Below are 56903 nucleotides of genomic sequence, written 5' to 3'. Positions count from 1 at the left end.
GGAGAATGCGCAGGGCATTCGCGAAAGCCAGAACCTGGCATTTCTGACGCATGTGGCTGTGGACGGTGACCCGCGCATCGCCTTCGACGCCGCCCTGGCCAAGAGCAGGATTGCGCGCGACGGCTTCTACGCCTTCGAGGTGACGACCAGGATACGCGAGCACGCCGAGTGATCGAATTGCACGTCACTTTCGCCAATGCCGTCGACGCGGCCCGGATGGCGCGCGCCGCGTTGAAGGCTTGCGCCAATATTGTCGACGGCGTGCGCTCGCTCTATTGGTGGCAGGGAGCAATCGAAGAGGAAGACGAGACGCTCGCCATCTTCAAGACGAGCGAGGCGAAGGCCGACGCGCTGGAAGCGCTCATCGCCGAGCACCACCCCTACGACACGCCGGCGATCATCCGGCACACGGCCGTGACGGCCAATCAGGATTACGCCCGTTGGGTGGAGAAGGAAACGGCATGACCACACGCATCGACCGCCGCTTTGCCAGGCTCAAGGAGGAAGGCCGTCCGGCGCTCGTCACCTATATCATGGGCGGCGATCCGGATTTCGAGACGTCGCTTGCGATCATGAAGACGCTGCCCGGCGCCGGCAGCGACGTGATCGAGCTCGGCATGCCCTTTTCCGACCCGATGGCCGACGGTCCGGCCATCCAGGCGGCGGGCCTCAGGGCGCTGAAAGGCGGCCAGACCCTGAAGAAGACGCTCGAACTCGCCCGCGCCTTCCGCCAGGACGACAACGAAACGCCCATCGTGATGATGGGGTATTACAATCCCATCTATATCTACGGTGTCGAACGCTTCCTGGCCGACGCGATCGAGGCGGGAATCGACGGGCTGATCGTCGTTGACCTGCCACCGGAAATGGACGAGGAATTGTGCATTCCGGCGTTGAAGGCCGGCGTCAACTTCATTCGCCTGGCCACCCCGACGACGGATGACAAGCGCTTGCCCACCGTGCTCACGAATACGTCCGGCTTCGTCTACTACGTGTCGATGACCGGCATCACCGGTTCTGCCCTGCCCGACACCGCGAAGGTGGCCGGTGCCGTGGCGCGCATCAAGGCGCATACCGAGCTGCCGGTCTGTGTCGGTTTCGGCGTCAAGACGGCCGAGCAGGCCAGGGCGATCGGCGCTTCGGCCGACGGTGTCGTCGTCGGCACGGCGATCGTCAACGCGGTGGCGAATGTGCTGGGACCGGATGGCGAGCAGACCGCCGACCCGGCCGAGGCCGTCGCCACGCTGGTCAGCGGCCTGGCACAGGGCGTGCGCGGCGCACGCCTTGCTGCGGCCCGATAGCCGCCTACATTCGACGCTAGTGTCCCAAACCCGAACTTCGCCGAATATACCAAGAGCTCCTGCCTCGCGAAGGAGCGAAGGAAAAGAGCAATGAACTGGATCACGAGTTACGTCCGCCCCAAGATCAACTCCATGCTCGGGCGGCGCGATATTCCCGAGAACCTCTGGATCAAGTGCCCGGAGACGGGCGAGATGGTCTTTCACAAGGACCTGGAGGACAATCAGTGGGTGATCCCGTCATCGGGCCATCACATGAAGATCAAGGCCGCGGAACGGCTCAAATTCTTCTTCGACGATGGTGCGTATGAGACGCTGGAAAACCCGAAGGCCGCGGTCGATCCGCTGAAGTTCCGCGACGAGAAGCGGTATACGGACCGGCTGAAGGACGCCAAGGCCAAGACCGGCATGGACGATGCGATCGTCAATGCGCTGGGCACGATCGACGGGCTGCCGGTGGTCGCCACGGTGCAGGATTTCGCCTTCATGGGCGGTTCGCTTGGCATGGCCGCAGGCGAGGCGATCATCCGCGGCTTCCAGGCCGCCATCGACAAGAAGCGGCCGCTCATCCTGTTCGCCGCCTCCGGCGGTGCGCGCATGCAGGAGGGCATCCTGTCGCTGATGCAGCTTCCGCGCACCACCGTCATGGTCGACCGGCTGAAAGAGGCGGGCCTGCCGTATATCGTGGTGCTGACCAACCCGACCACCGGCGGCGTGACGGCGTCCTATGCGATGCTGGGCGATGTCCATATCGCCGAGCCGGGCGCGCTGATCGGCTTTGCCGGCCCGCGCGTCATCGAGCAGACGATCCGCGAGAAGCTTCCCGAAGGGTTCCAGCGCTCCGAATATCTGATGGAACACGGCATGGTCGACATGGTCGTTTCCAGGCTGGAGCTGAAGGAGACGATCGCGCGGCTGTTGAAGATGCTGTTGAATACGCCGCTCGAGGAGGCCGAGGCCGAGCCCGAAGAGGTCGAAGTCATCGTCGCCGAGCCGGTCGAGGAGACGGCACCGGCACAGGGCTGACGCGCCGGCGGGCACTTCGAACGCCACCTTCCCTCTGCGCGGCGACGACGCCAGGACATGCACGTGATGACCTCAAACGCGGACCGCGAGATCGAGCGGCTGATGTCGCTGCATCCGAAAGGTTTCGACCTTTCTCTCGACCGTATCGCGCGGCTGCTCGACAGGCTGGGCAATCCGCATCGCCGCCTGCCGCCCGTCATCCACATCGCCGGCACCAACGGCAAGGGCTCCGCCGCCGCCTTCGCGCGCGCCCTGCTGGAAGCCGCAGGGCACAGTGTCCATGTTCACACCTCGCCGCATCTGGTGCGCTGGCACGAACGCTACCGCATCGGCGCGCCGGATGGCGGTCATTTCGTCGATGACGAAGCGCTCGCAGGCGCCATTGCACGTGTCGCGGAGGCAAATGCCGGCGAGACGATCACCGTCTTCGAGATCCTGACGGCGGTTACCTTCGTCCTGTTTTCGGAGCATCCGGCCGACGCCGCGATCATCGAGGTCGGGCTGGGCGGGCGCTTCGACGCGACCAACGTCATCGAGCGCCCGGCGGTGTCGCTGATCATGCCGGTCTCCCTCGACCACGAGGCCTATCTCGGCGACCGGGTCGAACTGATCGCGGCCGAAAAGGCCGGCATCATGAAGCACGGCGCGCCGGTCGTCATCGGAGCCCAGGAAACGGAGGTCGCACAGTCCGTTCTCATCGAGACGGCGGAGCGGCTCGACTGCCCGCTGTCGGTCTACGGTCAGGATTTTCTGGCCTTTTTCGAGCATGGCCGGCTCGTCTATCAGGACGAGGACGGGCTGATGGACCTGCCGCGGCCGCGGCTGCCCGGCCGACATCAATACGCCAATGCCGCCGCCGCGATCGCCGCGGTCAAGGCGGCCGGCTTCGAGATCACCCACAGTGCGGCGGAAGCGGCCATGCGGCGCGTCGACTGGCCCGGCCGGATGCAGCGCCTGGCCGAGGGCAGGCTTGTCGCGCTCGCGCCTCCGGGCGCGGAAATCTGGGTCGATGGCGGGCACAATCCCGGCGCCGGCGCGGTCGTTGCCGAGGCGCTCGCCGAACGCGAGGACCGGCAGGAACGGCCGTTGTTCCTGATTGCCGGCATGCTCGACACCAAGGATCAAAGGGGCTTCTTCCGGGCCTTCGAGGGCATGGCGCGGCATGTGTTCGCCGTGCCGGTGTCGTCGAGCGATGCCGGTGTCCCAAACGACGAACTGGCCCAGTGCGCGCTGGAGGCCGGTCTGTCGGCCGAGCCGGTCCACTCGGTCGCCAATGCGCTCAAGCTCCTGCGCGACACCTGGGACGAGAGCGAGCCGCCGCCGCGCATCCTCATCTGCGGATCGCTCTACCTGGTCGGCGAGGTATTGGCCGAGAACGGCACCCCGCCGGTGTGACAGCATTGCCCCCTCCACCATGCTTCGCATGGTCCCCCTCCCCCGCTTCGCAGGGGAGGATCCTGCGGTGCCACTTGATCCTCCCCCGTTTACGGGGGAGGGGACCGCCGAAGGCGGTGGAGGGGGAAAATTGGGCAATCGTCTCTTCAAAAAAAAAGCCCGGCGCGATGGCCGGGCTTACAGATATGTCCTTGAGAGGCAGGATCAGGCGATGGCGCCGTCGATCCAGGCGGAAAGGGCCGTCTTCGGTGCCGCGCCGACCTTGATGTCGGCGACTTCGCCGCCCTTGAAGATCATCAGCGTCGGGATCGAGCGCACGCCGAATTGGGCGGCGAGCTCCGGGTTCTCATCGATATTGACCTTGGCCACTTTGACCTGGCCGCCGCGCTCCTGCGAGATCTCGTCGAGCGACGGCGCGATCATCTTGCACGGACCGCACCATTCCGCCCAGAAATCGACGACCACCGGCTCGGCGGATTCGAGCACGTCGGCCTGGAAGCTGTTCTTGTCGGTCTTGACGGTGGACATTGATGTCTCCTTGGAAACGAACGGGTCTAACGAGATGTAGTGATGGCAATGAGTCTATTCAAGCATATCTAGTGTCATGCCTGGTCGAGTTGCGCAAGGGCATCATCCAACACCTTATCAGGCATGGTGAACAGGGATGGCGCTTCGGTAAACAGCAGCGCGGTGCGAATATTTTTCTCCGGATAGAGCGGTGCGAGCAATGCACGGTAGAGCGCAAGCTGCGTGACATAGGATAGGGGCACCTCCACCAGCGTGCGGGGCGGCGGCCTGTTGGTCTTGTAGTCGACGATGGTGACGCTGTCCGCGTCCACCGCGAGCCGGTCGATCTTGCCCGAGACGGCGCGTTCGCGCCCGCCGACGACAAGCTTGCCCATCACCGCGACCTCGGCCCGCGAGCCCTTGCCGAAGACCGCGCCGAAGGCTTCGTCCATGAGGATGCGCTCGACCTGGCGCCATGCTTCGAGCCTGTCGTCGTGCGGCCAGTCCTGCATCGTCCGGTCGAGATAGCGCATCGCCGCCGCCTCGCGGTCTACTGCCGGCAGGTCGGGCAGGCTCTGGAGCAGGCGGTGGATGGTGATGCCGCGCGCGATCGCCGGGGCCGGGCCGCCCGCGGCATCGAGAACGGGCGAACGGGTCGCAATGACGGGCTCGCGATGGTCGTCCAGGAGCGCCGCGGCGCCCGACGGCGAGAGCGGACGCGGCAGATGCGCTTCCGCCGGCAACGGGCGGCGAAGATGTTGCGGAAAGACCGGTGCAGGCGGCGCTTCGTGCCCGGTAGGTTCGGCGGGGGCGGCTGTGCGCCGGTCCGGCAACCGGAAACGGTGGACGGCGAGCTCGGTCAGTGGATGCCTCGTCTCCTCTGCCCCGCCGCCGGCCATCGCCTGATGCACGAGCGCATGCCAGATGCCGGGATCGGGCGTGGTCTTGCCGCGATAGCCGCACACGACGAGCCGGTCCTCGGCCCGTGTCATGCCGACGTAAAGCAGTCGGCGATATTCCTCGCGCGCCTTTTCGCCGATCGTCGCCGTGGCCTTTTGCAGCCAGGCATTCGACGGCGCGCCCGGCATGCGCCAGACGAAGCCTTCGCCGGGCCACCGGGTGTTGCGGGAGCGGAAGGGCACGAGCCGCGGCAGGTGCGATTCCGAAAACGGGCGGCTGCCATTGTCGACCAGAAGCACCACCGGCGCCTCCAGCCCCTTCGAGGCATGGACCGTCATGATGCGCACCTCGTCGCGCGTCTGGTCCATCTCGCGCTTGATCTCCGGCCCGGCGCTCTCGATCGTGGCGAGGAAGGATTCCAGGCCCGGCAGGCCGGTCTTCTCGACCGCCAGGGCGAAATTGAGGAATTCGTCGAGGATCTCGCCGGCCTCGTGGCCGAGCCTTTGCACCATGCGCCGCCTGAGCCCGTCGCGGCCCAGAAGCGCGCCGTAGAACTCGAAGACGGAAAGCGCTTCGGCCTCGCGGCGCCAGCGGACGAGATCCTCGGCCGGCAGGCGGAAACGCGCGTCTTCCTCCGCTTTCGCCATCAGCCGCTCATGGAGCGAGGCCGTGCGCGGACGGTCATGGGCGAGGGCGTAGAGATCGTCCTCGGTCAGGCCGAAGACCGGGCTCTTCAAAACGGCGGCGAGCGACAGGTCGTCATGCGGCTGCATGAGGACATGACCCAGCGCGATCATGTCCTTCACCGCGATGTGGCTGCGCAGGTTGAGCCGGTCGGCGCCGGCGACCGCGATCTGCATGTTCTTGAGGCTGCGCGACAGGGCATGGATGAAGCTGTCGCGCTTGCGCACCAGAACCAGAATGTCGCCCGGACGCATGGCGCGTCCCCTGGCCTCGATCGCCTCGCCGCTCGCCAGCCAGTGCCGGATGGTCCGGGCGACAAGTTCGGCCAGCCGGGCGGCGGGCGCCGAGGCGTGGTCGATCGGCACCGTCCAGTCGTCCGGCTCGTCGACCTGTTCCGGCGCGATCTGCTGCCACACCTCCACAAGGCCGGGCTCGCCGATGCGCACCGCCTTGTGCTCCAGCACGTCGGCATTGCGCGTCAGGCCCTGGCGCGCCGGCTCGGCGGCAAAGACCGTGTCGACGGCCTGCAGGACGTCCTCCGTCGAGCGGAAGGAATGGGTGAGCTGCACGCGCTCGAAGCGGCGGCCCGCGCCCGCGAGCTTTTCGGCAAACATGCGGCCGTTGATGTCGAAGGCCTCGGGCTCGGCCCCCTGGAAGGAGTAGATCGACTGCTTCTCGTCGCCGACGGCAAAGACCGTCCGGTTGACATTGCCGCGCGATCCGGCGCCGGAAAAGAACTCCTCGGCAAGCTTGGCCACGACGCGCCACTGCTCGGGGCTCGTGTCCTGCGCCTCGTCGACCAGGATATGGTCGATGCCCTGGTCCATCTTGTAGTGCACCCAGGCGCCGACATCGCCGCGCGACAGCAGCGCGGCCGTGCGGCTGATGAGGTCGTTGAAGTCGAGGAAGCCGCGCGCGCTCTTCAGCCGCTCGTAGCGCGCGATCAGCCAGTCGGCGATGGTCAGCGCGGCGGCAGTGCCCTCGATCATGCGATAAAGCGCCATGCGGTCGCCGGCCGCCTGAAGCCTCCCGACGGCCGCGTCATAGCGCTCGTTGATGTCGGGCAGCACCTTGCGCAGTCCGTTTGTGAAGAGCCAGGACGGCTTGTAGGGCTCGCCCTTATCCTTGAGGAATGCCCGGCCGAGAAGGCGGAGACGGCGCTGCGGATCGGCCTCCGCGAAGGCGAGGCGGGCATTGGGAAGCAGCCTGTCGCAGACCCGGCCCGCACCGGTGCTTTCGGCCAGGGCCGCCAGTTCGTCGAATTGGGCGGGCGAAAAGCCGGGCAGCGGCCAGGCCTCGCCGGTGATCGTGTCGGCCGTTTCGTCGTCGCCGAAGCCGAATTCCTCGCGCAGCACCGCCAGCGGCTCGCGCCCCATGCCGTCGATGAACGCGCGCACCGGATCGCGCTTGGCGACGATTTCATCCAGCAGGTCGTTCAGCCCCCATTCGCCGCCGGCCTCGAGCACGGTCGCGAAGGCCGCGCCGAGTTCGGCGTCCATGCCCCCGACGACGCCTGCCAGAAGATCGCGGCGCGCCTCGGCGACCAGCGCCTGCTCCATCTGCTGGTCGAGCATCTCGAAATGGCCGGCGATATTGGCTTCGAGCGGAAAGCGGTGCAGCACCGCCTCGCAGAAGGCGTGGATCGTCTGGATTTTCAGCCCGCCCGGCGTTTCCAGCGCGCGGGCGAAGAGCTGGCGGGCGAGCCGCAATCGTGCGCCATCCGGTTTCCGCCCTTCAAGCAGCGCAATCTCATTAGCCAACTCATCATTGCCGAGCCGCGCCCAGCGCGACAATTCGCGAAACACGCGCGTCGCCATGTTGGCCGCGGCAGCCTTGGTGTAGGTCAGGCACAGGATGCGCGCCGGGTCGGTGCCTTCCAGAAGCAGGCGGATGACGCGCTGCGAAAGAACATGCGTCTTGCCCGAACCGGCATTGGCCGACACCCAGGCGGAGCTGGCAGGGTCGGCGGCGCGCGCCTGGCGTTCGAGCGTTTCTGCAGGGATGAAGCGGGGCGCGCTCATTCGCCGTTCTCCTCGCCGGTATCGCCGCCGGCCGACCATTCGAGCACGCGGGCGAGATGATCGTAGTCGCCGTCGACGTCGCCCTCCTTGAAGGGCAGGGCGCGCGACAGGTAGCCGATATTCGCGTCGCCGTAGTGCGCCATCAGCTTTTCAAGCCTCGTCCAGGCCTCCTCCGACAGCGCGTCAGCCGTCTTTATCGAGCCCCTGATGTCCAGGATCGATTCGTGCTCCACCAGCCCCTTGGGTCTGAGCCGCACATAGGCGAGGTCGGCCGGCCTCTGCGCGCCGAGCTCGGCAAAGGCGCCGCGTTTCAAGAGCGCGCCTTCGAGCGCCAACTGTGGCGCGACCAGCGTATGGGCCTGCCGTTTGGAGGGGCTGCTGCCCGTCTTGAAGTCGAGAATATCGGCAAGGCCCCCGGGACGCACGTCGATGCGGTCGGCCCGCCCCGACAGGGTCACGCCGCTCGATGCGATCTCGGTCGCGCGTGCCGCCGCCTCGCTGGCCGTCTCCAGCACGCCGCCGCGCCCATTCTCCCAGTCGACGATCTCGTCGGCCATGGCGACGAAGCGCGGCCACCAGATCGCCTCCACGTCGTCCGGCAGTGCGGCTTCGTCGAAGGTCTGGCGGGCGATCGCCAAAAGCCTTTGCCGCGGATCGTCCGTTCCGGCCACCCCGCCGGCGACGGTGAAGCGATGCAGGATCTCGTGAAACAGCGTCCCCCGCTCCGCGGCGCCGGGATCGCGCACCAGCGGATCGAGCGGGTGGAGGCCGAGCACCTTTCTTGCATAGACGGCATAGGGATCGCGGCGCAAGGTCTCGATTTCGGTGACGGAGAAGCGTCGGGGTCGGGCGGCAAGCAGCGGCGCCGGATTGGGCCGCGGCACGAATTCGACGTCCGGCGCAATGTCTATCGCCCGCGCCCAGGAGACGTAGACCGCGCCAAGCCGGCGCATGACGGTGCAGGCGGGATCGCCGGCAAGCGTCGTCAGGCGCTGCAGCCAGCGCGACATGACGGCCGGTGCGTCGCCGGCGCGGTCGGCGCGCGACAGGATGAGGCGCGGAGCGCCCATCGCCATTGCGAAATCATGCGCCGCAAGGCCGATACGCCGCTCCGGCGGTTCCAGCTCCATCCCCGTCTTCATCATGCGGGACATGAAGCGGTCGGCCTCGGCCTTGCGCGGCCAGCTTCCTTCGTTGAGGCCGCCGACGATCAGCGTGTCGACATGTTGCAGCCGCGCTTCCAGCGCGCCCCAGATCGACACGCGCATATCGGCGCCCGCCTTCGGCTTGACAGTCTCGCCGGCCATGAGCGCGGTCGCGATATCGGGCCATTCCTCCGCCTCGAATTCGAGGCCGGCGCTCGCCGTGACGAGATCGGCCATGATCGCGGCGAATTTTTCTCCCGCGTCGCCTTCGTAGAGCTCGACCGGGCTCGCGTTCTCGTCGCGCGCCAGTGCTTCCAGAGCTTCAATGCTCGCCGTGGCGATGGCGGCAATGCCGGTCTGACTGGTGCCGCGCAGGCAGACAAGCGGCGCGATCGCCGTGTCGAGCCGGTCGAGGAATGCGGCAAGCTCGTCCCTGTCTCGCGGCTGCAGCCGCTCTATCCAGAAGGGCGGCCGCTCCTCGGCCAGCCGTTCCAGTCGGCGTTCGAGATCCGCCTTGAGGCTTGCGATATCCGGCCGGCCGGTGCCGCCGCGCAACAGGACGAGCTCGAGCTTTTCGACGATTGGCTGGAGCCGTTTTCGCTCCGTACCCAGCCGCAGCAGCGGATGCTTGACAAGCGCAAGCAGCGCCACGGGATCGCCGGGACGGAAGATACATTCGAGGGCCAGGGTCAGGAGAGCGCCGGGCGGCGTGCGCGACAGCGGCGCACCGCCGGAATCGTCGGCGCGTATGCCGAAACGCAACAGTTCCGTCGAGACGCGCCGCGCCAGTTCGCGGTCGCCGGTGACAAGCGCGGCGTGGCTCGCCCTGTCCTCGACCGCGTCGCGCAGCGCGATGGCGATCGCCAGCGCCTCTTCGCGTTCGTTCGCCGCCTCGATGAGGCTGACGCCGTCCAGCGCGCCATCGGCGATCGCTGCTTCGATTTCCGGCCCGATCTCGGCCCATTTGTCGGTTGTTTCGGCCGGGCGCAGGGCCTGTGAAACGAGATTGCGGCGGGCGGCGAGACCGGCGTCGAGCGATCCGATCTCGATGACCTCTTGCCGGTCGACGCCGATGATGCCGAGAAGCTTCTTCAATCCGTATTGCGGATGGCCGAAGGCCGATGGAGCGGAATCGGCTTCGCCGATCAGCGACCAGGCGTCCTCGTCGAGCGTCTTGTCGAGACCGGGCAGCACGACCGCGCCCATCGGCAGCCGCGCGATCGCCGCCAGCAGCCGCGCGGTTGCCGGAACCGAGCCGGTCGAGCCGGCAGCGATCACCGGTCCTTGCCGATTGCGGGCAAGGCGCGCCGCCTCCGCCTCGATCATCGCGTTGCGGTGGGCGGCGGGATTGGATCGGTCCATCTCCTCAAGCGCCTGCGGCCAGACCGACGTGACGATCTGCAAAAAGTCGAGGGTGACCTGCCACCAGGCGCTCAAATCGCCGCCGACCAGCGAGGAAAGGGCGTTCCAGTCGGCGTCCTCCGTCTCGATCTCGTCCATCAGCGCGGCGAGGTCGCGCGCCAGCCAGATCGCATCGGCCGTCGAAGCCGGCACGACGATGTCTTCTTCGAACATGGCCGCGACATGGGCCGGCAGGCGCGACTTCCAGCGCCGCAGCAGCGGCGCGAGGAAGAGCAGCCGGTCGAGCGCGCCGACGGGCGGGGCGAGGTCGAGCGCCGTGCCGCCGTCGGCCTCGAACAGGCCCGCCTCCTCATCGAAATCGCCGAGCGGGCGTATGGCCGGCAGGATCGCCGAGGCGCCGCCCATCTTCTCCACGAAGACGCTGCGCAAGGCGCGTGCCGCGCGGCGTGTCGGGACGTAGATCGTGACGTCGGCGAGCCGCATGGGGTCGCCGTCAAAGACGAAGCCTTCGACGAGATCGCCGCGCATGAGCGCGTCGGCCAGGGTCGGCAGGAAGGCAACGCCGGGCGGGATCGACCAGAGGCGCGGCGCCGGCCGCCGGGTCATGACGCCGTCGCTTCCATCCGGGCGATGGCCGCTTCGGCCGCGGCAAGGCCGTCCGGCGTGCCGACCGTGATCCAGGCGCCCTGCATCGGCAGGCCGAAAAGGCGCCCGGCGGCGATGGCCCGGTCGAAATAGAGGTTGAGCGAATGCGGTTGTGCAGTTGCGCCGGCAAAGATGCGCGGGTGGACGATCGCCGCACCGGCATAGATGGAGCCACTGCCGGCGCCTGCCGCGCGGACGAGCCGGCCCGTTTCGTCGCGCAGGAAATCGGTCTTGCCGGTGTGGCCGGTCGCCTGACCGGGCTCGGCCAGCATGAGAAGGATGTCCATGCGGCCCTCGTCCCAGGCGTCGGCCAGGGCGGGCAGGTTGGCGCCGTTGTCGGCGACCCAGAACGTGTCGGCATTGAGGACGAAGAACGGCTCGGACCCAAGAAGCGGCAGTGCCTTGACGATGCCGCCGGCAGAATCCAGCAATTCGTCGCGTTCGTCGGAAACGGTCACTTCGGGGCGTTTGCGGCTCCCGACATGGGCTGCGACCTGTTCGCCCAGATGGTGGACGTTGACGACGGCCCTTGCCACGCCGGCGGCCGCCAGGCTGTCGAGCCCCCAGTCGATCAACGGCCTGCCGGCGACCGGCACCAGGGGCTTGGGCAGAGTTTCGGTGATCGGACGCATGCGCAGGCCGCGCCCGGCGGCGAGCACCATCGCGGTCGAGGGGAGCCGCGCGGTCATGCCCGAGCCTGCTTCAAGAGATCGTGGGCGGCGCAGAACCGGGCCACCGGCTCGAGTGCCGGGTGCTCGAGGCAGCGGGCCAGATACTCGCGCACGCGTGGCAGGTGATCGCGATAGGCGGGCTTGCCGTCGCGGCGGTGAAGGCGCACGAACAGCCCCATGATCTTCGCATTGCGCTGAGCGCCCATGATTGCATACGCCTCCTCGAACGAAGCCTTGTCGAAGCCGCTCGCAGCGGCCCGTGCCCGTGTATAGGCGCTGACGATGGCGGCTTCCAGAGCCGGCGATATCGTGACGCGTGCGTCGAGCGCGAGCGAGGCGACGTCATAGGCGGCCGGACCGAGCATGGCATCCTGGAAATCGATGATGCCGAGACGGTCGAGGCCCTGTCTCTCCGCGCGCCAGATGATGTTGGGCGAATGGAAATCGCGCAGAACCACGCTCGTTTGCGCACCGGCGAGGCGGTCGAGCACCGTGTTCCAGGCGGCCACATAGTCACGCCTCAATCTGTCGTCGACAGGCTTGCCCGTGATGTCCGGCAGGTACCAGTCGAGAAGCAGTTCCACCTCGATCAGCATGGCCTGGCGGTCGAAATCCGGAATGCGGTGGACGTGGCCGCCGTCCAGCGCGATCTCCCGTGGCCAGGATCGGGCATGGACGGCTGCCAGCAGTTCGGCCGCCGCTTCGTAGCGCTCGGTGATCGGCTTGCCTGCCGGATCCGGAAACGCGCCGCCGCCCAGATGCTCGATCAGCAGGAGGCCGACGTCGAGATCGGCGGCGTGGATCGCGGGCACGGCAAAGCCCGCCTCGCCCAGCATGCGGTCTATGGCCACGAAAGGCGTCACCGATTCGGCGATGTGCGCGATCTGGGCGTAGGGCTTGCCGTCGCGGACCGGCGGGCCGCTCGAATGGGCCGGCGCGTCCATCAGAATGCGCGGCGCCTGGCCCGCGAGCGTGACGGTCTCGTAGGTGCGGGTGGAGGCATCGCCCTGCAGGTAGCGCCGATGCGCTGCCCCCCAGCCGGCATCGTGCAGAAAGCGCCGGATATCGAGCGAGCGGGACACGCGTTCCATGGCGGGCGGCGCACCCTCGATGGCGGCCCGGCGTGCGCCGTCCTCCTGGGTCAGTTCGACGACCAGCGTCGCTCTTGGCAGGGCGTCGCCGCCATGTTCGGGCCATTCGACGAGTGCAACCCCGTCCTCGGCCAGTTCCTCCACGCCAAGCTCGTCGAGTTCGTCGGGCGTGCCGAGGCGGTAGAGGTCGAGATGATGGACCGGAAGCCGCAGCTCATAGCTCTGCACGAGCGTGAAGGTCGGGCTCGGCACCTCCAGCCCTTCGTCGTCGGCGACGGCCCGGATGACGGCGCGCGCCAGCGTCGTCTTGCCGGCGCCGAGATCGCCGCGCAGATGCACCATGTCGCCCGGCCGCAGGGCGCGTGCCAGGTCTTCGCCGAGGCGCTGCGTGGCGGCCTCGTCGGGCAAGGCGATGTCGATGGGCGAACCGGCCATAGATGGCTACTCCGCCGCCGCCCTCGCACCCACCGGAGCGAGCGGAAAGCGGCAGGTGACGCGGGTACCGCGCATATGGGCGCCGCTTTCGATCTTCACCGTGCCGCCATGCAGCTCGACGAAGCTCTTGACGATGGCAAGGCCGAGGCCGGCGCCGCGATGGCGCCCGCCATTGGCGCGCGGCTCGAAGCGCTTGAAGGCGATGTCGAGGATTTCGGGCGGCATGCCGGGACCGGCATCGTGCACCATGAAGGTCACGCCGTCCGCTTCCTGGCGGCAGACGAACTCGATCGTCGAATGCTCGGGCGCGTAATTGGCCGCATTGCTCAAGAGATTGAACAGGACCTGGCGCAGACGGTTTTCATCGGCCTGCATGGAGGCGGGCGCCTCGCGCGTGTCGATGGCGAGCCTGATGGAATGTTCGCGCAGCTTTTCGGCGATAAGATCGGCGGCGGCGTCGACCGTCCCGGCGACCGGCACCTCGCCATAGTCGAGCTCCATGATGCCGGCATCGACGGTTGCCAGGTCCAGAATGTCGTTGACGATGGTCAAGAGCACCGAGGAGGACGAGCCGATATGGTCGACATATTCGCGCTGCCGGTCGTTCAGCTGCCCCGTTTCCCGCATGGTCAAAAGCTCGGTGAAACCGATGATGTTGGTCAGCGGCGAGCGCAACTCGTAGGAGACGTGCTGGACGAATTCGTTCTTCAACCGGTCGGCCTTCTGCAAGGCCTCGTTCTTGTCCTGCAGGGCGCGCTCGAAATTGACGCTGTCGGTCACGTCGACGAAGGTCAGCATGACCTGGCCATTGGGCAGCGGGATGAGCGCATGGCTGAGGATCGTGCCGTCGACCAGCTCGACCTGACCGTGCTGCTCGTGGCGCTCGTCGTCGAAACCGGTCACCTGGGCGACGAAGACCGGCCACGGATTGTCCACCGCGATGCGCTCGCAGGCCCGGCTGATGGCGGCGATATGGGTCTCGGGGTCGAAATCGTCGGTCCCCAGGCGCCAGAGCGAGATGAAGGCGGGATTGTAAAGCCGGATTTTTCCGTCCGAGCCGAACACGGCGACGCCTTCGGCCAGATTGTCGAGCGTTTCGTCCTGCACGCGCATGGCGGCGTTGTAGCGGCTTTCCAGATCGAAGCGCTCGGTCAGGTTCTCGAACACCCATGCGACGCCGCCTTGCGGATGCGGATTGGCGATGACGCGCAGCGTGCGCCCGTCGGGCAGATGCCACAGATGCTCCACGCGCTCGGCGGAGCGGTAGGCGGCCAGCACGTTTTCCTTCCAGCGGCGCCATTCGGGCTGCTCGGCGAGCATGCCGGCACTTCTCAGCCGGTCGAGCAGCAGCGTGTTGTCGGGCTTGCTTGCCAGGAAGCCCGGATCGAGTTCCCACAGTTCCTGGAAGGCATGATTGAAGAACAGCAGCTTCTGCTCGGCGTCGAATATCGCGACCGCTGTCGTCAGCTGATCGAGCGTGTCGGCGTGGCTCCTCTGCATCCGTTCGAGTTCGCTGCGCAGCGCCTCGACCTCGCTGCGGTCGATGGCGAGACCGGCCGAGGCCTGGCTGCCCTTGACGTCGGTGACGGCGAACAAGCGGCGGTCGCCACCGACCACCGTGGAAACGGTCTCGTCGAAGATCGCATCGACGGCATGGCTGTGGGTAATCGCCGTGCGGGCGCGCGCATCGAGGAATTCCCGCTGCATCTCGGTCGCCTTTTGCGGCGTCCCGCTCTCCACCGCGATGGCATAGGCCTGGTTGACGTGCTCGAGGCGGCCCTCCTGATCGCGCAGCCAGAACGGCGTTTCGAGCGTATCGAGCAGGGCAAGCATGGTTTCGTGATGCGCCATGAGCCGGGCATGGTCGAGCTTGAGGCGGGCATGCTCCTTGCGCCGCTCGGTCAGGCCGAGAAAGCGCACTACGGCGCTCGCGCCGGCGCGCCGGCCCTGCACCTCGACCAGCCCGCCGGCGATCGTTTCGGCGACAAGATCGAACGGGGCACCGCGTTCGCGCAGCGCTGTCACGGCATTTTCGAGCGAGGCGGCGGATTGCGGCTGCAGCCAGCGGCCGAAGGCGAGAAAGGTCGCCCGCTCCTCGGGAACGCCCGGCACGTCGCCCAGCGAGCCGGCGACGGTGGGCTTGCGATGGTCGTTCGACCACACCACGTGGCGGCTGTCCTTGAGGTTGAACAGGGCTTCGGAGCGCTGCACCGAGGCATTGAGTTCGGCGATGCGCGCCCGCAGGTCGAGATTTTCGGCCGCCACGCGGCCACGCTCGCGAATGAGCCAGATGGCCGACAGGATGGCGGCGCTCATGACACCGGCGAAGGTCGCCACCTGGATGACCTCGGAGGCGCCGAAGCCGCCGGCGATTGCGCCGACTGCCGTTTCGGCCGCGCGGGCGGGCGAGGCTGTCAGCATGGCTGCTGCGGCAAACGGCGAAAAGGCAGCCGCGAACCGCCTGTCAGGCGCGCATCGCAGCTTCTCCCCCAGGCGTCTTGCCGAACACCCGCCGATCCCCGAATCCCGCGGGTTTCTTCCTCGCATGCCCTCTTCCTCTCCGCCGGACGTCGTGTCGCCGCCCGGCTGCGTCGCGCTTCTGGGGCGCCATGCGTCCATTCGGACGCACAATGGACGCCCTGTCACTTGGCGCCGACGCATCATGCTTTCCGAAAACCGATTCCGATTTTCGGGCCGATGCGCCGGGCGATCCCGCCGCAGGACGCCCGTCAAAGCGAATCACCCTACTGTACCGGGCCGGCGAATCGGCGTGAAGAAGGCAGCGTCACAAAATAATGCCGGGCGATATGTCAATCGCCCGGCATCTATATATTGTAGTCTGCTGACAGCAAATCAGTAGCGGTAGTGTTCCGGCTTGAACGGACCTTTCGGTGTCACTCCGATATAGGAGGCCTGTTCTTCCGACAGCGTCGTCAGATTGACGCCGAGCTTGTCCAGATGCAGCCGCGCCACCTTCTCGTCGAGGTGCTTCGGCAGCACATAAACCTCGTTCTTGTACTGCTCGCCCTTGGCCCACAGCTCGATCTGCGCCAGCACCTGGTTGGTGAATGACGCCGACATGACGAAGCTCGGATGACCCGTCGCGTTGCCCAGGTTGAGCAGGCGGCCTTCCGACAGCAGAAGAATCCGCTTGTCGTCGGGGAAGGTGATCATGTCGACCTGCGGCTTGATGTTGGTCCATTTGAGATTGCGCAGGGCGGCCACCTGAATCTCGTTGTCGAAATGGCCGATGTTCCCGACGATCGCCATGTCCTTCATCTTGCGCATGTGATCGATGGTGATGACGTCCTTGTTGCCGGTCGTGGTGATCACGATGTCGGCGGTCGGAGCAGCGTCGTCGAGGGTGACGACCTCGAACCCGTCCATCGACGCCTGCAGGGCGCAGATCGGATCGACCTCGGTGACCTTGATGCGCGCGCCGGCGCCGGCGAGCGAGGCGGCCGAGCCCTTGCCGACATCGCCATAGCCGCAGACCACGGCGACCTTGCCGGCCATCATGACGTCGGTGGCGCGGCGGATACCGTCGACCAGCGATTCCTTGCAGCCATACTTGTTGTCGAATTTCGACTTGGTGACCGAGTCGTTGACATTGATGGCCGGGAAGGGAAGCAGGCCCTTTTTCTGCAGCTGGTAGAGCCGGTTGACGCCGGTGGTCGTCTCTTCGGTCACGCCCTTGATCGCTTCGCGCTGGCGGGTGAAGAAGCCGGGCGTCTCAGCCATGCGCTTCTTGATCTGCGCGAACAGCACTTCCTCTTCCTCCGACTCGGGCTTGGACAGCACGTCCTCGCCGGCCTCGGCGCGCGCGCCGACCAGGATGTACATGGTCGCGTCGCCGCCGTCGTCGAGGATCATGTTCGAAGGTTCGCCGCCCGGCCACTGGAAGATCTGGTCGGTGTAGCTCCAGTAATCCTCGAGCGACTCGCCCTTGACCGCGAAGACCGGCGTGCCGGTCGCGGCGATGGCCGCGGCGGCATGATCCTGGGTGGAGAAGATGTTGCACGAGGCCCAGCGCACATCCGCGCCGAGCGCCTTCAGCGTTTCGATGAGAACGGCCGTCTGAATGGTCATGTGCAGCGAGCCGGTGATGCGTGCGCCCTTGAGCGGCTGCGCCTCGCCGAACTCCTCGCGGCAGGCCATCAGGCCCGGCATCTCGGTTTCGGCGATGTCGATCTCCTTGCGGCCCCAGTCCGCGAGACCGATATCGGCCACAACATAATCCAACTTCTCAGACATGGAATTCGCCTCCAGACGTATTTTTGTTCGAGTTCAAGTGAACACAGCCCGCACCGCCGTGCGGGACAATCGGGGGCTTCCCTAACAGATCGGGCGCGCTCCGGCAACAAGACATAAGGAAATCTTTATTCGTGCATATGGGCGTGGCGATCGGCCGACCGGTCAGCACTCCTCGCCAAAACGGTTGGCCACCAGCACCGCCAGCGCCTCCAGGGCGGTGGCCGCCTCCGGCCCCCTGGCGGTCACCGTGACGGCGGTTCCGGGGCTCGCGGCCAGCATCATCAGTCCCATGATGGATGTCGCACCGACTTCGACGCCATCCTTCTCGACCGTTATGTCGGCATCGAAACCGCCGGCCGTCTGGACGAATTTCGCCGAGGCCCGCGCATGAAGCCCGCGCCGGTTGACGATCTCGATGCGGCGGCGCAGCGCGCCGTCGTCCGACGTTGCAGGCTCGACGCTCATTTGCCGCTCAGGAGCTTGCTGGCGACGTTGATGTATTTGCGCCCCGCCGTCTGCGCGCTTTCCAGCGCCGCACCCATGTCTCCGGTGGTGCGCACGCTGGTCAGCTTGATCAGCATCGGCAGGTTCATGCCGGCAATGACCTCGACGCGCTCGGGATCCATGACCGAAATCGCCAGGTTGGAGGGCGTGCCGCCGAACATGTCGGTCAGGATGATGACGCCGGCCCCCGTGTCGGCCCGGCGCACGGCTTCCACGATATCGTGACGGCGCTGCCCGATATCGTCCTCGGCACCAATGGCGACCGTTTCGAAATGTTCCTGCGGACCCACGACATGTTCGACGGCCTGGCGGAATTCCTCCGCCAGCCTTCCATGCGTGACGAGCACGAGTCCGATCATGCGTGCGTGGCTCCCGTCGTCGCTCATTCGCGACTGTACACAATCTGGCATCTTCGCCGGCTGGCTCCGGCCCCTTGCAACAGGAGCGCTATCTTGTCGACGCAAAATCCGTTGACAAGCCCAATTTTCGTGGAATGTGCGTCATTCGTGCGGTTCACGCAACGTGAGCCGCGTTTCGCGGCCGCGGCGCGTGCTTGCGCAATTGCCCGAGGATCAGCCGCCCGGCGACCTCGGCGCTTCGCGCCGGCAGTTCCAGGTGCGGCAGTTCGACGCCGCAGCATGGGGCGGTGCGGGCGGGCGGCATGCGTTCGGCCCGACCGTCCGTCAGGGTCACGACCAGGTCGATGACGGCATGCCCGGCATGGTCGACGCCGACGATGCCCAGCCCGTGCAGTTCTGCCATTCCGGCTATGTTCGGCGGGGCGGCGGCGACCAGCCGGCCGTTGACGGCGCAGACCAGCACCTGGTCGTCGGCGACGAAGGCCGCGCCGTGCCCGAAGGCCAGGCAGCGCTCGATCAGCGCGAAGGCCAGGGTGGTCTTGCCCGAGCCTGGCGCACCTTCGATCATGACGCCGCGATCGCCCAGGACGACGCATGTCGCATGGCGGTTGTTCATGTGTGCGGTTCGCATGCTGCTCTAGCTTTCCGCCGGCAGTTTGACGATGAAGCGTGCCCCGCGGATGTCGCCCGGCTTGGAGCCGGCGATGTTCTCGGCCGTCAGCGTGCCGCCATGAGCCTCGACGATCTGGCGGCTGATCGACAGGCCGAGGCCCGAATTCTGTCCGAAAGCTTCCGATGACGGGCGGTCGGTGTAGAAGCGCTCGAAGATGCGGTCGATGTTCTCGGCCCGGATTCCGGGGCCGTTGTCCTCGACGGCGACGGTGACAAAGCCGGCCGTGCGGGCCAGCGAAACATCGATGCGGCCACCCTGGTCGGGAACAAAGGAGCGGGCGTTCTCGATCAGATTGGTGATCACCTGGCCCAGCCGCAGGTCGTGGCCAGTGACGGTGAAGCCCTTGGCGGTTTGGACCGGCTTGTCGATATTGAGGGATATCTGCACCGGCTTTTTGTGATGTCCGGCCTCGCGCGAGATCGCCACCAGGTCCTCGACGAATTTCCGCATCTCGACGCGCCCGGCGTCCTCGCGGGCGAGTTCGGCATCGAGACGCGAGGCGTCGGAGATGTCGGTGATCAGCCTGTCGAGGCGTCGCACGTCGTGCTGGATGATCTCCAGGAGGCGTTCGCGCGAGGATTCGGTCTTGGCGAGCGGCAAGGTCTCCACGGCGCTGCGCAGCGAGGTCAGCGGGTTCTTCAATTCGTGGGCCACGTCGGCGGCAAAGCTCTCGATGGCCTCGATGCGCGCATAGAGCGCGTTTGTCATGCCGCGCAGTGCCGTCGACAGATTGCCGATCTCGTCCTGGCGGTGCGAGAAATCGGGGATCTCCTCGCGGTTCTTGATGCCGCGGCGAACCCGCACGGCGGCGGCCGACAGCCGGCGCAGCGGGTTGGCGATCGTCGAGGCGACGATCATCGACAGGATGCCGAAGACCAGTGCGGCGACGCCGAAGACGCGCAGGATCGACAATTTCTCCGCCATGTCGATCTTGTCGATGTCGCCGCCCTGGGTGGACAGGAGCAGGACGCCGAGGACGGCGCGAAACCGCTGCACGGGCACGGCGACCGAAACGATCATCTCGCCATGCTCGCTGATGCGCACGACGAAGCCGGGGCTGCCCATGAGCGCGTTCATGACCTCCGGATAGGCGGCCCCATTGCCGCCGGGCTGTTCCTTGTAGACGGGAAGGTCCGTGCGTCTGAACAGCCCGATGACGTATTTCTTCGCCTGATCGAACAGTCCCGGTTCGGCCCCCTCCAGCGGCGGCAGGTCGTAGCGCAGGATCTGACCGCGCGAATAGAGATGGCGCGAATCCAGAAGCAGATTGGCGTCGCGGTCATAGATGCGCGCGCGGGTGCGCGTCGGCGAGATCAGGCGTCTGAGAACCGGGGCCACGCGCTCGGGGTTGATCGGAAAGTCGAGGCTTTCGAGCTGTTCGGTGCCGGGCGCGATACTCTGGCCGGCCTGCAGCTCAAGGAGCTTTTCGGGATCGACGGTGATCGTGTCGGTCTCGACCGTCGCCGAGGCGGCGATGGCCGCGGCGATGATCTCGCCCTGTGTCATCAGGCTTTCCACCCGCGCCTCGATCAGGCCGTCGCGATACTGGTTGAGATAGAGAATGCCCAGGACCAGCATGCCGAGCGCCGCCAGATTCAGGATCAGGATGCGGCGCGTAAGGCTGGAAAAGACGTGATGGCCGAAGAACCGGCGCAGCGGCACCGTGAAGGGGCGCATGATGGAGCGCGCCCGCGACGACGCCGCGCCGCCGTTCATCGACGGTTTTCTGGTCTCCGCTACCATCTCTCACCCGGGCCAACCGGCCGCGCGGTCACACCTCGCGGAACCGGTACCCCACCCCGTACAGCGTTTCGATCATGTCGAACTCGTCGTCGACAGCCTTGAACTTCTTGCGAAGTCGCTTGATATGGCTATCGATCGTCCGGTCATCAACATAAACCTGCTCGTCATACGCCGAATCCATCAGCGCGTCACGACTTTTGACCACGCCGGGGCGCTGGGCGAGCGAATGCAGGATGAGGAATTCGGTCACGGTAAGCGTGACGGGCTGGCCCTTCCAGGTGCAGGTGTGGCGCTCCTGGTCCATGACCAACTGGCCGCGTTCCAGCGAGCGTGCCTGCTGATTGGGCGACTTGGCCGCCGTTTCGCGCGCATTGGCGCGGCGCAGCACCGCCTTGACCCGCTCGACCAGCAGGCGCTGGGAGAACGGTTTGCGGATGAAATCGTCGGCACCCATCTTGAGGCCGAACAGTTCGTCGATCTCGTCATCCTTCGAGGTCAGGAAGATGACCGGCATATCCGACTTCTGGCGCAGCCGGCGAAGCAGTTCCATCCCGTCCATGCGCGGCATCTTGATATCGAGGATGGCGAGCGTGGGCGGACGCGCCGCAAACCCCTCGAGCGCCGATGCGCCATCTGTGTAGGTCTCCACGCGGTAGCCTTCGGATTCGAGCGCGATCGAGACCGAGGTGAGGATGTTGCGGTCGTCGTCCACCAGAGCGATTGTAGCCATGTCGAGCGTTTCCCTCATGAGCGCGCGTCCCTTCGTGGTTCAGGCAGACGCGGTATTGGCGGACAAATTGGGTACAAAATGTGGCATATGCCATGGCCCGTGTCACATCGTCTCGCCTCCGGCCTCGCGCAACCCGCGCGCCGGGTCGTCGCGCCGCCCCGCCAAAGGTACGTCCAGCGGACGCATCTTTAAACGATTTAAAAGTTTTTCAAAATTTTTAATCGATTAAATATTTGATAATGAAAGGTTTTTCTGTTTCTCCCCTAGATGTCGACTGTCATCGGACCTCGGTCCACAGCGCCGGTTTGTCCGGCATCCATAAGGAACAAGACTGGAGTTTGGGAGAATGGAAGAAATCGGCAAGCGCAATCCCGCATGCGGGATTGAAAGTGCGGGCCTCGAGCAACTGGGCACCGTGCACTACAATTTCGGCGCTGCCGATCTCTATGAGGAGGCGATCCGGCGCGGCGAGGCGCGCCTGTCGGCGCATGGCACTCTCGTCGCACTGACCGGCCAGCATACGGGCCGCTCGCCGAAGGACAAATTCGTCGTGCGCGACGACAACACGGCCGACGAGATCTGGTGGGACAACAACGCCCCCTTCACGCGCGAGCAGTTCGACGCGCTGTTCGCCGATTTCCGCGAGCACGCGCGCGGTCGCGACCTGTTCGTCCAGGACCTGATCGGCGGAGCAGATGAGCAAAACAGCCTGCCGGCGCGCGTCGTCTGCGAATACGCCTGGCACGCCCTGTTCATCCGCAACCTCCTGATCCGGCCCGAGACGGCGGCACTCGAGAGCTTTCTGCCGAAGCTCACCATCATAGACCTGCCCACCTTCAAGGCCGATCCGGCGCGCCACGGCACCCGCAGCGAGACGGTGATCGCCGTCGACCTGTCGCGCATGGTGGTGCTGATCGGCGGCACGTCCTATGCCGGCGAGATGAAGAAATCCGTCTTCACGGTGCTCAACTACCTGCTTCCCGGGCGCGGCGTCATGCCGATGCACTGTTCGGCCAATGTCGGGCCATCGGGTGATGCGGCCGTGTTCTTCGGCCTTTCGGGCACCGGCAAGACGACGCTTTCGGCCGATCCTGCGCGCACGCTTCTGGGCGACGACGAGCATGGTTGGGGCAAGGACGGCATCTTCAACTTCGAAGGGGGGTGCTACGCCAAGACGATCAAGCTGTCGGCCGAGGCCGAGCCTGAGATCCACGCAACCACGCGCCGTTTCGGCACGGTGCTGGAAAATGTCGTGCTCGACGAGGCCCGCGTGCCCGATTTCGACGACGGATCGCTGACCGAAAACGCGCGCTGCGCCTATCCGCTTCATTTCATCCCCAATGCCTCCGATACGGGCCGGGCCGGGCATCCCAGGAACATCATCATGCTGACGGCGGACGCCTTCGGCGTTCTGCCGCCGATCGCCAAGCTGACGCCGGCGCAGGCGATGTACCACTTCCTGTCCGGCTACACGGCCAAGGTGGCGGGCACGGAGAAGGGGCTTACCGAGCCGGAAGCGACGTTCTCGACCTGCTTCGGCGCCCCCTTCATGCCGCGCCATCCGTCCGAATACGGCAATCTGCTGCGCGAACTGATCGCCGAGCACAAAGTCGATTGCTGGCTGGTCAATACCGGCTGGACCGGCGGGGCCTACGGCACCGGCTCGCGCATGCCAATCCGGGTGACACGCGCCCTCCTGTCGGCGGCTCTCGACGGTTCGCTGAAACAGGCCGGGATCCGTACCGACCCGAATTTCGGTTTCGCCGTGCCGGCCACGGTCCACGGCGTCGACGCGGCCATTCTCGACCCGCGCTCGACCTGGACCGACAAGGCCGCCTACGACGTGCAGGCGAAGAAGCTGGTCGGCATGTTCATCGACAATTTCGAGAAATTCGAAAGCCATGTCGACGCCGACATCCTGGGCGCCGCGCCGCGGCCGAGCGAGGCGGCCGAATAGCGCCCGAATGGGATCATATAAAAGCAAACGGCGCCGGGGGAACGGCGCCGTTTAATATTCTCACCGATGTGAGAAGGGTCACTCCTCGACGAGGTCGGTCGAGGAATCGCCGTTCGGCTTGTCGTCCTTGCGGCGCTCGTGCTCCTTCATGAAGCGGTCGAACTCCTGCTGGTCCTTGGCCCGGCGCAACTCGCGCATATAGGAGTCGAACTCCTCGCGCATCTCGTCGAGCTTGCGGCGCTCTTCGGACAGGCGTTCCAGTTCCTTCTCGCGCCATTCGTCGAAGGCAACGTTGCCGGTATGGCTGTAACCCCGGTGGCGGCGATGATGGCGCCCGCGGTGGCGGCAGGAAGCAAAGAAGCCGTCCGTCGCCTGGTTGACGTCGCGCTTGAACATCTCAAGCCGATCGCCCCACAGGATGTAGGCTAGCATGGCCAGACCAAGAGGCCAGAACACCATGAAGCCGAGCACCATCAGCGCAATGGTCGCCGGCGTCCATGCCGGTCTGATCAATGCATGTGTGTTCATTTTCTCCCGTTCCTCTGTTCAGGGGGCATTCCGGCCGGTCTGCACCATTTCGAAATGGGAATGGCATTTTGAGGATTCAAGGCGGAGCCGGCGAAAACCGGTCAGATGATTGAAATAGCAGGAGAAAATGCGCCAGAGCGCCAGAACATGTCCCGCTCAAACGGAACTGTTTGAGCGAAAGGTACATGTTCCAGCATATTGATCTGGCGCGCATATCTTTGCTTCAAACGTCCCCGTTTGAAGCGAACGCGCGCTATCCGTTTCGGTACAGGTAGCTGTAGCCGTTGATCGCCGGCACGCCGCCGAGATGGGCATAAAGCACCTTCGAGCCGGCGGGAAAGAACCCCTTTCCGACGAGATCGATCAGGCCCTGCATCGATTTGCCCTCATAGACCGGGTCGGTCATCATGCCTTCCAGGCGCGCGGCAAGCCGGATCGCCGCGTTGGTGTCGTCCGACGGCACGCCATAGGCCGGATAGGCGTAATCCTCGTTCAGCACGACGTCGTCCGGCGCGATTTCCTGCCCGAGTTCGACCAGCTCCGCCGTGTTGCGGGCGATCTCCAGCACCTGCGCCTTGGTCTGGGCCGGCGTTGCGGAGGCGTCGATGCCGATGACGTTGCGCTGCCGACCGTCCATGGCGAAGCCGACCAGCATTCCGGCATGGGTCGACCCGGTGACGGTGCACACGACCACATAGTCGAAGGTGAAGCCGAGCTCGGCCTCCTGCGCCCGCACCTCTTCGGCAAAGCCGACAAAGCCCAGGCCGCCCAGCGGATGGACCGAGGCGCCGGCCGGGATCGCATAGGGTGTGCCGCCCTTCGCCTTGACGTCCTCGATGGCGTTCTCCCAGCTTTCGCGGATGCCAATGTCGAAGCCTTCGTCGACGAGTTCGACATCGGCGCCCATCACCCGGCTCATCAGGATGTTGCCGACGCGGTCGTAGACGGCATCGGGAAACGGCACCCAGCTTTCCTGCACCAGCCGGCATTTCATGCCGATCTTGGCGGCGGTGGCGGCGACCTGCCGCGTGTGGTTCGACTGAACGCCGCCGATCGTCACCAGCGTGTCGGCGCCAGAGGCGATCGCGTCGGGCACGATATATTCGAGCTTGCGCAGCTTGTTGCCGCCGAAGGCGAGACCGGAATTGCAGTCCTCGCGCTTGGAATAGATCTCGACTCCGCCGCCGAGATGGGCCGAAAGGCGGTCCAGCTTCTCGATCGGCGTCGGACCGAAGGTGAGTGGATAACGGGGAAATTTCTCGAGCATGGGTCGTGGGCTCCGGTTGGCGATTTGCGCGGATACTACCGTGGAGCCTGCGAAAAGTGCTCTCGAAGTTCGAGCTTTTGTAATACAATGATATGCGGCGATGGCGGCAAGATGATGATAATCGATCAATCATTGCAGCAAATAGAAAGATTCTTCCATGCCCGCTGACCTCGACCGGATCGACATGAAGCTCCTGCGTCTGCTCGGCCGTGACGGGCGGATGGCCAATGCCGAGCTTGCCAGGCGTGCCAACATCAGCCCGGCGACCTGCCATCGTCGAACGCAGAGGCTCTTTGCCGAGGGTTATGTGCGCGCCGTGCGTGCCGAGATCGATCCGCAACGCGTCGACCGCGGCGCACTGGTGATGGTCGGCGTCGTGCTCGACCGGTCGACGAAGGAAAGCTTCGCTGCCTTCGAGGCGGCCGCACGACGCCTGCCCTTCCTGCTCGATTGCCATCTGGTGGCCGGCGATTTCGACTATTTTCTCAAGATCAGGGTGCGCGACATGGCCGAGTTCAACCGGCTGCATGGCGACCAGCTGATCGGCTTGCCGGGTGTGCGCCAGACCCGCACCTTCTTCGTCATGAAGGAGGTGGTGGATAACGCGCCGCTGGATTTCTGAGGCTCCATGGGTGCCCCAGATTCAGTTGCACGGCATTGCGCGGGGTCCGGCTTCGTTGTGCCGGCCTCGCCGTCTCGCTCAACCCTGTTCTTGTGCTTTCGACAAGGCGCGCTCCAGCACGGCGAACACCCGGTCGTCGCCCATTTGGGCGACGTTGAAGCGCATGAAGCTTGAGGCCGATTGCGAGATGCTGAAGACGTCGCCGGGTGCCAGCACGACATTCTCGCGAAGCGCGGCACGGGCGAGCGACGCCGCATCCCGGCCGTCGGGCAGGCTGCACCAGAGATAGAACCCGCCGCGCGGCATCAGCCAGGGCACAATACCGAGCCTCATAAGCTTTGCCGCCGTGTCGCGCCGGGCGCGCGCCAGCCGCTGGCGCAGCGCCTCCATGTGCTTGCGGTAGCTGCCGTCGCCGAGGGCCGTCAGGATGAGTTCGGCCGCCAGAGGACTGACACCGCCGAAGCTGGTCGCGACCTGGAAGTCGATCAGCGCGTCGATCCAGTCGGCCCGGGCGGCGATGTAGCCGCAGCGGATCGAGGCCGACAGGGTCTTGGAGAAGCTGCCGATGCGGATCACGCGCGACAGGCCGTCGAGCGCGGCGAGGCGCGGCGACGGTTCGGGCTCGAAGTCGGCGAATATGTCGTCCTCGACGATCGTCACGTCATGCGCGGCCGCGATGTTCGCCAACCGGTGGGCGACCTGCGGCGAGAGGGTCGCGCCGGTTGGATTATGAAGCGCGGAGTTGGTGATGTAGAGGCGCGGACGATGCGTTGCCACGGCTTCGGCAAAGCGTTCCACATCCGCCCCGGCGGGCGTGTAGGGAACGCCGACGATCACCGCCTGATGGGCGCGCAGAAGGGCCTGGAAATTGAAGTAGCAGGGATCGTCGACGAGCACAGCGTCGCCGGGCCTGATAAGAAAGCGGCAAATGAGATCGATCGCCTGCGTGCCCGATGTGGTCAGCAGGATCTGGTCCGGACTCGCCTCCAGGCCTTCGCCGGCAAACTGGCGCGCCAGCAGGCGGCGCAGCGCCAACGGCCCGCGCGTCGCGCCATAGTCGGCAAGCAGCGCATCGTCGGCTCTGGCCGCGCGCCGGATGGCGCGGCGGATCGCGGCGTTAGGCATCCAGTCGGCCGGCAGCCAGCCGCAGCCGGGCTTGGCCACCCCAGCGTCGGCATCGAGCGACTGCCTCGAGACCCAGAAGGGATCGAGCGCCCGGTCGAGCTTCGGGCCGATCTCGGCCAGCGCCAGCGGCGGTGCGGCGTTCGCGACATAGAAGCCGGAGCCCTGCCGGGCCCTGATCAGCCCCTCGGCGGCAAGGCGGTCATAGGCCTCGACCACGGTCGAAGGCGAAACACCCATCGTCGCGGCGAAGGCGCGGATCGAGGGCAGCCGGTCGCCGCTGGCCAGCGCGCGGCCGGCGATCCTGGTGCGCACCGCGTTCATCACCGCACCCGTGCGTGTTGCCGTTTCCGCCTGCGCCATCGTCGTTCTCCGATAACTGTATGGTAATCGTGGCCAATACAGTTTGGTGCAATTGTACTGAAGTGTATCTGTCCGCGCCAGCCTCGCCCGGCTACCAAACCGACGAGGACTGGAGGTGTCATGAAGGCGACGACGGCAGGGTGGGGCAGCGGGCTCCTGGGTGTGATGATCTTCAGCGGGTCGCTGCCGGCGACGCGCGTGGCCGTCGGCGGCTTCACGCCGCTGTTCTTGACGTCGGCGCGGGCGGTCGTTGCCGCACTGCTCGGACTGGCCCTGCTCTGGGGGCTGCGACAGAAGCGCCCGGCACGGGGCGACATCGTGTCTCTCGGCGTCGTCGCGCTGGGCGTCGTCATCGGCTTCCCGCTGCTGACGGCGCTGGCACTGCAGCACATCACCTCGGCGCATTCGATCGTTTTCATCGGGCTTTTGCCGCTTTGCACGGCGATTTTCGGCGTGTTGCGCGGCGGGGAGCGGCCGAAGCCGGTGTTCTGGCTGTTTTCGATCGCCGGCAGCCTGCTGGTTGCCGGTTTTGCGCTGGCCGAGAGCGGTCCCGGCTCGCTGACGGGTGATCTTCTGATGATCGCGGCTGTCCTTCTGTGCGGTCTCGGCTATGCCGAGGGCGCTGCGCTGTCGCGGCGGCTCGGCGGCTGGCAGGTCATTTCCTGGGCGCTGCTGCTTGCGCTCCCGGTGATGGTGGTCTTGGCGCTGGCGACGCTTCCGGTGGACTGGAGCGTGGTCGAGGCGCCGGCCTGGATCGGGCTCGCCTATGTCTCCGTCTTCAGCATGCTGGTCGGCTTCGTCTTCTGGTATCGCGGGCTGGCGCTCGGCGGCATTGCCGGCGTCGGGCAGTTGCAGCTTCTGCAGCCCTTCTTCGGACTTGCGCTGGCCGGGATGCTCCTCGGCGAGCCGGTCGCCTGGACGATGATCGCCGTCACCGTGCTCATCGTGCTTTGCGTTGCAGGCGCCAGGCGCTTTGCGTGAGTGGGATCAGCGTTCCTGCAGCGCCAGACGGGCGGCCAGGGCGCAATAGACCGATCCGATCACCGGGCCCTGCCATCGCAGCACGACCGGGTGGCGGCGCAGGAGAGTGCCGAGACGGCCCGCGCACACGGCAAATATCACCGTGCTGACGAGGCCCAGCAGGACGAAGACGACGCCCAGGACCGTCAGTTGAAGCACGACCGATCCGTTTTCCGGCCGAACGAATTGCGGCAGGAAGGCGAGGAAGAAGAGCGCCGTTTTCGGATTGAGGACCTCGGTCAGGATCGCTTGCCGGAATGCCTTGCCCGCCGAGATGGGAAGCGCGCCACCGGCTGCCGGATTTACCGGGGTTCTGTCGAGAATGGCACGAATGCCGAGATAAACGAGATAGGCTGCGCCGATATATTTGATGATGCTGAACAGCAGCGCCGAGGCGGCGATGACCGCGGAAATGCCGACGATCGCCATGAAGGTGTGCACGACGTCACCCGCCGCAATGCCGGCGCCGGTCGCGATGCCGACCCTCGTGCCTGAACTCGTCGCCCGCGCGACGGTGAGCAGCGTGGCCGGACCCGGAATGAAGACAAAGCCAAGCACGATGGCGACATATGCTATCAGTGTGGTCGGATCGATCATGGGCCGGCCCTTCGATGCTGTTCGGTTCACACAAGCCACTTCTGCGGCCAAAAGACAATGACCGGTTTTCGCCGGGCATTCGAACTGGCTTGCCGCGTGAGCGGAGTTGCGTCAGGCGACGGCTATGTCGAAACAGGCCGGACATGTTCGACGGCTTTGTGGTAGGGGCGGGGTGTCATGGACATTCTGATCGTTCTCTTTCTCGTCTTTGTCGCGCTGCCGTTTCTGCTCTTGATATGGCTGCCGGGCTGGAAGTCCTTTGCCGTGGCGGCGGTCCTTCTTCTGGGCCTGTCGGTGTGGTTCTGGGTCGGCGTGGCGACGATGCCGCCGCGAACGGGCACCGGCGCTGCGGTCGTCGGCTTGCTGCGCTACGCCTTCGCGGCGTCGGTCCTGGCGGGCATCGCGATCAAGGCCGTGTGGCTCCACAATCGGCGTAGCGGGGCAAGAAATGCCCGATGACGGGCAGGCCACCTATCCGCCGCTCAACACCCTGAAGGGCGTGGCCGACAATCTGTGGATCGTCGACGGGCCGATCATCCGCTTCGGCATGCCGTGGCCCAAAATGTCGTTCCCGACCCGAATGACGGTGATCCGCCTTTCCGACGGCACACTCTTCGTCCATTCGCCCACGTCTCTGGTGCCGCAACTCAAGGCGGAAGTCGAGAATGTGGGATCTCCGCGCTGGCTCATCGGCCCGAACCGCATTCATTACTGGTGGATCCCCGAATGGCGCGCCGCGTTTGCGCAGGCCGACGTCTATCTCGCTCCGCGCATCGAGGAGCAGGCCGGCGATCGCATCGATTTCGATTATCGCGCGCTTGGCAGCGACGGCGGATATCCGTGGGATGCGGAAATCGCCACGCTTGCCGTGGCGGGCAGCTACATGACCGAGTTCGTCTTCTTTCATCGCGCAAGCCGTACGCTGATCCTCACCGACCTGATCGAGAATTTCGAGCCGCGCAAGGTGGGCTCGATCCTCATGCGCTGGCTCACCCGGCTGGGCGGCGTTCAGGATCCGGACGGGCAGATGCCGCGCGACATGCGGCTGACATTTGCCAAGCACAGGCCGCAATTGAAAGCAGCCATCGAAACGATGATTGCGTGGGACCCCGAGCGCATCGTCATCGCCCATGGCCGCTGGTACGAAGAAAATGGCGCGGACGAATTGCGCCGCGCCTTTCGCTGGCTTCTCGACTAGGTCTCGGTCCGGCTTGCTCAGCCGGTCTGTTCGACCATCGCCGCGACGCTGCGCGTCAGAAGCTCCAGGTCTTGCGGTCGCGACAGGCGGTGATCGCCGTCTTTCACCAGCGTCATTGTCACGTCGTCGGCCGGCAGGTGCTCGACCAGTTTGAGCGCGTGCGCGTATGGCACGTCCGGGTCCGCCATGCCCTGCAGGATATGCACCGGGCAATGCGTCTCGATGATGCCGTCCAGCACCCGGTTTGCCCGCCCGTCCTCGAAGAGCGCCCGCGTATAGATATTCGGGTCGGGCGAATAGTCCGAATATTCCTCGAAATAGCCCATTTCCGCCAGGTCGCGGCGATGCGCCTCACTCAGTTGCGGCTCCATCAGCTCGATCGTGAAATCGGGCGCCGGAGCAAGCAGGATCAGGCCGGCGACGCGCTCGCCCAGGCCCTGCCGGTTGAGCTCCTGGACCATGCGCAGCGCGATCCATCCGCCCATCGACGAACCGACGAGGATCTGCGGTCCTTCCGTGAATTTATCGAAGACCGCGAGGCTTTCGCCGAGCCAGCGCGAGATCGTTCCCTCTTCGAAGGCGCCGCCGGATTCACCGTGGCCGGAATAGTCGTGCCGGACAGAACCATGGCCGGTCTCGCGCGCCCAGGCATCGAGCGTCTCGGCCTTCGTGCCAAGCATGTCCGAGCGGTAGCCGCCGAGCCAGACGAGGCCGGGTGCACGCCCGTTGCGCCGCCGCACGGCGATCCGGTCGCCGTCGACATCGAGGAATTCGGCTGCGGTTTCAGACATGGTCGATACCTCCGGCGGGCTTTCTGGCACAGAGGGTGCTGTTGCGATAGCCCCATGCAATGCCGGGCGCTTTGCCACAGCCAAGGCAACGCGTTTCGCTATCCGCCAATCGTCATTGGATCTGGATTCACAGCCCTGAGGCAGCGGGGAGAGCGATGGGGAACCGGAAGGAGCGACAGTCGATGCCGAGGAGGAGGCGCCTTGAGCGGAAAGTTCATTGTGAGAATTCCAAAACGGACGCGATGGCCTCCATGGCGTTTCCAGAAATGAAGGCAGGGCGAGCCTGCCTGTGGAGGGGGCAGTTCCACCTCAAGGCCAACTTGGCGCGTAGTGGAAGAGGACTGTTTCAATTCAGCCGCGAAAGGTTCTAAGCTCCGGCGCAATCACCTTGTGAATACGAGCGCCAGTCGTTGCTTCCCACCTTCGCACCGTTCGAGAACAGGAATTTTCGCTACCTCTGGGGTGCAACCCTGGTGTCGAATCTCGGCGGGCTGATCCAGGCGGTCGCGGCCGGCTGGGTGATGACGACGATCACCGATTCGCCGGGCATGGTCGCTCTCGTCCAAGGCGCGACGACCTTTCCGATCATGCTTTTCTCGCTCGCTTCGGGCGCGCTCGCCGATAATTTCGACCGGCGTGGCGTCATGCTTGCGGCCCAGATAACCATGATGGTGACGTCCGCTGCCCTTGCGTTGACAGTGTATATCGGATCAATCACGCCGTGGCTGTTGCTCGCCTTCACCTTCCTCATCGGCTGCGGAACGGCACTCCACAATCCCTCATGGCAAGCGTCGATGGGTGACATCGTCAAGCGCGACGATATTCCCGCTGCGGTGATCCTGAACAGCATGGGGTTCAACCTCATGCGAAGCATCGGTCCCGCAATCGGCGGTCTGATCGTGGCCGTGGCGGGCGCGGCCATCGCATTTGCAATCAATGCATTCAGTTATCTGCCGCTCATCTACTTTCTCGGTCGTTGGCGCCCGAACTACCCGGCGCGCAATCTGCCGCGCGAAAACTTTCTGAGCGCAATCTCTGTGGGCCTGCGTTACGTTTCGATGTCGCCCAACTTGCTGATCGTGCTGTTTCGCGCCTTTCTGTTCGGGCTATCGGCTGTGGCGGTTCTGGCGCTGCTTCCAATCGTGGCAAGCGACATCCTCGCTGCTGGCGCGCTGACCTATGGTGGACTGCTTGGCGCCTTCGGCGCCGGAGCGATTATCGGCGCATTTGCCAACGCGCAGATCCGCGCCCGCCTTGGCAATGAAACCATCGTCCGAATTGCCTGCCTTGTATTTGCCCTGAGCATCGGCGCGCTGGGGGTCAGCCGCAATGTGGTGCTTAGCCATCTTCTTCTTCTGCCCGCCGGCGCCTGCTGGGTGCTGTCACTGTCGCTGTTCAATGTGACGGTCCAACTGTCGACGCCGCGCTGGGTGGCCGGGCGCGCTCTTTCAATCTACCAGACCGCAACCTTCGGCGGCATGGCCATAGGAAGCTGGCTGTGGGGCGCGGTCGCCGACGGACAAGGGCCGTCCGTGGCCCTGATCGGCGCGGCCGCGGGTTTGATGCTCTGCTCGGCAGTCGGACTGCTCTTCGCCGTTCCAGCCTTCAGCTCGCTCGACCTCGACCCCCTCAACAAGTTCAAGGAACCGGCGCTAAAGCTGGACCTGAAGGCGCGCAGCGGACCGATCATGGTCATGGTCGATTATGTTGTCGATCAGGACGACGTGCCCGACTTCCTGGCCGCCATGGCCCGTCGGCGCCGCATCCGTATCCGCGATGGAGCGAGGCAATGGGCCCTGTTGCGCGACCTCGAGCATCCTGAGCAATGGACGGAGAGCTATCATGTTCCGACCTGGGTCGAGTATGTCCGCCATAATCAGCGGCGCACGCGCGCCGACGCCGAGGTGACGGAAATCCTGCGCAAGCTCCACAAGGGCCCGGAATCGCCGCGCGTCCACCGGATGATCGAGCGGCAAACAGTGTCGCCCCGCGACGACGACATACCGCTCAAGCACTACCCCGAAATTCACTGAGCATTGGCATTGGTGAAGGAGGTATTGCTCAAGGAGCGAGGGGCAGTCGGGGTCAGGCTGCCCGCCGCCGGCGTTGCCGGTTTCTCGGCTTTCACGCGCGAAACAGGTTCCTTTCTATGCCGGCCTTTTCGAAGAGATAGTCGCGGCTGGCCTCCAACTCGCGGCGCAGCTTCTCGATATCGAAGCCGAGAAGCTGGCCTTGCCACTTCTTCACCTTGCCGGCGACCATAACCGTGTTGACATTGGTGCGGTCCATGAGCGTGACGACCGCGCCCGGCACATTGTTGAGCGGGGCGACATTAATCGCCTCGGCATCGAGCAGGATCACGTCCGCGGCCTTGCCCGGCGTCAGGCTTCCCGTGACGCCGTCGAGCTTCAGGCCCCTGGCGCCTTCGATCGTGGCATGGCGGATCGCGTCGAGGCATTGCATGAGCTCGGGATAATCCTCCTTGCCCGCCAGCGCGGCCTCGTTGACGAACATGCGCTGCAAGGTCATCAGCGAGCGCATCTGGGTGAACATGTCCGCCGTCATCGTGCATTCGACATCGGAGGAGAGCGAAATCCCCATGCCGCGGTCGATCGCCTTCTGGATCGGCGGTGTCCCGTGACGCATATGCATTTCAATCGGCACGGCGAGCGACACGTGCGCGCCGGCGTCGGACGCGTATTTCCAGCCGTCCTCCGACATGCCGGTCATGTGAATAAAAATGTTGTCCTCGCCGAACCAGCCCTTGGCGCCGATTTCATCGAAGGTCGGCTGCATGCCGAAGGTGCCGACCACGTGAAGCGCGATCGGAAGCCCCAGCTCGCGGCCCACCTCCCATGCCTTCTCATAACCCGGCAGATAGATCTCGCCGCCCATCACCATGGTCAGCATCTGATCGTCCGAGGAGAACCATTGTTTCCTGATGCGGCGTGCATCTTCAGGATAGCGGGCGCGCTCGCCCCAGCCCTCGAAATAGCCGAACACGCCGCGTCGACCGGCATCGCGCAACCCTTCTATCGCGGCGTCGGAGTGCTCGGGGCTGTGATGGATCTGCGAAACGTCCATCACCGTGGTGACACCGGCATCGAGCTGTGCGATCCCGCCGAAGAGCTCGTTGATATAGACGTCCTCGGGGCGGTAGACCATCGAGAAGGTCTGAAGGACCGTTTCATAGTAGTTCGACGCATTCACCGGGCGTCCGTCATTGACGAGAATGCCGTGCGCCAACTGGCTGCGCAGCGCCGTCTCGAACTGGTGGTGGTGCGTGTCGATAAAACCCGGCATAACGATCTTGCCGGCAGCGTCGATCACCGCCGCATCGGGCGCATCGATATGGGCGGCGACCTGCGTTATCAGGCCGTTCTCGATCAGGACGTCGCCGCACGCGAAATTGCCGACGGCATCGTCCATGGAAAGCACCGCGCCGCCCTTGATGAGGATTTGCCTGCTGCCGTCGGCGAGGCCTTCGGGAATGGTCGCCGCGGCTGCCGCCTGTGCGGAGACGCTGCCGATGCCGGCAGCGCCTCCGCCTCCACCCCCGCCCGTGGCCACCATCTGGGGAACATGACGCCGTGTCGGATGCGGCCATCCCGCCATTTCTGGGTCACATAGCCTGCACATGTTCATTCCTCCCTTTTTCTTCTTTGGTTCACGCAGTCGCCGCGCGTCAGTTGCGCAGCACGTTCGCCAGGACCGGGTAGCGGCCGAGCTGGCTTGCGATGTGAGATGCCGTGGCGCGCAGTTCCGGCAATCGCTCCGCGACCAGCTTTTCCGGAGTCACCAGCCCGGTGTAGCCGGAGCTGTTGATCGCCGCGATCGTCCGGCCCTCGAAATCCCGCACGGGAACGGCGAGCGCCGTGATGCCGTAATCGAGCTGGTCGACCGTGGTCGCATAGCCGTTTTCGCGCACCTGCATCAGTTCCTCGCGCAGGTGGGCCTTGTCGAGACAGGTCTTGGAGGTGAGCGCTACCGGCTCCAGCGTCTCCAGCCAATCGTCGAGTTCGTCGTCCGGCTTGGCCGCGACCAGGACACGGCCCATGGAGGTGGCGAATGCCGGATAGGCGGCGCCGGCCACCGCCGCTGCGCGGCGCGCACGCTGGCGCGAGTGGTGCGCGACATAGATGACCGAATGGCCGTCCAGCGTCGCCACCGACGAGGCATCGCCAAAGCGCTCGACCAGCGAACGCAGATCCGGCTGCAGCACTTCGTCGATGCGCGCCGAGAAATAGAAGGCCGATCCCAGCGCCATGACTTTCGGACGCAGATGAAATCGCTTGCCTTCCTGACCGACATAGCCGAGCGCCTTGAGCGTCAGCAGGCTGCGGCGGGCCGCTGCCGGCGACAGGTTCACCCGCTTTGCGACCTCGCTCAGCGTCATGTCGGGGTGGCTCTCGTCAAAGGATTCGAGGATGGCCAGGCCTTTGGCAAGCGCCTCCACGAATTCGGCGGGGCGGTCGTCCTTCGTCTCCTTGGGCGGCGTCAGCATCGTCATCAGCCTTGCGGGGCAAGCACGAAGTCGTATTCGATCAACGCATCCGGCTTGCCATCGAGTTCGAAGCCCAGCCCCTCGATGTCTTTGGCCGGCTTGACTTTCGCAACCAGCGAATTGCGGACCCCGAAGACCGCGTCGGCGTCGATATATTCGGCGTTTTCAAAGAAGACTTCCGTGGTGATGGAACGCATACCGGGCGCGCGCACGATGTAGTGAAGATGGGCGGCGCGCCATGCGTGCCTGTCGCCGGCGCGAAGGAGCTTGCCGACCGGCCCGTCATAGGGAACGGTATAAGGCTTCGGCAACACGGTCGTATAGTAGTAGCGGCCCTCGTCGTCCGTCGTGAAGATGCCGCGCAGGTCGTATTTGTCCTGCCCGTGCTCCTGTTCCTGGATCGGGTAGGTTCCCGACGAATCGGCCTGCCAGGTGTCGACCACCGCCCCCGGCAGCGGCTTGTGCAGAATGTCCGTCACCTTGCCGTGGACCAGCACCTTGGCTCCTTCGCGACCGTCGCCCAGATCGGCGCCGAGCTTCATGCGGGGCGCGTTGTCCAGATAGAATGGGCCCAGGTTGGAGCCTTCGGTCGCACCGCCGCGCGTGTTGATCATGTCGACCAGCGCCGAAAAGCCGAGAACGTCGGAGAGCAGAATATATTCGTGCCGCTCCGGCGTGGAGATCTGCCCGCAGTCATAGAGGAAGTTCAGCACACCCATCCATTCCTCGTGGGTGAGGTTCATTTCACGCGTGTAGTCATGCAGATGGTCGATCAGGCCGTGCAGCAGCTTTTCGAAGCGGCTGCCCGGCTCCGTTCGAAAAGAATCCTTCACGGCCTGCGTGATCGTGAACTGATTGATGTCGGGCATTTTTCTCCTCCGCTCGGACGTGCTGGCCTTCCCGGAGAACGGGATGGGCGGGTTTTTATCTTGACGCGAGCGTAGTCGCTCCATAATCTTTCGACAAGTGAAAAGTTTTTCGGATAGCGAAAAGTTGTAACATGCGCATTGGCAAACAAGACAACGCCCTCACCGCAATCGCCACCTCGGACGCGGACACCATCACGGTCCGCGGCGAGGACCTATGCGAGGACCTGATCGGAAAGATCGATTTCACCGACTATTTCTGGCTTCTCGTCATGGGCTCCCGTCCGACGGACATGCAGCGCAAGATGATGGATGCCTGTCTGGTCGCCATCGCGGAGCACGGGCTGGTGCCTTCCGTGCAGGCGGCGCGGATGACGCTCGCGGCCGGGCCGGATGCCTGGCAGGGCGCGATGGCCGCCGGCCTGCTCGGCATGGGCAGCGTGGTGGCGGGCAGCTCCGAATCGGCGGGGCGCTACCTTGCCGAAATCATCGCCAGTGCAGAGGCGGAAGGAAGCGATATCGAGACGGCGGCGATCGCCAGCCTCGAGGAACTGAAGGCGCGACGGCAAAAGGTGCCCGGTCTCGGCCATCCCCAGCACAATTCGGGCGATCCACGCGCAAACCGTCTTCTTGCCGTTGCCGGCGAACTCGCCATCTCGGGAAAACACATCGAGACGCTGCACATCCTTGCCCGCCACGCGCCCACGATTATCGAGCGTCCGCTGCCGATCAACGTTTCGGGGGCGATCCCGGCGACAATCCTCGATGCCGGCTGGCCGCTCGAGGCCCTCAAGGCCGTGCCGCTGCTGGCGCGTGCGGCGGGGCTTTCGGCGCATCTCTACGAGGAACAGCAGCGGCCGATCGGTTTCATCATGTCGCACAAGGCTGATCTGGCCATCGGCTATGACGGCGCTCTTTCGGGCCGCGAGAGCAAGAAGGACTGACGATACCCATGGTGAAAATTCTCAAGGACGTGCGCGTCGTCGAGCTTGGAACATACATCACGGGTCCGGCCGCCGGCATGCATCTGGCCGATCTCGGTGCCGATGTGATCAAGGTGGAACGCCCGGGAACGGGCGATCCGTTCCGCGCCTTCAAGGGCGGTCTCTACTCGCCGCATTTCCAGACCTATAACCGCAACAAGCGCTCCATCGCCCTCGACACCAAGGATCCCGGCGATCGCGGCACGCTGTATGACCTTATTTCCACCGCCGATGTGTTCATCCAGAATTTCCGACCGGGCGTCGCCGAGAAACTCGGTGTCGGAGAGGAGGATCTGCGCAAGATCAACCCTTCGCTCGTCTATTGCGCGATCTCCGGCTTTGGAACGTCCGGCCCGGCGCGCGACCGGCCGGTCTATGACAGCGTGGCGCAGGCGGCGAGCGGCTATTTGCGGCTGCTGACGCCGCCGGTGAAGCCGCGTGTCATCGGGCCGGCGATTGCCGACGCCGTCACCGGCCAGTATGCGGCGATGGCCGTCCTCGCCGCCCTTCTGGAGCGCACCAAAAGCGGCAAGGGCAGGCGCGTCGACATCTCCATGCTGGAGGCCATGGCGCATTTCAACCTGGACAGCTTTACGCATTATTTCTCGGTCGGCGAGGTCATGGGGCCTTTGTCGCGTCCGGTCGTGTCGCAGTCCTACACCTTCGAATGCAGCGACGGTAAGTGGATAGCCTTCCACCTCTCCTCGCCCGCCAAGTTCTGGGACGGCCTTCTGCAAGCGACCGGCCAGGAACAGCTCAACGAGGATCCGCGCTTTTCCGAACGCCTTGCCCGCATCGATCATCAGGACGAATTGATCGAACACTTCACGCCCGTCTTCAGGACGAAGCCTCGCGACGAATGGTGCCGGCTGCTCGAAGAGGCGGAGGTGCCTTATTCGCCGGCCTATGATTCCAACGAGGCGCTGGAAGATCCCCAGGCGGCGCATCTCGGCATCAAGGTTTCCGCCGAACATCCTGAGATAGGTACCTTCACCACCGTGCGCGCGCCTTACAATTTCGACAACAGCCCGCAGCGCGAAGTCGTGCCGCCGCCGATGCTCGATGAGCACGGCGAGGAAATCCGCGCGGAAATTGCCCGCAGGAAAGCCGGCTAACGCAAATGAGCTGAGAATGGGAGGTGCGACATGAGCGACGCCGACGACCTCAAATCGGTGCCTGCCGCAGGGGTGAAGGAAGCAAGCAAGGCGATGCTGCAAATGCAGCTCTACGCCATTTTCACCACCCCCACCGACGGGCTGGGCGCAGTCTTCGCGAACCTGGAGGAACATCTCAAATTCCAGGTCGAGCTCGAGCGCAAAGGCATCATGTTCGCTGCCGGCCCGATGTGGACCGATGACGAACAGAGCTGGGAAGGCGAAGGTCTCGTCGTCATTCGGGCCGCTTCGCGCGAAGCGGCGATCGAGATTGCTAGAGCCGATCCGATGCACAGGTCCGGGGCCCGCAACTTCAAGGTCCGGCCGTGGATGATCAATGAAGGGTCGTTGACGCTGCGCTTCGACTTTTCAACCCAGGCGTTCGGGATGTCCTAATCACTTCAAGGGAGGAAACAATGAAAAACAAACTGCTCGGACTGCTTATGAGCGCGTGCATCGCCTTCCCGGCGGCGGCTGTGGCTCAGGAAACCATCAATCTGACCATCGCGTCGAGCCACCCCACCGTTGTTCCCTGGGTGGGCATGATCAAGACGCATTTCATGGCCAGGACCGACGAGATTCTCGCCGAAAGCGGCAACTACAAGATCGAGTGGAACGAGGCCTTTGGCGGCCAGCTCTACAAGGCGAATGCGACGCTTTCTTCCGTGGAAGACGGTATCACCGATATCGGCTGGGTGTTCTCCTTCCTCGAGCCGGCCCAGTTGCCGCTGAGCCAGGTGTCGACCAACACGCCGTTCACCGTCACCGACGTGCCGGTGCTGCTGGAGGTGATGGAATCGCTTCTCGAAACGAACGAAACCTTCAGGAGCGAATGGGAAGACCATAATCTGAAAGTGCTCGGCTTGAGCGCGACCGATCTCTACGACATCTACACAAAGGAACCGATCACCGGCATCGCCGACATCGACGGCATGAAACTGTCGGCGCCGGGTGTGCTCGGCAACTGGCTGCGCGGCACGGGCGCGAACGCGGTGGACGGTGCCCTGACCACCTTCTACACCGATATTCAGACCGGCGTGTCCGATGGCGTGTTGACGCTGGCGCTTGGCGCCCTGCCGACCAAGCTCTATGAGGTCGCTCCCTACATCAACCGTTTTGATGCCGCCGCCGCCTTCTCGGGTGCCGTTGCCGTCAACCGGGACAGTTGGGACGGCCTGCCCGAGGAAGTGCAGAACGCCATGATCGAGGCTGGAAAATACTACACTGCCAGCCACGGCCAGGACATGGTGGAGCGCCACGAATTCGCCCTGAACAAGATGGTGGAACTCGGCGCCGAGCAGTCGCCTCCGGTGACCATCGTTCCCATGCCGACGGAGGAACGCCAGAAATGGGTGGACATGCTGCCGAACCTCGCCGGCGACTGGGCCGCGCAGCTCGAGGAGCAGGGCGTTCCGGCCAAGGCTTTCGTAAAGGAATATATGAACGCCTTGCGTGAAAAAGGTGTCGAGCCGTCCCGTGCATGGGACGAGGAACTCTAGGCGCATCGTGAACACGCCAGGTCGTCATCATAATCCGCTGCAGCGCGGCTGGGCCTTCGTCGTCGACGGCCTGGCCGCCCTGGCGACCGTGTTCATCGGCATCCTGATGGTCATCATCTGCGCCGACATCGTGTTCCGAAACGGTTTCGGCTCGTCGCTTCCGCTGGTCTCCGAAATCGGCGCGTTGCTCGTTGTCCTGATCGTTGCGCTACAGCTTGCCTCGGCGATCCGGGCCGACCGGCTTGCGCATGTGGAAATGGTCATAGAGGCACTGTCGTTGCGGGCTCCGCGCCTTGCGGACATCCTCAAGGCGCTCTTCGCGCTTGTCGGCTCGGCCATGGTCGGCATCGCCGCCTGGGCCTCCGTCGGCATTCTGGAGAATGACTACGCATCCGGCGAGTTCATCGGAACGCGGGGTCTCGGCACGCTGCCCACATGGCCGTTCCGCACGCTCATCATGGTCGGCATGGCCGTCGCGGCCGTCGAATTCGCCGCCGTCGCTGTCACTCATCTGAGAAATGCCGTCAAAGGGAAGAAGGCCGCCCATGATCCCCGTTGAAATCGGCTGGTTGGCCATCGGCGCGCTGATCTTTCTGATCCTTCTAGGCATGCCGATCGGCGTTGGCATGCTTCTCGTCTCCTTTGTCGGCGTCGCCTTCATCCGCAACGACGTTGTGGCGGTGCGCATGCTTGGCCAGGTGGCCAACGATTCGCTGGAGGAATATCTCTTCGCCGTCGTGCCGCTGTTTGTCCTTATGGGGCTGCTCGTGACGGTTTCCGGCGTCGGCCGGGACACGTTCGACGTCTTCCAGCGGCTTCTGCGCCGCCTGACGGCCGGTTTGGGCGTTGCCACCGTCTTTGCCAATGCGGTGTTCGCCGCCATCACGGGCATTTCAATTGCCTCGGCAACCGTGTTCTCGCGCGTCGCGGTTCCCGAAATGACCCGCCACGGCTATACGCGCAAATTCGCCACCGGCGTGGTCGCGGGCTCCTCGGTGCTCGGCATGCTGATCCCGCCCTCGCTGCTGCTCATCGTCTATGCGGTGCTCGCAGAAGAATCGGTCGGCCGCATGTTCCTGGCCGGAATCGGTCCCGGCATCGTTCTGGCGCTCGCTTTCACGGCGACGATCCTGCTCCTGGCCCATGTCCGAAGGGACTTCGTCTTTTCGCTCGAGAACGACAAGGCCGAGTATGATGATCTGAGCGTGAGGGCGCTCTTGATGAAGATCGTTCCCATCGTCGCTCTCATCACCGTGGTGCTTGGCGGGTTGTATGGCGGCTTCTTCAATCCCACCGAGGCGGGCGCGGCGGGCGCCTTCGGCGCACTCGTGATCGCCTTGCTGCGCAAGTCGCTCGATCGCCGGTCCTTCTGGAACCTGCTCGTGGAAACCGGGCAGATCACAGTCTCCGTGCTGTTCCTCATTCTCGCCGCGAGTTTCTTCTCGCGCATGCTGGCTCTGTCCGGCATGCCCCAGGCGCTCGCCAGCTTCTTTCTGGAAAGCCCGCTCGGTCCCTACGGCTTCCTCTTCGCCTATCTGGTCCTTATCCTGCTGCTCGGCTGCCTGATCGACTCGATCTCGATCATGCTGATCCTCCTGCCGATCGCGCTTCCCGTCGCCGAGGCATCGGGCCTGGATCTCATCTGGTTCGGCATCCTGACGGTGGTGGCAATCGAGATGGGGCTTTTGACCCCGCCCTTCGGGCTTTCCGTCTACACCATCAAGTCGGCCATGGACGATCCTGGCTTGAAGGTCGGCGAAGTCTTCCGCGGTGCACTGCCCTTCATCGGCGCCATGCTGGTCTCGCTGCTCCTGATCATCCTGTTTCCGCCGCTGGCCACCTGGCTCGCCCGGCTATGAAGACCTTTGGGAACATGAGGCTGTTATGACGACGATCCTTTGCCTGTCCGGCAGTTTGCGAAAAGACTCTTCGACGAGCGCATTCCTGAAGACGCTGGTCGATCAAATGCAGGACGCGGCCGCGTTCCGTTTTGCGGAAATCGGCCATTTGCCGCATTACAACGCCGATCTCGGGATCCCGGGGGACGTGGGCGCCTTCAAGGACGCGATAGAGCGCGCCGACGGCCTGCTGATCGTGACGCCGGAATACAATTACAGCGTTCCGGGTGTCCTGAAGAACGCCATCGACTGGGCATCACGCCCCGCCTACCTGTCGGTCTTCAAGGAAAAGCCGGTGTTCATCGTCACCGTCTCCGGCGGTGCGCTCGGCGGAGTGAGGGCGCAGGCACACCTCAAATACATCATGAACGGCATGCTGGCCGATGTCTTCGTCAATCAGGAAGTCGTCGTGCCCCATGCGCCGAAGAAGGTCGAAAACGGACGCTTCACCGACATGGACGTGCTCGATTTCGCCCGGTCGGCCGTCTCGGAGTTCATTGCGGCCATCAAGGTGAAAGATGCAGCCTGAGCTGTGCTTGCGACGGCTCAAACGGAATCAATCGTTTGAGCGAAAGGCACATCGTCCAGCATATTGATCCGGCGCGCATATCTTTGCTTCAAGCATTTCCGCTTGAAGCAAACGCGCGCGACGCTCGCACCGGTCATGCGCTTTCGCTCCGGTGTGTCAGTGCCGCGATGATACCGCGCAGTTCGGCCAGCCCTTTCAATCGCCCGATTGCGGGATAGCCGGGCTGGGCGCCGCGCCGGTGATCATCGAGTATCTCCTGGCCATGATCGGGGCGGAACGGGACGGAGGCATCCCGGCGTCCCGCCTCGCGGCGCCGCGCCTCCTCGCGCAGAACGGCGGCCAGAACGGCCACCATATCGGTTCCACCGCCCAGATGTTCGGCCTCGTAGAAACTGCCGCGGATGTCGCCGCTTTCGCGGCGGACATTGCGCAAATGCAGAAAATGGATGCGATCGCCCAACCGTTCGACCATGCCGGGCAGGTCGTTGTCGGGGCGTGCGCCAAGCGATCCCGTGCACAGCGTCACCCCGTTCGACGGCGTATCCACCGCATCCAGGATCGTCCGGTACTGTTTTTCCGTCGACATGATCCGCGGCAGGCCGAGCAGCGGAAAGGGCGGATCGTCGGGATGGCAGCAAAGCCGCATGTCCAGTTTTTCGGCAAGCGGCGCCACCTCCGACAGGAAGTCGATCATGTGGGCGCGAAGCCGATCCTCGTCGATCGCTTCGTAGCGCGCCAGATGCTCACGCACATCGTCCAGTGAAAACCTCTCCGCCGCGCCCGGCAGACCGCAGACGATATTCTCGGCAAGTGCCTTGCGCTGATCCTCCGTCATGGCTGCATGACGGCGTGCCGCCTCTTCCTTCACGGTCTCGCCGTAGTCTTCGTTCGCCCCGCGACGCGCGAGCACATGGATGTCGAAAGCGGCAAAATCGATGAAGTCGAAGCGCATGCAGGTCGCGCCGTTCGGCAGGCGATGGGCAAGTGCGGTCCGCGTCCAGTCCAGAACCGGCATGAAATTGTAGCAGACCACCTCGATGCCGGCGTCCTTCAAGTGACGCAGCGACTGCTTCCAGGCATCGAGATGGATGCGCCAGTCGCCAGTCTGGCGCTTGATGTCTTCCGAGACGGGCAGGCTTTCGACGACCTCCCATGCAAGGCCGGATGCCCGGCCGTCACGCATGGTCGCGACCTCGCGCTTACGCCTGGCAATCTCCTCCGGCTGCCAGACGGACCCTGTCGGGACGTGATGAAGGGCGGAAACGACAGCTTCGACGCCCGCCTGCCGGACATCGTCGATCGAGACCTGATCCTTCGGTCCGAACCAGCGCCATGTCTGCCGCATTCTCACTCTCCTCCCAAGGGGCCATCGAACGTCTCAAGGGCATAGCACTCGAAAATCGTGTTGACTAGTATGGTAGTATGCTTCAAATTCGGGAAAGGGAGGAATGACGTTGGCAGGCAACGAACACCCTGTTTCGATCAGCGCCGGAGACCGGCTGCAGGCCGTGGGCCCGCGGCTCTACCGGCTTTTGCGCGAGCGGATCGTGCGCGGTGAGCTGGTGCCCGGCACGCGGCTATCCGAGGTCGACGTGGCCGCCGCCTATCAGGTAAGCCGCCAGCCCGTGCGCGAAGCCTTCATCAAGCTTTCCGAGGAAGCACTGGTCGAGATTCGTCCGCAGCGCGGCACCTATGTGTCGCAGATCAATGTTTCGGCGGTGATGGCGGCGCGTTTCGTTCGCGAGGCGGTGGAAGCCGATATCGTGCGGCTGCATGCCTCGCAGAAGGACGGTGAACTCGTATCGCAGCTGCGCGAGCTCATCGCATTGCAGACGAAGACGGTCGAGGACGACGATCCGCACGCCTTCATCCGTCTCGATGAAGACTTCCATCGCGCCATGGCGAGCGCCGCCGGACACGGGCCGAGCTGGGATATTCTCCAGCCGCTCAAGACACAGATGGACCGGGTCCGTCACCTGAGCGCCAAGCGGTTTCCGCTGCGCAAGCTTCTCGCGCAGCACGTGACGGTCGTCGAAGCGATCGCCAATGGCAACGTCGCCGGCGCCGACCGGGCGATGCGGGCTCATCTGCGCCAGTTGCTCGACGATCTGCCGGCAGTGATCGCCGCGGTCCCGACCTATTTTGACCAGAGTGAAGCGATCGAGGACGTGCACAAGGGGCAAGACGCATGAGCGAACTGTCGCCCAATGCACGCCTGGCGGCATCGCGTTTCGCCACGCAGTTCGTGCCGCGCTGGTACGATCATATGCGCGATCCGTTGGGCGGGGGCGTCTTCGAGCGCATGGACGCCGCCGGCCGCGCGGTGAAAGGCGACACCAAGACGTCGCTGGTGCAGGCCCGCACGGTCTTCACCCTTGCTCATCTCTACAACGAGACCGGCAATTCCCGGCTGCTCGATGCGGCACGAGACGTTCACGCCTTCCTGGACGACCGCCTTCGCGATGCGGATGGCGGCTATCGTTTCGCCGACGGCGGCGCGCAAAGCGACGCGATGCGGCGCACCTACGATCAATCCTTCGCTCTGCTGGCGCTTGTCACGCTGCGCCGCGCGGATCCCGCGGCGGTGCCGCAATCGCGGATCGACCGGACCTGGGCCTTCATCGCGAATGTGCTGACCGACGCGTCGGACAATTCCCTCTGGGAAGACGACGAAATGGCCCGTGAAGGCGCCGGGATCGGCGCATTGCGCGGCCAAAATCCGCACATGCACATGCTGGAAGCACTCCTGCAGGCGTTCGCGATGACACGCGAGGCCGTCTGGCTGGAGCGCGCGCGCCCGTTGCTCGAGGTGGCGCGCGAGAGGTTCGTCGATCCCTCGACCGGGGCCGTGCGGGAATTCGTGGGACCTGATCTCGCACCGCTCGACAACGCGGCCTGCCGGCGCCGCGAACCGGGCCACCAGTACGAATGGGCGTGGCTCATTCATCGCCATGCCGCGCTTTCCGGGGAGAGCCAATGGCTGCCGCTCGCCGCGCCGATGGTCGATTTTGCCGAGCGCCATGGCCTGCGCGATGAAGGGCCGCTTGCCGGGGCTCCATACGATGCGGTGGACGCTGACGGCCACGCAGTCGAGACTACGCATCTGCTGTGGCCGCTGACGGAAGCCGGAAAGCTTTATGCGGCCCTTTTCGCCAAGGAGCAGAAACCCGATCACGCCGCCAAGGCGTCGCGCGCCGCGACGCTTGTTTTCGACCGCTTTTTCCCGGCGGCGAACGAAACCGGGCTGTCTTGGGTGAACCAATTGAGCGGGACAGGTGATGTCGTGTGGGCGGAGGGCTTGACCCGGCTGCTCTATCACGTCGCGCTCCTGGTCACCGAAGGCGCACGCGCCGGTCTTTGGCCTGTCGAACCGGTTGGACTCGACCGGCCCACTTCCACAAAACAGGAGAGGAAACCATGAATAGGATCATAAAAGGTACGCTGCTCGGTGCATCGCTCGCGCTTGCGGCAAGTGCTGCATCAGCCCAGGAATATACGCTCAACCTGTCGACGTCGCAGGTTGCGCAGGATCCGCTCGTCATCGCCATGCAGGGCGCCAAGGAGCGCATCGAGGAGCGATCGAATGGTGCCGTTGAAGTAACGATCTATCCGAGCTCGCAGCTCGGCGAGGACAATGACGTGCTTGAGCAGATCCGTAACGGCGCTCCGATCGCCGTTCTGGTCGATGCCGGCCGGCTCGCTCCGTTCTATCCCGAACTCGGAATTCTTGCCGCGCCTTATCTCGTCGACGACTACACGCAATATTCGGCAATCACCGAATCGCCCGTCTACCAGGAATGGGTGGATGAGCTTGCCAAGGAGTCCGGCATTCGCCTGTTGAACTACAATTGGTTCCAGGGAACGCGGCAGATGATCACCAAAAAGGAGATCAAGGCGCCGGCCGACCTGGACGGCGTGCGGGTGCGCACGATCGACGCGCCGAGTTGGATCGCGACCATCAACGCGATGGGCGCCACCGCGGTGCCGATGGCGTGGTCGGAGGTCTATTCCGCCATGCAGCTTGGCGCGATCGACGGCGCGGAAGCGCAGCTGACCGGCGCCTATGGCATCAAGCTCCAGGAAGTCGCGACCAACATCGCCTTCACCAATCACGTCCAGCTTTTCACCGGCCTGGCGACGTCCGAAGCCTGGTGGAACTCGCTGCCCGAGGACATCCGCGCGATTATCGAGGAGGAATTGAAGGCAGCCGGCGAGGAAGCGACCCGCATGACGGCCGAGCGTCTTTCGGAGGTCCAGGCCGAGATGGAAGAAGCTGGCGTCACCTTCAACGAGGTCGACCTGGCTCCGTTCCGCGAGGCGACCAACAAGGTCTATGAAGAGGTGGGGCTCGTCGAAGCGCGCGAGGCGCTCGCCCCTTATCTGCCAAAAAACTGAGCGATGCCTCAGCGGGCACGGACGCAGACCGCGTCTGTGCCCGTGACATCTGGTTCCCGAGTGACGATGCGTGAGTGGAAGCCTTTCATGACGGTGTTCTGGAAAGTCTATGACCGTATAGAAGTGACCCTGGCCGTCATCGTTCTGGTGGCGATGGTCGCAACCGTCCTTGTCGCGGCAATCGGGCGGACCGTGGGGTTGCCGGTCGGCTCTGCACCGACATTCGCGCAGCTCTTTCTCATCTGGACCTGCATGCTGGGCGCCGACGTGACGCTGAAGCACGGCCAGCACATCCGTGTGTCGGCACTGCCGGACGCCGTCGGACCGTTACTGCGCCGCGTCATCGCCGGCTTCAATCTCGTTCTCATCCTCGCCTTTCTCGTCTTCATCGCCTGGCACGGCTGGGAACTGGTGGTCAGCAACTGGGCACGCACGCTCGGCGCATCGGGACTTTCCTACGGGTTCGTGACGCTGGCGCTTCCGGTGGGCGCGTTTCTGTTTGCGATCACGCTCATGCGGCGTCTTTTCGGGCTCGGTCTCGTCGCCGTCTACAAGGCACCCGAGGAAACGCCGGAGACGCTCCTGTGATCTCGACGCTCATCCTCGTTTGTGCCTTCGTGCTGATCGTGCTTGGCATGCCGGTGGCGTTCGCCATCGGCATTGCCGGCGCCAGCTACTTTCTCATCCCGTCGGTCTTCCTGCCGGACAACACCGCCGTGCAGCGGGTGGTCGCCGCCAGTCAGTCCTTCCCGCTTCTCGCCGTGCCGCTTTTCATTCTGCTGGGCAATTTGATGAACACGGCCGGCATCACGCGGCGGCTGGTTGGGCTGGCCACGGTGGTCACGGGTTGGATGCGCGGCGGGCTCGCCCAATCGACCCTGATCCTCAGTGCCCTGATGGGCGGCATTTCGGGATCCGCCGTGGCGGACGCGGCCATGCAGTCGAACATCCTCGGCAGGCCGATGATGCAGCGCGGCTACAGCAGCGGGTTTACCGCCGCGCTTCTGTCCATCGGCGGCTTGATCACGGCGACGCTGCCGCCGAGCCTCGGCCTCATCCTCTACGGCTATCTTGGCGAAGTTTCGATCGGCCGGCTCTTCATCGCCGGCGTCGTGCCCGGCGTGCTCCTCACCATCTTATTGATGTTCACCACCTGGGCGCTCGCCGTCAAACGCGGATATCAGCCGGTAAACGACCGCGCACCGACTTTGCGCGAGGTGGGCCGGGAGGTGAAGCACAGTTTCTGGGCGATACTCTTTCCGGTCTGGCTGCTGGTCGGCATCCGGTTCGGCGTCTTCACGCCGTCGGAGGCCGGCGCCTTCGCCGTGGCCTATGCACTCATCGTCGGCTTTCTGCTCTACAGGGAAATGAACCTTTCCAGCCTGATCGACGCGCTGACGAAAAGTGTGCACGACATCGGGATGATCATGGTGATCATCCTCTTTTCCGGCACGTTCGGTTACGTCATCACCTTCGAGCGCGTGCCGCAGTCGATCGCCGAGGTCGCTCTCGTCGCCTTCTCCGATCCAACGGTGCTGCTTTTCGTGATCGCCGGCTTCCTGCTCTCCCTCGGCATGCTCGTCGAGGCGACGGTGCTCGTCATGCTGCTTACGCCGATACTGGTGCCCGTGGTCACGGCTGCCGGCGTGGACACGGTGCAATTCGGCCTGATCATGATGACGCTCGTCACCTTTGGCGGCATGACCCCTCCCTTCGGCGTCTCCATGTTCACCGTGTGCGGCATTCTCAACACCTCCTACAAGGATTATTCGTTCGAACTGATCCCCTACGCAGTCGCGGTGCTCGTCCTGGTTTCGATCATGATCCTCTTTCCGCAAGTCGTCCTGTTTCTGCCCGACTGGCTGATGTAATGCCTCTTCATCCTGACCGCCTGTTTCCCGCCGATCCCGCAACACGCAATATCGCACGGCGCCTGTTCGAGGCCGTGTCGAGTCTGCCGATCGTATCGCCGCACGGCCACACCGATCCGCGGTGGTGGGGCGCCAACGAGCGCTTCACCGATCCCGCCAGCCTCATCGTCACGCCTGACCATTACGTGACGCGGATGCTCGTCAGCCAGGGTGTATCTTTCGAAGCGCTCGGCATCGGCGAAGCGGCCGAGCGCGATCCGCGCCGGATCTGGCGCAGTTTTGCCGAAAACTTCGATCATTTCCGGGCCACGCCGTCGCGGCTGTGGATCGAGCACTCGCTGGAAACCGTCTTCGGTGTGACCCAGCGGCTGAGCGCCGACACGGCCGACGAGATCTATGATGCGGTTGCCGCGCAACTGGCCACCGATGCGTGCCGGCCGCGCTCGCTTTATGAGCGCTTCAACATTGCCGTCATCGCAACCACCGACAGTCCGCTCGACGATCTTCGATGGCATCGCGAACTGTGCCGGTCGGACTGGACGGGGCGCGTCGTGCCGACCTATCGTCCCGATGCCGTCACCGATCCCGATCTTCCGGACTTTCAGGACAATCTCGAGCGGCTGGCCGCAATTTCGGGGATCGCCACGACCACCTGGGACGGCTATCTGGACGCGCACCGGGCCCGGCGCGCGGCCTTTCGCGAACTCGGCGCGACGGCAACGGACCACGGCCATGCGACACCGCGCACGGCCGACCTTCCCCGCAGCGAAGCGGCAAGTCTCTACGGGCGCGCGTGTGCAGGGCGGCTTGGCGAAGGCGAAGCCGAGCTCTTCCGCGCCCAGATGCTGACCGAGATGGCGCGAATGTCGGCCGAGGACGGCATGGTGATGCAGCTTCACCCGGGCTCGCACCGCAACCATTCAAACGATGTTTTCAACGCTTATGGGCGCGATCGCGGCTTCGACATTCCTGTTCCCGTCAGCTTTACCGAAGCGCTCGGGCCCTTGCTGAATGCAGTCGGCATGGAACCGAAGTTCCGGCTGATCCTCTTCACGCTCGACGAAAGCACCTATGCTCGAGAGCTGGCTCCGCTCGCCGGCGCATGGCCGTCCCTCCTGCTCGGACCGCCCTGGTGGTTCCACGACAGTTTCGAAGGCATCACCCGCTATCGCCAGAGCGTGACGGAGACGGCAGGCTTCTACAATACCGCCGGCTTCAACGACGATACGCGGGCCATCACCTCCATCGGTGCCCGCCACGATGTCGCGCGCCGGACCGACTGCGCCTTCCTGGCCGGGCTGGTGGCAACGCACCGGCTGCAGGAGGACGAAGCGTTCGAGGTGGCGAAAATGCTGGCCGGAGAGCTGGCGCTCAGGGCCTACCGACTGGATTAGCGCCGGTGATGAGGATGATATTCTTCGACATGATGAATTTCTTTATGTGAGGAGAGGCGGGGTCAGATGATCCCGCCATTGGCACGCAGCACCTGGCCATTGATCCAGGCACCGTCGGGTCCGGCGAGGAAGGCGACGGCGCTGGCAATGTCGTCGGGCTGACCCAGGCGCTCCAGAGGCGCGAGCTTGGTGAGCTGGTCGATGACCGCTTGCGGTTTGCCGTCGAGGAACAGCGCCGTGGCCGTGGGGCCCGGGGCGATGGCGTTGACGGTGATGTTGCGGCCGCGCAATTCCTTGGAAAACACATGGGTCATCGCCTCGACGCCCGCCTTGGTGGCGGCGTAGACGGCGTAGGTCGGCTGGTAGAGCCCGACCACGCTCGACGAGAGATTGATGATCCGCCCGCCCTCGCGCAGCCGCTTTGCCGCCTCGCGCAGCGTGTTGAACACGCCCTTGAGGTTGATCGCCACCTGGCTGTCGAACAGCGCGTCATCGCTTTCGGCAAGGCTCGCCAGCTTCATGATGCCGGCATTGTTGACCAGCACGTCGACGCCCCCGAAAGCCGCCTGGGCGGCGTCAAACATCCGCGCGACCGCAGCCGGATCGCTGATATCGGCCTGCGCGGGAATTGCCCGGCCGCCTCGATCTTCGCGACCAGTGCCTCGGCCACCGCCGAACTGCCGGCATAGTTGACGACGACAGTGAAGCCGTCCGACGCCAGCCGCTCCGCGATCGCTGCGCCGATGCCTCGCGAGGCGCCGGTGACGATTGCGACCTTGCTCGTGTCTGCGTTCATGATGCCATCTCCTTTGTGCTGCCCAATGGCGGCGTTTTCGATCCGACGACCAACATCGTCACCTGGAATCTCGGCACCGTGGCGCCGGGTCAAGCAACGATCACGCTGGGCCTGACGCTGGAAATCCTGTTCCCCTCGCAGGCCGACATCGACCAGGCCGTCAATGTCATCGAGGTCGACGGCGACGGAACGACCGGCCTCGACAGCGATCCGACCAACAACATCGACACCGAGGTCGACATCCTGAATGTCTTGCCCGACCCCGCCGAGATCGCGCGCGTGCTCGGCGACGATGGAGACAGTCCGAACGACGACTACAGGGGTCGCTGAACGGCGACTTGTCGAGGGTACCACAACCGGGCAGGCACTTCCCGGCCCGTTTCGGTCAGACGGCAATGCGCTCATTGCGGTTGTTCAGCAGGCCGCAGCGAAATCCTCCAACCCGATCGATCAAGACCGGCGACGGCATTGTCGATCGAACGGTCAGGTCCGACCGAATTGACAGGACATCCCTTTTGGTCATATGACTTGGTCAATTGACCTAGTGCGCATTCGCTTCAAACGGAAGCGTTTGAAGCAATGATATGCGCGCCGGATCAAAATGCTGGAGCATGTGCCTTTCGCTCAACGATTCCGTTTGAGCGGGACATGCCTGGTCCGGTTTGGCGATTGAGGGCGCGCGGGGGACGTGGTGACAACGGCGGCTGAGAGCAAGGCAGTGCGACGAGATGTGCGTGGCGACATCATGGATGCCGCCGAGCGTGTATTTGCCGATCTTGGCTTCGACGGCGCTACGACGCGGGCCATCGCGGTCGAAGCGGGCGTCAATCTCGGGCTCATCCACTATCATTTCCAGTCGAAGGAAGCGCTTTTCGAACAGGTCGTTGCGCGCCATGCGAGCCAAGTAAACGACCGCCGGCGCGGCCTGCTGCATGCCGTCCTCGGCAGCGGAACGGTGACGCTCGAAGCGATCCTCGACGCGCTGATGCGCCCGACCATCGAGCTCAGCGCAGGCGACGGCCAACATTATTCCCGCATCATCGTCCAGATCGCGTCGGGCACCGACGAACGCTCGGTGGATCTGACCTCGCGCAATTTCGACGCCATCGCGCAGGAGTTCATCGCCGCACTTCAGGAGCATGTCGAGGGTCTGGATCGCGAGAACGCCGTCTGGGCCTACATGAACGCGATCTCCGTCGGCATGCTGATGATCGCCCGCACCGGGCGCGTCGGCGTCCTGTCGGACGGACTGTGCGACGAGGAGAGCACGGAGGCTTCGATCCAGCGGGTCGTGCGCTACCTGGCGGCGGGCACGCGCGCGCTGGCGGGAGTCGATTAGGAATTCCGGTCAGCTCGACGTGGAGGTCGGGAGGGCCGGCAGGGTGGAAACGCACATCATCTTGGGGAGGTTATCATGAGGAACTCAATTCGTCTGGCCGCAATGGCCGCAGTCCTGGCAGGTTCGGCTGTAATGCCGGCCAAGGCCGACGACATTTCCGTTACCGTCGTCAATGGGCACCCGCCAGTGTTCCTGTGGGTCAAGCACATCACCGAGACGTTCATTCCGACCGTCAACAAGGCGCTGGAAGGCACCGGCAACACCATCACCTGGAGCGAGGCCTATGGCGGCACGCTTGCTGCGGTGGGCGGCGAACTCGAAGCCATCGAGGACGGTCTTGCCGAAGTCGGCGTCGTGCCGACGGTGTTCGAACCGACGGCGCTGCCGCTGCAGAACGTGACCTATTACACGCCGTTCGGTTCGTCCGACCCGCAGATCGTCATGGATGCCGTTGACAAGCTGCATCAGGACATCCCGGGCATGATCGAATCCTGGGAGAACTACAATGCCGAATATCTCGGCGGCGGCTTCGCGCTCGACAACTATCTCCTGATGACCAACTTTCCGGTCGATTCCATGGATGATCTGGAAGGTCACAAGATCGGCGCACCGGGACCGGCCGTGAACTGGCTGGAGGGCACGGGTGCGGTTGGCGTGGCGGGCAACCTGACCACCTACTACAACGACATCCAGACGGGCGTCTTCGACGGCACCATCGTCTTCCCGACGGCGGCGGCACCGGCCAAGCTGCAGGAGGTCGCGCCTCATGTGCTGATCACCGATTTCGGTGCGCAGTATGCCGGTTCGCTCGTTGCCAACAAGGACTGGTACGACAGTCAGCCGGCCGAGGTGCAGGAGGCCCTGCGCGCCGGCGCGGCCGCCTACACCGAAGCCTATATCGCCGAGCAGAACGCGCGCGTCGAGGCGGCGCTGAAGCAGCTCGAAGAGGGCGGCGCCACGATCAGCGAACTCAACGACGAAGAGCGCGCCAAGTGGGCGGCGGCCCTGCCGCAGATCGCCGACACCTGGGCGCAGAACGCCGACGGTCAGGGCCTCGCCGGCTCCGAGGTGCTGGATGCCTACATCTCGCAGCTCAAGGACGCCGGCGTGAACCTGGCGCGTGACTGGTCGCAGCGCTGAGCGCCGTTGGGGTTGCGGGGCGCTTGCTCCGCAACCTCCCACACGAGCCCCGGAAAGAAACCCGTGTCCCAAACACCGGAAGATCAAGCCACCGGACTGCGCAGCTTTGATGCCCTGTTCCGCTTTTTCGATCGCATCACCGCGACGATGAGCGTGATCGGGACGGCCGCGATCCTGTTCATCATGGTGCTTATTACGGCGGATGTGGTTGGCCGGTTCTTCTTCGGGCGGCCGATCGCCGGCGTACCGGAGATAGTCTCGATGCTGATCCTCAGCATTGTGTTCCTGCAGATCGCCAACACGCTTTTGCGCGGCAAGCTGACGCGCGCAGACGGCCTCCTGACGCTGCTGCGTTCAAGGGCGCCGAAACTCGGGGGTGTGCTGGACGCGGTGATGCACTTCATTGGCGCCGGCCTTGTCGGCGTGCTTGTCTACGCCTTCTATCCGCTCTTTGTGCGCAGCTACGGTCGCAACGAGATGATCGGCACGGTCGGCCAGTTCCTGGCGCCGATCTGGCCGACCTATCTCGTCGTCCTCATCGGCGCGAGCGCGCTCATGCTTGCCTTCGTGTTGCGTGGACTGGCCATCCTGCTCGCGGCGCTGCGCACCCACGCCCCGGAGACGCCCCGATGAGCGGCATCGAGATCGGCCTGTGGTCGCTCGGCGCGATCCTCGTCCTCATCTATACCGGCATGCATGTGGCGATCGCGCTGGCGCTTGTTTCCTTCTTTGGCATCTGGATCCTGCGCGACAATGCCGACCAGGCTGCGCGCATCCTGTCGCTGGCTACCCGCGAGAGCATCTCCAGCTACCTCTTCGGCGTCGTGCCGCTTTTCGTGCTGATGGGCCTCGTGGTCAGCCGTGCCAATATCGGCCGCGATACGTTCGACGTCGCGACGCGCTTTCTCGGGGGCCTTCGCGGCGGGCTCGGCATGTCGACAGTCGGCGCCAACGCCATCTTCGCCTCGATTACCGGCATCTCGATCGCCTCGGCGGCGGTCTTCACCAAGATCGCCGTGCCGGAGATGATACGCGCCGGCCATAGCGCCCGCTTTGCGACCGGCGTCGTCGTCGGCTCGTCCATTCTCGGCATGCTCATCCCGCCGAGCCTTTTGATGATCCTCTACGGCATCCTCGCCGAGCAGTCGGTCGGCGCGCTCTTCATTGCAGGCATCGGACCGGGCATTCTCGTCACCGTCATCTTCTGCGTCGGCATCTGGCTGATGGTGCGCTTCTGGAGCGGCTTCACCGGCACGGCTGCGGCACCGCCGAGCTACGATATGTCGGGCTGGCGCGCGCTGCAGGACATCGTCAGCAAGCTGTTGCCGATCGTCCTCCTCGTCGGCCTCGTGCTGGGCGGGCTCTACGGCGGCGTCTTCACGCCCACGGAAGCCGGCGCGATCGGGGCGCTCGGCGCCATCCTCATCGCGTTCACCAAGCGCCGCTTGTCGCCGAAGATGTTGTGGCAGGTGACGCTGGAGACCGGCCACATCACCGCTGCGATCTGCTTCCTCATCATCGCGGCGACGATGTACAGCCGCATGCTGGCGCTCACCGGTCTGCCGGTCTTCCTGACCGAATGGATCGTGGCGCTCGATGTCGGGATCTACGGATTCCTGTTCTTCTACATTGCGGTGCTGGTGCTGCTCGGCACGCTTCTCGATTCCTCCTCGATCATGCTGATCACCGTGCCGCTGGCGCTGCCCGTCGCCCAATCGCTCGGCCTTGATCTTATCTGGCTCGGCATCATCACGGTGCTGGCCGTAGAGATCGGCCTTCTGACGCCACCGATGGGCCTGTCGGTCTTCGTCGTGAAGGGCGCGCTGGACGACCCTGCCATCTCGCTCAAGGACGTCTTCATGGGCGCGGCGCCGTTCGCCGGACTGATGCTCTTCGCCCTTATCCTGATCGTGCTCTTCCCGACCATCTCCCTCGGCCTGTTGTAAGGAAGGTTCAAGCCATGGCACGCCGCATCGTCGATATCTCCACCGCGCTCAAGGCGGGCATCGCCTCCGATCCCAAGGGCACCGAGCCGCAGATCACCTATGTCGACCACCAGCAGTCGGTCAGCCAGCTCACCGGCTTCTTTCCCGGCCTGACCAAGGACCAGCTTCCGGCCGGCGAGGGGTGGGCGGTCGAGCAGCTGGTCGTCTCGACCCACAACGGCACCCACCTCGACGCGCCCTACCACTTCCATTCGACCATGGATGGAGGCAAGCGCGCGCTGACCATCGACGAGGTGCCGCTCGAATGGTGCTTCGGTCCCGGCGTCAAGCTCGATTTCCGTCATCTGCCGGACGGGCATGTCGTCACCGCCGCCGAGGTCGAAGCTGAGCTGCAGCGTATCGGCCACGAGATCCAGCTGGGCGACATCGTCGTGGTCAACACCTCGGCTGCCGCGAAGTACGGGCAGGACGACTACCTCGCTTCCGGCTGCGGCATGGGCAGGGAGGCGACGCTGTATCTGACCAGCCGCGGCGTGCGCGTCACCGGCACGGATGCCTGGAGCTGGGATGCGCCGTTCATCCACACGGCGCGGCGTTACGCCGAGACCGGAGATGCCTCGCTGATCTGGGAGGGCCACCGGGCCGGCATGGAGATCGGCTACTGCCATATTGAAAAGCTGGCGAACCTCGATCAGCTGCCGCCGACCGGCTACATGATCGCCTGCTTCCCCTTCAAGATCGAAAAGGCTTCGGCCGGCTTCACCCGCGCCGTCGCGATCTTCGAAGGCTAGTCGCCGGGGAGGGAGGGGACCATGAGCGCATCATCGAAGAGCCCGAACCCGCTGAAGGGCTGGCAGGTCGACCGGTCGCAGATCCGCACCATTGGCACGGATCTGCAGCGGCCCGAATGCATCCTTGCCGAGCGTGACGGGACCCTGTGGGCCGCCGATGCGCGCGGCGGCGTGATGCGCATTGCTTCCGACGGCGAACAACGGCTCGTGACGCAGACGCAAAGCCAGCATTTCGACCTTGCTGGCGACCAGGCAAAAAGCCTCCTGACCGGCACCTTGCCGAACGGTCTCGCCTTTGCGCGCAACGGCGACATCCTCATTTCAAACTTCGGCACCGACCGGCTGGAGATCATGACCCGCAAGGGCGAAACGCGTGTCCTCTTCGACACGATCGACGGCAAGCCGATGGGCAAGGTCAATTTCGTCCTGCGCGATACGAAGGACCGCATCTGGATCACGGTCTCGACCATGGTGAACCCGTGGAGCGACGCGATCCGCAACGATCTGGCAGATGGTTACATCGCGCTCATTGATGAGAAGGGGGTCCGCGTCGTCGCTGATGGCTTCGCCTTCACCAACGAAATCCGCCTCGATGCGGCCGAAGAGTGGATCTACGTCGCCGAGACGTGCGGCAAGCGCGTCACTCGCCTCAAGGTCCAACCAGACGGCTCGCTGACAAACCGTGAGGTGTACGGCCCCTCCAGCCTCGGCGACGGACTGATCGACGGCTTCGCCTTCGACGCCTATGGCAATCTGTGGTGCACCATGATCTTCGCCGACCGGCTCGTCGCGATCACACCCGATGGCGAAGCGCTGACGCTGCTCGAGGATGGCGATCCACAGCAGACGGCTGCCTTCGAAGCCGAGTTTGCCTCCGGCAAGCCGATGCG

At 64.6% G+C, this 56903-nt stretch carries 52 protein-coding genes and 1 pseudogene (2 of these 53 running past the window's edge); 31 read left to right on the top strand and 22 right to left on the bottom strand.

Annotation, left to right across the window (positions count from 1 at the left end):
• The 5 genes from GM909_RS00850 to GM909_RS00830 all read left to right on the top strand — a co-directional run.
• Positions 1–172, top strand: the 3' portion of a protein-coding gene (locus GM909_RS00850) for a hypothetical protein (RefSeq protein WP_157014297.1). Its footprint begins 68 nt before the window's first position; the window shows 172 of its 240 coding nt (coding positions 69–240); the start codon falls outside the window, past its left edge; the stop codon is at positions 170–172.
• Positions 169–465, top strand: a complete 297-nt coding sequence (gene cutA, locus GM909_RS00845) for a divalent-cation tolerance protein CutA (protein ID WP_157014296.1) — start codon at positions 169–171, stop codon at positions 463–465. The genes GM909_RS00850 and cutA overlap by 4 nt, the downstream gene beginning before the upstream one ends.
• The gene (gene trpA, locus GM909_RS00840) at positions 462–1301 is read left to right on the top strand and encodes a tryptophan synthase subunit alpha (protein WP_157014295.1); all 840 of its coding nucleotides are present in this window, start codon (positions 462–464) and stop codon (positions 1299–1301) included. The genes cutA and trpA overlap by 4 nt, the downstream gene beginning before the upstream one ends.
• Before the next feature lie 90 nt (positions 1302–1391).
• A complete protein-coding gene (gene accD, locus GM909_RS00835) occupies positions 1392–2324 on the top strand; it encodes an acetyl-CoA carboxylase, carboxyltransferase subunit beta (protein WP_157014294.1) in 933 nt (310 codons plus the stop codon).
• 63 nt (positions 2325–2387) lie between these two features.
• Positions 2388–3719 (top strand): bifunctional folylpolyglutamate synthase/dihydrofolate synthase, encoded by a 1332-nt coding sequence (locus tag GM909_RS00830; RefSeq protein WP_157014293.1) that lies wholly within the window; start codon positions 2388–2390, stop codon positions 3717–3719.
• Between the two features lie 204 nt (positions 3720–3923).
• Here GM909_RS00830 and trxA read toward each other — a convergent pair whose 3' ends face one another.
• The 12 genes from trxA to GM909_RS00770 form a co-directional block, all read right to left on the bottom strand.
• Positions 3924–4247: a thioredoxin gene (trxA, locus tag GM909_RS00825; protein WP_157014292.1), complete on the bottom strand. Its 324-nt coding sequence runs from the start codon at positions 4245–4247 to the stop codon at positions 3924–3926.
• A gap of 74 nt (positions 4248–4321) precedes the next feature.
• On the bottom strand, positions 4322–7831 hold the full coding sequence (gene addA / locus GM909_RS00820) for a double-strand break repair helicase AddA (RefSeq protein WP_157014291.1): 3510 nt from the start codon (positions 7829–7831) through the stop codon (positions 4322–4324).
• Positions 7828–10944: a double-strand break repair protein AddB gene (addB, locus tag GM909_RS00815; RefSeq protein ID WP_157014290.1), complete on the bottom strand. Its 3117-nt coding sequence runs from the start codon at positions 10942–10944 to the stop codon at positions 7828–7830. Before addB ends, addA begins: the two co-directional genes overlap by 4 nt.
• Positions 10941–11672 carry a nucleotidyltransferase family protein gene (locus GM909_RS00810; RefSeq protein ID WP_157014289.1) on the bottom strand — a complete coding sequence of 244 codons (732 nt, stop codon included), beginning with the start codon at positions 11670–11672 and terminating at the stop codon, positions 10941–10943. The genes addB and GM909_RS00810 overlap by 4 nt, the downstream gene beginning before the upstream one ends.
• Positions 11669–13180 (bottom strand): tRNA (adenosine(37)-N6)-threonylcarbamoyltransferase complex ATPase subunit type 1 TsaE, encoded by a 1512-nt coding sequence (tsaE, locus tag GM909_RS00805; protein WP_157014288.1) that lies wholly within the window; start codon positions 13178–13180, stop codon positions 11669–11671. The genes GM909_RS00810 and tsaE overlap by 4 nt, the downstream gene beginning before the upstream one ends.
• Positions 13181–13186: 6 nt before the next feature.
• Positions 13187–15727: a sensor histidine kinase gene (locus GM909_RS00800; RefSeq protein ID WP_157014287.1), complete on the bottom strand. Its 2541-nt coding sequence runs from the start codon at positions 15725–15727 to the stop codon at positions 13187–13189.
• 306 nt (positions 15728–16033) lie between these two features.
• On the bottom strand, positions 16034–17434 hold the full coding sequence (gene ahcY, locus GM909_RS00795; protein ID WP_157014286.1) for an adenosylhomocysteinase: 1401 nt from the start codon (positions 17432–17434) through the stop codon (positions 16034–16036).
• A gap of 162 nt (positions 17435–17596) precedes the next feature.
• A complete protein-coding gene (locus tag GM909_RS00790; protein ID WP_157014285.1) occupies positions 17597–17899 on the bottom strand; it encodes an HPr family phosphocarrier protein in 303 nt (100 codons plus the stop codon).
• The gene (locus tag GM909_RS00785) at positions 17896–18297 is read right to left on the bottom strand and encodes a PTS sugar transporter subunit IIA (protein ID WP_157014284.1); all 402 of its coding nucleotides are present in this window, start codon (positions 18295–18297) and stop codon (positions 17896–17898) included. The genes GM909_RS00790 and GM909_RS00785 overlap by 4 nt, the downstream gene beginning before the upstream one ends.
• A 154-nt stretch (positions 18298–18451) precedes the next feature.
• Positions 18452–18913, bottom strand: coding sequence for an HPr kinase/phosphorylase (locus GM909_RS00780; protein ID WP_198174069.1), 462 nt, complete (start codon positions 18911–18913; stop codon positions 18452–18454).
• Positions 18914–18934: 21 nt separating this feature from the next.
• Positions 18935–20686 carry a sensor histidine kinase gene (locus GM909_RS00775; protein WP_235911546.1) on the bottom strand — a complete coding sequence of 584 codons (1752 nt, stop codon included), beginning with the start codon at positions 20684–20686 and terminating at the stop codon, positions 18935–18937.
• Positions 20687–20741: 55 nt separating this feature from the next.
• Positions 20742–21443 (bottom strand): response regulator transcription factor, encoded by a 702-nt coding sequence (locus GM909_RS00770; RefSeq protein WP_157014281.1) that lies wholly within the window; start codon positions 21441–21443, stop codon positions 20742–20744.
• A 346-nt stretch (positions 21444–21789) separates the two neighbouring features.
• Here GM909_RS00770 and GM909_RS00765 point away from each other — a divergent pair, with 346 nt between their 5' ends.
• The gene (locus tag GM909_RS00765) at positions 21790–23400 is read left to right on the top strand and encodes a phosphoenolpyruvate carboxykinase (RefSeq protein WP_157014280.1); all 1611 of its coding nucleotides are present in this window, start codon (positions 21790–21792) and stop codon (positions 23398–23400) included.
• 78 nt (positions 23401–23478) lie between these two features.
• Here GM909_RS00765 and GM909_RS00760 read toward each other — a convergent pair whose 3' ends face one another.
• Together GM909_RS00760 and GM909_RS00755 are read right to left on the bottom strand one after the other, a co-directional pair.
• Positions 23479–23928 carry a DUF2852 domain-containing protein gene (locus GM909_RS00760; RefSeq protein WP_157014279.1) on the bottom strand — a complete coding sequence of 150 codons (450 nt, stop codon included), beginning with the start codon at positions 23926–23928 and terminating at the stop codon, positions 23479–23481.
• A gap of 253 nt (positions 23929–24181) precedes the next feature.
• The gene (locus GM909_RS00755; protein ID WP_157014278.1) at positions 24182–25195 is read right to left on the bottom strand and encodes a 1-aminocyclopropane-1-carboxylate deaminase; all 1014 of its coding nucleotides are present in this window, start codon (positions 25193–25195) and stop codon (positions 24182–24184) included.
• A gap of 157 nt (positions 25196–25352) precedes the next feature.
• Between GM909_RS00755 and GM909_RS00750 the strand changes: the two genes are divergently transcribed.
• A complete protein-coding gene (locus GM909_RS00750; protein ID WP_157014277.1) occupies positions 25353–25817 on the top strand; it encodes an Lrp/AsnC family transcriptional regulator in 465 nt (154 codons plus the stop codon).
• Between the two features lie 78 nt (positions 25818–25895).
• Here GM909_RS00750 and GM909_RS00745 read toward each other — a convergent pair whose 3' ends face one another.
• On the bottom strand, positions 25896–27302 hold the full coding sequence (locus tag GM909_RS00745) for an aminotransferase-like domain-containing protein (RefSeq protein ID WP_235911544.1): 1407 nt from the start codon (positions 27300–27302) through the stop codon (positions 25896–25898).
• Between the two features lie 120 nt (positions 27303–27422).
• On the opposite strand from GM909_RS00745, the gene GM909_RS00740 reads away from it, so the two are divergent.
• The gene (locus tag GM909_RS00740; protein ID WP_157014276.1) at positions 27423–28283 is read left to right on the top strand and encodes a DMT family transporter; all 861 of its coding nucleotides are present in this window, start codon (positions 27423–27425) and stop codon (positions 28281–28283) included.
• Between the two features lie 6 nt (positions 28284–28289).
• Here GM909_RS00740 and GM909_RS00735 read toward each other — a convergent pair whose 3' ends face one another.
• Positions 28290–28919, bottom strand: coding sequence for a LysE family translocator (locus GM909_RS00735; protein ID WP_157014275.1), 630 nt, complete (start codon positions 28917–28919; stop codon positions 28290–28292).
• Positions 28920–29096: 177 nt separating this feature from the next.
• On the opposite strand from GM909_RS00735, the gene GM909_RS00730 reads away from it, so the two are divergent.
• On the top strand, positions 29097–29378 hold the full coding sequence (locus GM909_RS00730) for a hypothetical protein (RefSeq protein ID WP_157014274.1): 282 nt from the start codon (positions 29097–29099) through the stop codon (positions 29376–29378).
• Positions 29368–30117, top strand: coding sequence for a DUF4336 domain-containing protein (locus GM909_RS00725; RefSeq protein ID WP_157014273.1), 750 nt, complete (start codon positions 29368–29370; stop codon positions 30115–30117). The genes GM909_RS00730 and GM909_RS00725 overlap by 11 nt, the downstream gene beginning before the upstream one ends.
• Positions 30118–30134: 17 nt before the next feature.
• Here the strand turns inward: GM909_RS00725 and GM909_RS00720 are convergent, their stop codons facing one another.
• Entirely contained in the window at positions 30135–30908 is a 774-nt protein-coding gene (locus tag GM909_RS00720; RefSeq protein ID WP_157014272.1) for an alpha/beta hydrolase, read from the bottom strand.
• Positions 30909–31318: 410 nt separating this feature from the next.
• On the opposite strand from GM909_RS00720, the gene GM909_RS00715 reads away from it, so the two are divergent.
• A complete protein-coding gene (locus GM909_RS00715) occupies positions 31319–32941 on the top strand; it encodes an MFS transporter (RefSeq protein ID WP_157014271.1) in 1623 nt (540 codons plus the stop codon).
• 91 nt (positions 32942–33032) lie between these two features.
• On the opposite strand, the gene GM909_RS00710 is transcribed toward GM909_RS00715, so the two are convergent.
• From GM909_RS00710 to GM909_RS00700, 3 genes are all read right to left on the bottom strand, one after another.
• The gene (locus tag GM909_RS00710) at positions 33033–34523 is read right to left on the bottom strand and encodes an amidohydrolase family protein (RefSeq protein WP_235911542.1); all 1491 of its coding nucleotides are present in this window, start codon (positions 34521–34523) and stop codon (positions 33033–33035) included.
• A gap of 70 nt (positions 34524–34593) precedes the next feature.
• Entirely contained in the window at positions 34594–35418 is an 825-nt protein-coding gene (locus tag GM909_RS00705; RefSeq protein WP_235911540.1) for an IclR family transcriptional regulator domain-containing protein, read from the bottom strand.
• Positions 35418–36281: a dioxygenase family protein gene (locus GM909_RS00700; protein WP_157014270.1), complete on the bottom strand. Its 864-nt coding sequence runs from the start codon at positions 36279–36281 to the stop codon at positions 35418–35420. Before GM909_RS00700 ends, GM909_RS00705 begins: the two co-directional genes overlap by 1 nt.
• Positions 36282–36412: 131 nt before the next feature.
• Here GM909_RS00700 and GM909_RS00695 point away from each other — a divergent pair, with 131 nt between their 5' ends.
• From GM909_RS00695 to GM909_RS00665, 7 genes are read left to right on the top strand one after another with little or no spacing between them, the layout of a single operon-like run.
• Positions 36413–37222 carry a citryl-CoA lyase gene (locus tag GM909_RS00695; protein ID WP_157014269.1) on the top strand — a complete coding sequence of 270 codons (810 nt, stop codon included), beginning with the start codon at positions 36413–36415 and terminating at the stop codon, positions 37220–37222.
• A gap of 8 nt (positions 37223–37230) precedes the next feature.
• The gene (locus GM909_RS00690; protein ID WP_157014268.1) at positions 37231–38376 is read left to right on the top strand and encodes a CaiB/BaiF CoA transferase family protein; all 1146 of its coding nucleotides are present in this window, start codon (positions 37231–37233) and stop codon (positions 38374–38376) included.
• 30 nt (positions 38377–38406) lie between these two features.
• Positions 38407–38811 (top strand): YciI family protein, encoded by a 405-nt coding sequence (locus GM909_RS00685; protein WP_157014267.1) that lies wholly within the window; start codon positions 38407–38409, stop codon positions 38809–38811.
• Between the two features lie 20 nt (positions 38812–38831).
• Positions 38832–39914 (top strand): C4-dicarboxylate TRAP transporter substrate-binding protein, encoded by a 1083-nt coding sequence (locus GM909_RS00680; RefSeq protein WP_157014266.1) that lies wholly within the window; start codon positions 38832–38834, stop codon positions 39912–39914.
• Positions 39915–39921: 7 nt separating this feature from the next.
• A complete protein-coding gene (locus GM909_RS00675; RefSeq protein WP_235911538.1) occupies positions 39922–40473 on the top strand; it encodes a TRAP transporter small permease subunit in 552 nt (183 codons plus the stop codon).
• On the top strand, positions 40460–41773 hold the full coding sequence (locus GM909_RS00670) for a TRAP transporter large permease (protein ID WP_157014265.1): 1314 nt from the start codon (positions 40460–40462) through the stop codon (positions 41771–41773). The genes GM909_RS00675 and GM909_RS00670 overlap by 14 nt, the downstream gene beginning before the upstream one ends.
• A 25-nt stretch (positions 41774–41798) precedes the next feature.
• Positions 41799–42341 carry an NADPH-dependent FMN reductase gene (locus GM909_RS00665; protein ID WP_157014264.1) on the top strand — a complete coding sequence of 181 codons (543 nt, stop codon included), beginning with the start codon at positions 41799–41801 and terminating at the stop codon, positions 42339–42341.
• 133 nt (positions 42342–42474) lie between these two features.
• On the opposite strand, the gene uxuA is transcribed toward GM909_RS00665, so the two are convergent.
• The gene (gene uxuA / locus GM909_RS00660; RefSeq protein WP_157014263.1) at positions 42475–43686 is read right to left on the bottom strand and encodes a mannonate dehydratase; all 1212 of its coding nucleotides are present in this window, start codon (positions 43684–43686) and stop codon (positions 42475–42477) included.
• Positions 43687–43789: 103 nt separating this feature from the next.
• Here uxuA and GM909_RS00655 point away from each other — a divergent pair, with 103 nt between their 5' ends.
• From GM909_RS00655 to uxaC, 6 genes are all read left to right on the top strand, one after another.
• Positions 43790–44533: a GntR family transcriptional regulator gene (locus tag GM909_RS00655; RefSeq protein ID WP_157014262.1), complete on the top strand. Its 744-nt coding sequence runs from the start codon at positions 43790–43792 to the stop codon at positions 44531–44533.
• The gene (locus GM909_RS00650) at positions 44530–45762 is read left to right on the top strand and encodes an AGE family epimerase/isomerase (RefSeq protein ID WP_157014261.1); all 1233 of its coding nucleotides are present in this window, start codon (positions 44530–44532) and stop codon (positions 45760–45762) included. The genes GM909_RS00655 and GM909_RS00650 overlap by 4 nt, the downstream gene beginning before the upstream one ends.
• Positions 45759–46736 (top strand): C4-dicarboxylate TRAP transporter substrate-binding protein, encoded by a 978-nt coding sequence (locus tag GM909_RS00645; RefSeq protein WP_157014260.1) that lies wholly within the window; start codon positions 45759–45761, stop codon positions 46734–46736. The genes GM909_RS00650 and GM909_RS00645 overlap by 4 nt, the downstream gene beginning before the upstream one ends.
• An 87-nt stretch (positions 46737–46823) precedes the next feature.
• Positions 46824–47324: a TRAP transporter small permease gene (locus GM909_RS00640; RefSeq protein WP_198174068.1), complete on the top strand. Its 501-nt coding sequence runs from the start codon at positions 46824–46826 to the stop codon at positions 47322–47324.
• A complete protein-coding gene (locus GM909_RS00635; protein WP_235911535.1) occupies positions 47321–48607 on the top strand; it encodes a TRAP transporter large permease in 1287 nt (428 codons plus the stop codon). The genes GM909_RS00640 and GM909_RS00635 overlap by 4 nt, the downstream gene beginning before the upstream one ends.
• Positions 48607–50001 carry a glucuronate isomerase gene (uxaC, locus tag GM909_RS00630; protein WP_157014258.1) on the top strand — a complete coding sequence of 465 codons (1395 nt, stop codon included), beginning with the start codon at positions 48607–48609 and terminating at the stop codon, positions 49999–50001. Before GM909_RS00635 ends, uxaC begins: the two co-directional genes overlap by 1 nt.
• 62 nt (positions 50002–50063) lie before the next feature.
• Here the strand turns inward: uxaC and GM909_RS00625 are convergent.
• Positions 50064–50797: pseudogene (locus GM909_RS00625) on the bottom strand (SDR family oxidoreductase).
• 15 nt (positions 50798–50812) lie between these two features.
• Here GM909_RS00625 and GM909_RS00620 point away from each other — a divergent pair.
• The 7 genes from GM909_RS00620 to GM909_RS00590 form a co-directional block, all read left to right on the top strand.
• Positions 50813–51127, top strand: a complete 315-nt coding sequence (locus GM909_RS00620) for a hypothetical protein (RefSeq protein ID WP_157014257.1) — start codon at positions 50813–50815, stop codon at positions 51125–51127.
• A gap of 388 nt (positions 51128–51515) precedes the next feature.
• The gene (locus GM909_RS00615; protein ID WP_157014256.1) at positions 51516–52136 is read left to right on the top strand and encodes a TetR/AcrR family transcriptional regulator; all 621 of its coding nucleotides are present in this window, start codon (positions 51516–51518) and stop codon (positions 52134–52136) included.
• A gap of 75 nt (positions 52137–52211) precedes the next feature.
• On the top strand, positions 52212–53276 hold the full coding sequence (locus GM909_RS00610) for a C4-dicarboxylate TRAP transporter substrate-binding protein (protein ID WP_157014255.1): 1065 nt from the start codon (positions 52212–52214) through the stop codon (positions 53274–53276).
• A gap of 63 nt (positions 53277–53339) precedes the next feature.
• The gene (locus GM909_RS00605) at positions 53340–53909 is read left to right on the top strand and encodes a TRAP transporter small permease subunit (protein ID WP_157014254.1); all 570 of its coding nucleotides are present in this window, start codon (positions 53340–53342) and stop codon (positions 53907–53909) included.
• Positions 53906–55222, top strand: a complete 1317-nt coding sequence (locus tag GM909_RS00600) for a TRAP transporter large permease (protein ID WP_157014253.1) — start codon at positions 53906–53908, stop codon at positions 55220–55222. Before GM909_RS00605 ends, GM909_RS00600 begins: the two co-directional genes overlap by 4 nt.
• Positions 55223–55236: 14 nt before the next feature.
• Positions 55237–56013 carry a cyclase family protein gene (locus GM909_RS00595; RefSeq protein ID WP_157014252.1) on the top strand — a complete coding sequence of 259 codons (777 nt, stop codon included), beginning with the start codon at positions 55237–55239 and terminating at the stop codon, positions 56011–56013.
• 21 nt (positions 56014–56034) lie between these two features.
• Positions 56035–56903, top strand: the 5' portion of a protein-coding gene (locus tag GM909_RS00590) for an SMP-30/gluconolactonase/LRE family protein (protein ID WP_157014251.1). The gene runs 163 nt beyond the window's last position; only the first 869 of its 1032 coding nucleotides appear in the window; its start codon is at positions 56035–56037; its stop codon lies off the right edge, out of view.

The sequence above is a fragment of the Mesorhizobium xinjiangense genome (assembly GCF_009749525.1).
Lineage (GTDB): Bacteria > Pseudomonadota > Alphaproteobacteria > Rhizobiales > Rhizobiaceae > Mangrovimarina > Mangrovimarina xinjiangensis.
The sequence above is the reverse complement of the archived record's forward strand: the minus strand, read 5'-3'. Positions and strand labels throughout refer to the sequence as shown.

Coding starts and splice junctions, on each gene's coding strand:
- trpA (WP_157014295.1), top strand. CDS start 462: ATGACCACACGCATCGACCGCCGCTTTGCCAGGCTCAAGGAGGAAGGC.
- accD (WP_157014294.1), top strand. CDS start 1,392: ATGAACTGGATCACGAGTTACGTCCGCCCCAAGATCAACTCCATGCTC.
- trxA (WP_157014292.1), bottom strand. CDS start 4,247: ATGTCCACCGTCAAGACCGACAAGAACAGCTTCCAGGCCGACGTGCTC.
- addA (WP_157014291.1), bottom strand. CDS start 7,831: ATGAGCGCGCCCCGCTTCATCCCTGCAGAAACGCTCGAACGCCAGGCG.
- addB (WP_157014290.1), bottom strand. CDS start 10,944: ATGACCCGGCGGCCGGCGCCGCGCCTCTGGTCGATCCCGCCCGGCGTT.
- GM909_RS00810 (WP_157014289.1), bottom strand. CDS start 11,672: ATGACCGCGCGGCTCCCCTCGACCGCGATGGTGCTCGCCGCCGGGCGC.
- tsaE (WP_157014288.1), bottom strand. CDS start 13,180: ATGGCCGGTTCGCCCATCGACATCGCCTTGCCCGACGAGGCCGCCACG.
- GM909_RS00800 (WP_157014287.1), bottom strand. CDS start 15,727: ATGCGAGGAAGAAACCCGCGGGATTCGGGGATCGGCGGGTGTTCGGCA.
- ahcY (WP_157014286.1), bottom strand. CDS start 17,434: ATGTCTGAGAAGTTGGATTATGTTGTGGCCGATATCGGTCTCGCGGAC.
- GM909_RS00790 (WP_157014285.1), bottom strand. CDS start 17,899: ATGAGCGTCGAGCCTGCAACGTCGGACGACGGCGCGCTGCGCCGCCGC.
- GM909_RS00785 (WP_157014284.1), bottom strand. CDS start 18,297: ATGATCGGACTCGTGCTCGTCACGCATGGAAGGCTGGCGGAGGAATTC.
- GM909_RS00780 (WP_198174069.1), bottom strand. CDS start 18,913: ATGAACAACCGCCATGCGACATGCGTCGTCCTGGGCGATCGCGGCGTC.
- GM909_RS00775 (WP_235911546.1), bottom strand. CDS start 20,686: ATGAACGGCGGCGCGGCGTCGTCGCGGGCGCGCTCCATCATGCGCCCC.
- GM909_RS00770 (WP_157014281.1), bottom strand. CDS start 21,443: ATGGCTACAATCGCTCTGGTGGACGACGACCGCAACATCCTCACCTCG.
- GM909_RS00765 (WP_157014280.1), top strand. CDS start 21,790: ATGGAAGAAATCGGCAAGCGCAATCCCGCATGCGGGATTGAAAGTGCG.
- GM909_RS00760 (WP_157014279.1), bottom strand. CDS start 23,928: ATGAACACACATGCATTGATCAGACCGGCATGGACGCCGGCGACCATT.
- GM909_RS00755 (WP_157014278.1), bottom strand. CDS start 25,195: ATGCTCGAGAAATTTCCCCGTTATCCACTCACCTTCGGTCCGACGCCG.
- GM909_RS00750 (WP_157014277.1), top strand. CDS start 25,353: ATGCCCGCTGACCTCGACCGGATCGACATGAAGCTCCTGCGTCTGCTC.
- GM909_RS00745 (WP_235911544.1), bottom strand. CDS start 27,302: ATGGCGCAGGCGGAAACGGCAACACGCACGGGTGCGGTGATGAACGCG.
- GM909_RS00740 (WP_157014276.1), top strand. CDS start 27,423: ATGAAGGCGACGACGGCAGGGTGGGGCAGCGGGCTCCTGGGTGTGATG.
- GM909_RS00735 (WP_157014275.1), bottom strand. CDS start 28,919: ATGATCGATCCGACCACACTGATAGCATATGTCGCCATCGTGCTTGGC.
- GM909_RS00730 (WP_157014274.1), top strand. CDS start 29,097: ATGGACATTCTGATCGTTCTCTTTCTCGTCTTTGTCGCGCTGCCGTTT.
- GM909_RS00725 (WP_157014273.1), top strand. CDS start 29,368: ATGCCCGATGACGGGCAGGCCACCTATCCGCCGCTCAACACCCTGAAG.
- GM909_RS00720 (WP_157014272.1), bottom strand. CDS start 30,908: ATGTCTGAAACCGCAGCCGAATTCCTCGATGTCGACGGCGACCGGATC.
- GM909_RS00710 (WP_235911542.1), bottom strand. CDS start 34,523: ATGGCGGGATGGCCGCATCCGACACGGCGTCATGTTCCCCAGATGGTG.
- GM909_RS00705 (WP_235911540.1), bottom strand. CDS start 35,418: ATGACGATGCTGACGCCGCCCAAGGAGACGAAGGACGACCGCCCCGCC.
- GM909_RS00700 (WP_157014270.1), bottom strand. CDS start 36,281: ATGCCCGACATCAATCAGTTCACGATCACGCAGGCCGTGAAGGATTCT.
- GM909_RS00695 (WP_157014269.1), top strand. CDS start 36,413: ATGCGCATTGGCAAACAAGACAACGCCCTCACCGCAATCGCCACCTCG.
- GM909_RS00690 (WP_157014268.1), top strand. CDS start 37,231: ATGGTGAAAATTCTCAAGGACGTGCGCGTCGTCGAGCTTGGAACATAC.
- GM909_RS00685 (WP_157014267.1), top strand. CDS start 38,407: ATGAGCGACGCCGACGACCTCAAATCGGTGCCTGCCGCAGGGGTGAAG.
- GM909_RS00680 (WP_157014266.1), top strand. CDS start 38,832: ATGAAAAACAAACTGCTCGGACTGCTTATGAGCGCGTGCATCGCCTTC.
- GM909_RS00670 (WP_157014265.1), top strand. CDS start 40,460: ATGATCCCCGTTGAAATCGGCTGGTTGGCCATCGGCGCGCTGATCTTT.
- GM909_RS00665 (WP_157014264.1), top strand. CDS start 41,799: ATGACGACGATCCTTTGCCTGTCCGGCAGTTTGCGAAAAGACTCTTCG.
- uxuA (WP_157014263.1), bottom strand. CDS start 43,686: ATGCGGCAGACATGGCGCTGGTTCGGACCGAAGGATCAGGTCTCGATC.
- GM909_RS00655 (WP_157014262.1), top strand. CDS start 43,790: ATGACGTTGGCAGGCAACGAACACCCTGTTTCGATCAGCGCCGGAGAC.
- GM909_RS00650 (WP_157014261.1), top strand. CDS start 44,530: ATGAGCGAACTGTCGCCCAATGCACGCCTGGCGGCATCGCGTTTCGCC.
- GM909_RS00645 (WP_157014260.1), top strand. CDS start 45,759: ATGAATAGGATCATAAAAGGTACGCTGCTCGGTGCATCGCTCGCGCTT.
- GM909_RS00640 (WP_198174068.1), top strand. CDS start 46,824: ATGACGGTGTTCTGGAAAGTCTATGACCGTATAGAAGTGACCCTGGCC.
- uxaC (WP_157014258.1), top strand. CDS start 48,607: ATGCCTCTTCATCCTGACCGCCTGTTTCCCGCCGATCCCGCAACACGC.
- GM909_RS00610 (WP_157014255.1), top strand. CDS start 52,212: ATGAGGAACTCAATTCGTCTGGCCGCAATGGCCGCAGTCCTGGCAGGT.
- GM909_RS00600 (WP_157014253.1), top strand. CDS start 53,906: ATGAGCGGCATCGAGATCGGCCTGTGGTCGCTCGGCGCGATCCTCGTC.
- GM909_RS00595 (WP_157014252.1), top strand. CDS start 55,237: ATGGCACGCCGCATCGTCGATATCTCCACCGCGCTCAAGGCGGGCATC.